This is a genomic window from Paenibacillus sp. Soil724D2, assembly GCF_001427935.1.
GTDB lineage: Bacteria > Bacillota > Bacilli > Paenibacillales > NBRC-103111 > Paenibacillus_E.
This window is the reverse complement of record NZ_LMRY01000016.1, coordinates 1-57,671: the sequence shown is the minus strand read 5'-3', so window position 1 is coordinate 57,671 and position 57,671 is coordinate 1. Positions and strand designations below refer to the sequence as shown.

48 protein-coding genes (1 of these 48 running past the window's edge) are annotated in these 57,671 nt (G+C 46.2%); 36 read left to right on the top strand and 12 right to left on the bottom strand.

Translation table 11 applies throughout. From position 1 onward, the window contains the following. The 14 genes from ASG85_RS16640 to ASG85_RS16580 all read left to right on the top strand — a co-directional run. On the top strand, positions 1-752 hold the 3' portion of the coding sequence (locus ASG85_RS16640; protein WP_060647025.1) for a Gfo/Idh/MocA family protein. The gene continues 211 nt to the left of window position 1, outside the view; the window shows 752 of its 963 coding nt (coding positions 212-963); its start codon lies off the left edge, out of view; it ends in the stop codon at positions 750-752. A gap of 18 nt (positions 753-770) precedes the next feature. Beyond that, on the top strand, positions 771-2,900 hold the full coding sequence (locus ASG85_RS16635; protein ID WP_060647023.1) for a TIM-barrel domain-containing protein: 2,130 nt from the start codon (positions 771-773) through the stop codon (positions 2,898-2,900). Positions 2,901-2,964: 64 nt separating this feature from the next. Continuing rightward, positions 2,965-3,984: a response regulator gene (locus ASG85_RS16630; protein WP_060647021.1), complete on the top strand. Its 1,020-nt coding sequence runs from the start codon at positions 2,965-2,967 to the stop codon at positions 3,982-3,984. Then, positions 3,981-5,816 (top strand): sensor histidine kinase, encoded by a 1,836-nt coding sequence (locus ASG85_RS16625; protein ID WP_060647019.1) that lies wholly within the window; start codon positions 3,981-3,983, stop codon positions 5,814-5,816. The genes ASG85_RS16630 and ASG85_RS16625 overlap by 4 nt, the downstream gene beginning before the upstream one ends. Before the next feature lie 11 nt (positions 5,817-5,827). Next, a complete protein-coding gene (locus ASG85_RS16620) occupies positions 5,828-8,116 on the top strand; it encodes a glycosyl hydrolase family 95 catalytic domain-containing protein (RefSeq protein ID WP_082588108.1) in 2,289 nt (762 codons plus the stop codon). 198 nt (positions 8,117-8,314) lie between these two features. Further along, on the top strand, positions 8,315-10,210 hold the full coding sequence (locus ASG85_RS16615) for a PrkA family serine protein kinase (RefSeq protein ID WP_057307127.1): 1,896 nt from the start codon (positions 8,315-8,317) through the stop codon (positions 10,208-10,210). A 152-nt stretch (positions 10,211-10,362) separates the two neighbouring features. Then, positions 10,363-10,584: a hypothetical protein gene (locus ASG85_RS16610; RefSeq protein ID WP_057307128.1), complete on the top strand. Its 222-nt coding sequence runs from the start codon at positions 10,363-10,365 to the stop codon at positions 10,582-10,584. 76 nt (positions 10,585-10,660) lie between these two features. Beyond that, on the top strand, positions 10,661-10,873 hold the full coding sequence (locus ASG85_RS16605; protein ID WP_156390254.1) for a hypothetical protein: 213 nt from the start codon (positions 10,661-10,663) through the stop codon (positions 10,871-10,873). A 124-nt stretch (positions 10,874-10,997) separates the two neighbouring features. After that, positions 10,998-11,384 carry a hypothetical protein gene (locus tag ASG85_RS38860; RefSeq protein ID WP_082588107.1) on the top strand — a complete coding sequence of 129 codons (387 nt, stop codon included), beginning with the start codon at positions 10,998-11,000 and terminating at the stop codon, positions 11,382-11,384. A 328-nt stretch (positions 11,385-11,712) separates the two neighbouring features. Continuing rightward, positions 11,713-12,843: a glycosyltransferase gene (locus ASG85_RS16600; protein ID WP_060647017.1), complete on the top strand. Its 1,131-nt coding sequence runs from the start codon at positions 11,713-11,715 to the stop codon at positions 12,841-12,843. Between the two features lie 167 nt (positions 12,844-13,010). After that, a complete protein-coding gene (locus ASG85_RS16595; RefSeq protein WP_060647015.1) occupies positions 13,011-13,934 on the top strand; it encodes an NAD(P)/FAD-dependent oxidoreductase in 924 nt (307 codons plus the stop codon). 28 nt (positions 13,935-13,962) lie between these two features. Continuing rightward, positions 13,963-14,202, top strand: coding sequence for a glutaredoxin family protein (locus tag ASG85_RS16590; protein WP_029196850.1), 240 nt, complete (start codon positions 13,963-13,965; stop codon positions 14,200-14,202). A 36-nt stretch (positions 14,203-14,238) separates the two neighbouring features. After that, complete coding sequence (locus tag ASG85_RS16585) at positions 14,239-14,805, top strand: peroxiredoxin (RefSeq protein ID WP_060647013.1); 567 nt, start codon at positions 14,239-14,241, stop codon at positions 14,803-14,805. 120 nt (positions 14,806-14,925) lie between these two features. Next, positions 14,926-15,201 carry a hypothetical protein gene (locus tag ASG85_RS16580; protein ID WP_057307133.1) on the top strand — a complete coding sequence of 92 codons (276 nt, stop codon included), beginning with the start codon at positions 14,926-14,928 and terminating at the stop codon, positions 15,199-15,201. Between the two features lie 74 nt (positions 15,202-15,275). Here ASG85_RS16580 and ASG85_RS16575 read toward each other — a convergent pair whose 3' ends face one another. From ASG85_RS16575 to ASG85_RS16555, 5 genes are all read right to left on the bottom strand, one after another. Next, positions 15,276-15,512: an AbrB/MazE/SpoVT family DNA-binding domain-containing protein gene (locus tag ASG85_RS16575; RefSeq protein ID WP_047677188.1), complete on the bottom strand. Its 237-nt coding sequence runs from the start codon at positions 15,510-15,512 to the stop codon at positions 15,276-15,278. Positions 15,513-15,708: 196 nt separating this feature from the next. Then, a complete protein-coding gene (locus ASG85_RS16570) occupies positions 15,709-16,023 on the bottom strand; it encodes a hypothetical protein (RefSeq protein WP_060647011.1) in 315 nt (104 codons plus the stop codon). Positions 16,024-16,152: 129 nt separating this feature from the next. Next, positions 16,153-17,016 (bottom strand): transglutaminase family protein, encoded by an 864-nt coding sequence (locus ASG85_RS16565; protein ID WP_057307135.1) that lies wholly within the window; start codon positions 17,014-17,016, stop codon positions 16,153-16,155. Beyond that, on the bottom strand, positions 17,013-17,972 hold the full coding sequence (locus tag ASG85_RS16560; protein WP_057307136.1) for an alpha-E domain-containing protein: 960 nt from the start codon (positions 17,970-17,972) through the stop codon (positions 17,013-17,015). The genes ASG85_RS16565 and ASG85_RS16560 overlap by 4 nt, the downstream gene beginning before the upstream one ends. A gap of 31 nt (positions 17,973-18,003) precedes the next feature. Then, the gene (locus tag ASG85_RS16555; protein ID WP_060647009.1) at positions 18,004-19,461 is read right to left on the bottom strand and encodes a circularly permuted type 2 ATP-grasp protein; all 1,458 of its coding nucleotides are present in this window, start codon (positions 19,459-19,461) and stop codon (positions 18,004-18,006) included. A gap of 359 nt (positions 19,462-19,820) precedes the next feature. On the opposite strand from ASG85_RS16555, the gene ASG85_RS16550 reads away from it, so the two are divergent. After that, the gene (locus ASG85_RS16550) at positions 19,821-22,028 is read left to right on the top strand and encodes a methyl-accepting chemotaxis protein (protein WP_060647007.1); all 2,208 of its coding nucleotides are present in this window, start codon (positions 19,821-19,823) and stop codon (positions 22,026-22,028) included. 133 nt (positions 22,029-22,161) lie between these two features. Next, positions 22,162-22,692, top strand: coding sequence for a hemerythrin domain-containing protein (locus ASG85_RS16545; RefSeq protein ID WP_060647004.1), 531 nt, complete (start codon positions 22,162-22,164; stop codon positions 22,690-22,692). A gap of 1,061 nt (positions 22,693-23,753) precedes the next feature. On the opposite strand, the gene ASG85_RS16540 is transcribed toward ASG85_RS16545, so the two are convergent. Next, entirely contained in the window at positions 23,754-24,659 is a 906-nt protein-coding gene (locus ASG85_RS16540; RefSeq protein WP_060647003.1) for a rhodanese-related sulfurtransferase, read from the bottom strand. Between the two features lie 84 nt (positions 24,660-24,743). Further along, positions 24,744-28,499: a response regulator gene (locus ASG85_RS16535; protein ID WP_060647001.1), complete on the bottom strand. Its 3,756-nt coding sequence runs from the start codon at positions 28,497-28,499 to the stop codon at positions 24,744-24,746. Positions 28,500-28,572: 73 nt separating this feature from the next. Between ASG85_RS16535 and ASG85_RS16530 the strand changes: the two genes are divergently transcribed. The 8 genes from ASG85_RS16530 (at position 28,573) to ASG85_RS16495 (ending at position 37,383) form a co-directional block, all read left to right on the top strand. Next, positions 28,573-29,226, top strand: a complete 654-nt coding sequence (locus ASG85_RS16530; RefSeq protein ID WP_082588106.1) for a methyl-accepting chemotaxis protein — start codon at positions 28,573-28,575, stop codon at positions 29,224-29,226. A 106-nt stretch (positions 29,227-29,332) separates the two neighbouring features. Then, positions 29,333-30,466, top strand: a complete 1,134-nt coding sequence (locus ASG85_RS16525; RefSeq protein ID WP_060646997.1) for a stalk domain-containing protein — start codon at positions 29,333-29,335, stop codon at positions 30,464-30,466. A gap of 574 nt (positions 30,467-31,040) precedes the next feature. After that, positions 31,041-31,361: an SPW repeat domain-containing protein gene (locus ASG85_RS16520; protein ID WP_057307146.1), complete on the top strand. Its 321-nt coding sequence runs from the start codon at positions 31,041-31,043 to the stop codon at positions 31,359-31,361. Between the two features lie 90 nt (positions 31,362-31,451). After that, positions 31,452-33,542: a class I SAM-dependent methyltransferase gene (locus ASG85_RS16515; RefSeq protein ID WP_060646995.1), complete on the top strand. Its 2,091-nt coding sequence runs from the start codon at positions 31,452-31,454 to the stop codon at positions 33,540-33,542. A gap of 107 nt (positions 33,543-33,649) precedes the next feature. Then, positions 33,650-34,423, top strand: coding sequence for an NUDIX domain-containing protein (locus ASG85_RS16510; protein ID WP_060646993.1), 774 nt, complete (start codon positions 33,650-33,652; stop codon positions 34,421-34,423). A gap of 69 nt (positions 34,424-34,492) precedes the next feature. Beyond that, positions 34,493-35,032 carry a cysteine hydrolase family protein gene (locus ASG85_RS16505; RefSeq protein ID WP_060646991.1) on the top strand — a complete coding sequence of 180 codons (540 nt, stop codon included), beginning with the start codon at positions 34,493-34,495 and terminating at the stop codon, positions 35,030-35,032. A 27-nt stretch (positions 35,033-35,059) separates the two neighbouring features. Then, positions 35,060-35,935, top strand: coding sequence for an ammonia-dependent NAD(+) synthetase (gene nadE, locus ASG85_RS16500; RefSeq protein ID WP_414858742.1), 876 nt, complete (start codon positions 35,060-35,062; stop codon positions 35,933-35,935). Positions 35,936-35,940: 5 nt separating this feature from the next. Continuing rightward, positions 35,941-37,383, top strand: coding sequence for a nicotinate phosphoribosyltransferase (locus ASG85_RS16495; RefSeq protein WP_057307446.1), 1,443 nt, complete (start codon positions 35,941-35,943; stop codon positions 37,381-37,383). Between the two features lie 33 nt (positions 37,384-37,416). On the opposite strand, the gene ASG85_RS16490 is transcribed toward ASG85_RS16495, so the two are convergent. Together ASG85_RS16490 and ASG85_RS16485 are read right to left on the bottom strand one after the other, a co-directional pair. Next, the gene (locus tag ASG85_RS16490) at positions 37,417-38,211 is read right to left on the bottom strand and encodes a hypothetical protein (protein WP_060646987.1); all 795 of its coding nucleotides are present in this window, start codon (positions 38,209-38,211) and stop codon (positions 37,417-37,419) included. 133 nt (positions 38,212-38,344) lie between these two features. Then, on the bottom strand, positions 38,345-39,682 hold the full coding sequence (locus tag ASG85_RS16485) for a hypothetical protein (protein ID WP_060646985.1): 1,338 nt from the start codon (positions 39,680-39,682) through the stop codon (positions 38,345-38,347). Positions 39,683-39,904: 222 nt separating this feature from the next. On the opposite strand from ASG85_RS16485, the gene ASG85_RS16480 reads away from it, so the two are divergent. From ASG85_RS16480 to ASG85_RS16455, 6 genes are all read left to right on the top strand, one after another. Next, the gene (locus ASG85_RS16480) at positions 39,905-40,948 is read left to right on the top strand and encodes a BMP family lipoprotein (RefSeq protein ID WP_057307153.1); all 1,044 of its coding nucleotides are present in this window, start codon (positions 39,905-39,907) and stop codon (positions 40,946-40,948) included. 94 nt (positions 40,949-41,042) lie between these two features. After that, positions 41,043-42,542 carry an ABC transporter ATP-binding protein gene (locus ASG85_RS16475; protein WP_060646983.1) on the top strand — a complete coding sequence of 500 codons (1,500 nt, stop codon included), beginning with the start codon at positions 41,043-41,045 and terminating at the stop codon, positions 42,540-42,542. Next, positions 42,535-43,602, top strand: a complete 1,068-nt coding sequence (locus tag ASG85_RS16470; RefSeq protein ID WP_060646981.1) for an ABC transporter permease — start codon at positions 42,535-42,537, stop codon at positions 43,600-43,602. Before ASG85_RS16475 ends, ASG85_RS16470 begins: the two co-directional genes overlap by 8 nt. Positions 43,603-43,630: 28 nt before the next feature. After that, on the top strand, positions 43,631-44,509 hold the full coding sequence (locus tag ASG85_RS16465; protein ID WP_082588114.1) for an ABC transporter permease: 879 nt from the start codon (positions 43,631-43,633) through the stop codon (positions 44,507-44,509). Positions 44,510-44,534: 25 nt separating this feature from the next. Then, on the top strand, positions 44,535-45,212 hold the full coding sequence (locus tag ASG85_RS16460) for a sulfite oxidase-like oxidoreductase (RefSeq protein WP_060646977.1): 678 nt from the start codon (positions 44,535-44,537) through the stop codon (positions 45,210-45,212). 1 nt (position 45,213) lies between these two features. Then, complete coding sequence (locus ASG85_RS16455; protein WP_060646976.1) at positions 45,214-45,942, top strand: nucleoside phosphorylase; 729 nt, start codon at positions 45,214-45,216, stop codon at positions 45,940-45,942. A gap of 465 nt (positions 45,943-46,407) precedes the next feature. Here ASG85_RS16455 and ASG85_RS16445 read toward each other — a convergent pair whose 3' ends face one another. The 3 genes from ASG85_RS16445 to yhbH form a co-directional block, all read right to left on the bottom strand. After that, entirely contained in the window at positions 46,408-46,620 is a 213-nt protein-coding gene (locus ASG85_RS16445; protein WP_029197871.1) for a hypothetical protein, read from the bottom strand. Positions 46,621-46,806: 186 nt separating this feature from the next. Continuing rightward, positions 46,807-48,237: a SpoVR family protein gene (locus ASG85_RS16440; RefSeq protein ID WP_057307160.1), complete on the bottom strand. Its 1,431-nt coding sequence runs from the start codon at positions 48,235-48,237 to the stop codon at positions 46,807-46,809. Beyond that, a complete protein-coding gene (gene yhbH / locus ASG85_RS16435; RefSeq protein ID WP_057307161.1) occupies positions 48,234-49,391 on the bottom strand; it encodes a sporulation protein YhbH in 1,158 nt (385 codons plus the stop codon). The genes ASG85_RS16440 and yhbH overlap by 4 nt, the downstream gene beginning before the upstream one ends. Positions 49,392-49,720: 329 nt before the next feature. Here yhbH and ASG85_RS16430 point away from each other — a divergent pair, with 329 nt between their 5' ends. The 6 genes from ASG85_RS16430 to ASG85_RS16405 all read left to right on the top strand — a co-directional run bounded on the left by ASG85_RS16430 (position 49,721) and on the right by ASG85_RS16405 (position 57,238). Continuing rightward, positions 49,721-51,562 carry a sensor histidine kinase gene (locus ASG85_RS16430; protein WP_235550149.1) on the top strand — a complete coding sequence of 614 codons (1,842 nt, stop codon included), beginning with the start codon at positions 49,721-49,723 and terminating at the stop codon, positions 51,560-51,562. Beyond that, the gene (locus ASG85_RS16425) at positions 51,546-52,829 is read left to right on the top strand and encodes an ABC transporter substrate-binding protein (protein WP_082588105.1); all 1,284 of its coding nucleotides are present in this window, start codon (positions 51,546-51,548) and stop codon (positions 52,827-52,829) included. The genes ASG85_RS16430 and ASG85_RS16425 overlap by 17 nt, the downstream gene beginning before the upstream one ends. Before the next feature lie 4 nt (positions 52,830-52,833). After that, complete coding sequence (locus tag ASG85_RS16420) at positions 52,834-54,009, top strand: response regulator (protein ID WP_060646973.1); 1,176 nt, start codon at positions 52,834-52,836, stop codon at positions 54,007-54,009. A gap of 121 nt (positions 54,010-54,130) precedes the next feature. After that, positions 54,131-55,441 (top strand): ABC transporter substrate-binding protein, encoded by a 1,311-nt coding sequence (locus ASG85_RS16415; protein ID WP_057307164.1) that lies wholly within the window; start codon positions 54,131-54,133, stop codon positions 55,439-55,441. Positions 55,442-55,454: 13 nt separating this feature from the next. Then, the gene (locus tag ASG85_RS16410) at positions 55,455-56,336 is read left to right on the top strand and encodes a carbohydrate ABC transporter permease (RefSeq protein ID WP_060646971.1); all 882 of its coding nucleotides are present in this window, start codon (positions 55,455-55,457) and stop codon (positions 56,334-56,336) included. Positions 56,337-56,452: 116 nt separating this feature from the next. After that, positions 56,453-57,238, top strand: coding sequence for a carbohydrate ABC transporter permease (locus tag ASG85_RS16405; protein WP_376769354.1), 786 nt, complete (start codon positions 56,453-56,455; stop codon positions 57,236-57,238). The last annotated feature ends 433 nt before the right edge of the window (positions 57,239-57,671 follow it).

Here is a 57,671-nt window from a genome sequence, read left to right as displayed (position 1 = left end):
ACACAGCTGTAAACCATGCGGCGTTTGACCGTAAGCTGGCTGTTTTGTGTGAAAAACCCATTTCCTTTGATTATGAGGAATCCATTGAGGTCGTGGCTCGAGCTGCTCGGGAACACATCCCTTTTATGATCGCAGAAAATTACCGCAGGATGCCTTATATTCGTAAAATGAAACAACTAATAGACGAAGGTGCCATTGGCACACTTTCCTCGCTGGATATTCAGTTCTACAGGTACCACCATGTGCAGCGGAGATATACCGTTAGTATCCTGGATGATATTGGTGTTCATCACTTGGATATGATCCGTTATTTAACTGGAAGAGAAGGAAAATCGGTTCAGGCCAAGCTCTACAATCCAATTGGCGCGTGGGAAGAGGAAGGGGCAATTATTAATGCCTATGCTTTCTTTGAAATGGACAATGGTATCACTGCAGCCTACAATGCATCCATCGCTGCAAGAGGGACAGAGACACCGTGGAGCGGCAATTGGAGAATTGAAGGAACCAAAGGCGCTATGGAAGTCGTCGATAAGGAAATCCGGCTAATTCGGGACGGAGAAGTCTTGCTGGTCGATGATATTAGCGGAGTTGATGAAACGGATACACTGGCTGAGTTTTTGTCGTCGCTTCAGGAGGGGCGCGAAGCGGAGACAAGCGGCAGGGACTATTTGAAAACCCAAGCACTTGTTCATTACACGAAGCTGGCAAGCGAATCCGGTCAAACGAAGGCCATTGAGGTTCCAACTCTATAAATGAATGGGGAAACTAGCATGCAAATAACGAACCTGCAACAATCGGCGCCAGGCGTATGGCGCTTTACGATCGGAGAACCGCAAGGAATTACACCGCTCTCCTTGATGGGCGTTTCGCCGAAAACCGAGGCTATGCAGAGAATGCCGCAAGTACAGCCGCCTTTTGCTTGGGAAAGTATTCAGCTCGAGGAAGCAAGTGGCTGTCTTATTCTGTCTATTCCGCTTGATCGTACAGAAAAGCTTTATGGTACAGGTTTGCAATTAATAAGAATGAATCAACGGGGAAGAAACCGTTATTTGCGTGTGAACAGCGATCCTAAGCAGGATACGGGTGAGACGCATGCTCCTGTGCCTTTTTACGTAAGTGATCTTGGTTATGGCGTTTTGGTGGATACCTCGCGGATCGTTACGCTGTATTGCGGGTCAACCATGAGGCAGGAGGAAACGCAAAGCGAGGATATTCGTGATCGTAACACCGATAAGGGATGGAAGGCAACACTAGTCGCATCGCGGGTAGAGATCCAGATTCCTGTCGAAGGTGCAGACGTGTATGTATTTGGCGGTCCAACCCTTTCGGATGTGGTCGCTAGATACAATTTATTTTGCGGTGGCGGCACACTGCCTCCAAAGTGGGGACTTGGCTTCTGGCACCGAGTACCGACGCTGTATACGGATCAGCAAGTGCTTGAAGAAGCGGAGCAGTTCCGCCTGCACGATATTCCCTGTGATGTGATCGGGCTCGAACCCGGTTGGCACAGCCAAAGCTACCCAGTCAGTTATGAATGGGAAAAAAGCCGATTCCCTGAGCCTGAAAAATTCGTGAAAGCATTGAACCAAAGCGGCTTTCGGGTGAACCTGTGGGAGCATCCATTCGTATCGCCAAAGAGTGCGCTATACGAGGAACTGAAGCCGCTTTCGGGGAGTCATTCGGTATGGGGCGGGCTTGCGCCGGATTATTCGCTGCCAGCAGCTGTGGAGCTTTATAAGAAGCAGCATGAGGAGCAGCATGTCAATATCGGAGTATCCGGTTATAAGCTGGATGAATGTGACGGCAGTGACTTGACCAACAATTCCTGGATGTTTCCAGGACATGCCCAGTTTCCATCCGGTCTGGACGGGGAGCAGATGAGACAAATGTACGGGTTGATGTTCCAAAAAATGACGGCTGATCTGTTCCGCAGTAAAAATCGGAGAACATACGGGCTTGTTAGAGCTTCGAATGCCGCAGCCTCAACGATGCCTTATGTCCTCTATTCGGATCTCTATGATCATAAACAATTTATTCGTGGTCTATGTAACTCCTCCTTCAGCGGGCTGCTTTGGACACCGGAGGTTCGCAGAGCTAGAAATGCCGAAGATTGGGTACGGCGGATGCAAACGGTATGTTTCTCGCCACTTGCGATGCTGAATGCATGGGGAGATGGAACGAAGCCTTGGTCTTTCCCAGAAGTGGAAGGAACTGTCCGCGATTATATCAAGCTGCGGATGAGATTGCTGCCTTATTTATATACGGCTTTCGCCACTTACCGAGAGCAGGGTATTCCTCCTTTCCGCGCAATGCCATTCGTTATGTCCTCATCAGAAATCGCAGAAGCCGAGGCGATGTATGCCGAAGCAGCTGAGCAAACCTTGAATACGACAGATGCTGCTTACGGCAAGAAAAAAGTAAGAGAATGGGATGACCAATACATGTTCGGCGATGCATTGTTAGTAGCCCCACTGGTTGAAGGAGAGTCTGAGCGGGAGGTCCTACTACCGTCCGGAATCTGGTATGGATTAGAGACAGGAGAACGTTATACTGGTGGATGCATCATTCGCGTTCAAGCAGGCTTGGAGCGAATTCCGGTATTTGTTAGAAGCGGGTCTGTCATTCCGATGATGCCTGCGCTATCGCATGTCCCCCCCTTAGGCACGCGTGTTCCGCTTGAACTGGTTCATTTCGGTGATGGAATGGGTGAAGGAAATCTGTACGATGATGACGGGGAATCGTTCGATTATGAACAAGGTAATTTCGGCTGGTGGAAGGCGGCAGTCACGCAAAATGCAGCTGGCGTCTATTCTGGGGAACTCATTGGGATTGACGGGGAGCCTACATCTTTCAGTTCCGTCACGTGGCGTTTCGCACAAAAGGGATTCCTACCGTTGTAGAACCAATTTCCGTGAGTTATCATAATTGGATAGCGATTCTGAGAAATATAGGGGAGGTCTGAACATGCATGTACTGATTGTAGACGATGAACCTGTCATTCGCAGAGGAATGGTAAAGATGGCGGAAATGTACGTGCCTTCTTTCTCGAAAATACAGACGGCTGAGAACGGTGTGGCTGCTTTAGAGCGGATTCGCGCCTGCGAACCTGATCTTGTGTTGACGGATGTTCGCATGCCCAAAATGGACGGATTGGAGCTCTGCAGAATCATTCATGAGGAATTTCCTCAAATTAAGACCGTTGTGATATCCGGTTACAGTGACTTTGAATATGCCCAAAAAAGCATGAATTATGGTGTTCGGCACTATATGCTGAAACCGGTTACCAAATCGGATGTGCATGGCATGCTGGATCAATTGATCAAAAAGCCATCACGCAGCTATATGCCGCCTTCCCGTTATATCGAGTGGATCGATCAAATGGAACTGCAAATATGGGCCTTGCAAATGGAGGAACTAAACAGCTTAATCAGCCGGTGGCGTGAATACTGCCTATCTGCAAATTTATCGTTGGCCCAGCTGAAGGAGCTATTGGACGATTGTAATGCGCTTCTTGTCAAACGCTTTCAAGTCCGCAATTACTCCCCTTCCTCTGTGCAAGCCCACTTGCAGGCAGATAGTGTGAAGGAAGCCCTCGAAGCGTTTGAGAAGGGTTTGGTTCAAATGGCGAAAGGACTTCAAGACGTTCGAAGCGGCAGCTTCAAAGATCCAATGGAAGAGGCCAAAGGCTTTATCGACAGCAGGTTGTCAGAAGACATTTCGCTGGATCAAGTGGCTGCGATGGTCGGATTGACACCTACCTATTTCAGCTCGCTTTTTAAAAAAGTAACGAATGAGACCTTTGTTCAGTACCGGATCAAAAAAAGGATGACGAAGGCGAAGGAAATGCTGGCTATCCCTTATGTCCGAATCGTGGATGTAGCCTCCGATGTCGGGTATGACGATTACCCCCATTTTACGAAAACCTTCAAAAAAATTGTTGGCGTTTCGCCTTCTGAATATCGCGCAGGGCTCGGTATCAAATGAAAATTAGAGGTCTAACGAAAAAGCTATTCGTCTATTTTCTAATTGTCATTATTCTTTCTCTTAGCAGTGTCGGTATTTTCTCTTATATGACATCTTCTGATGAATTAGCCGAGATGGTTGAGAACCAAATGAATCAAATCGTCGGAAACGCGGTTCATCATACGGATCTGTATTTGAAAGACTATGAGCGCTCCATTGTCTCTATTTTGACGAACAGGCAGGTTATGGAGTTTATTGATCTGAAGGCAAATCGGGAGGAATATGACTTTTTTACCTATCGGAAAATGATTCTCGAAACGAGTGTCGATCCGTTATTTATTCGCAATCCTAAATTAGCTTCTGTGTATTTGCTCAGCGATAAGCTGAATGCAGTCTATTACTATAATGGTGTGAACGAGCAATCCTTCAATGCGGAGGATAAGCGAAAACAGCGGGAATATTTTCTCGCCAATACAACGCCTGACGGAAAATTGAGTATTTTGAACCACACCATTATTGAAGGTCAAGAGAATCAAATGCTCACGCTAGTCCGCCGTATTCGAGGCTTTACCTCGCCTGAATTGAGTGGCTTGCTCGCCATTGAGATGAGGTCCGCTGATTTATCTGCCCTATGGAAAGGGATTGATTTAGGTAAATACGGGTACTTGTTTATCATGGATGAAAAAGGTCGTTATATCTATCATCCTGATGGAAAAAAAGTCGGTTCAGAGGTTCCAAAAGAGTTCGTGGAGAAGCTGCAAGAGGCTGGGACTTCTTCCTTCGTTGACAGCAGTGAGGGGGATCAGCGCATGTATCTAAGCCGCACATCCGATTATTCGGGTTGGCAGCTTGTTGTCTCCATGCCGCTTCATGAACTGCGTAAACCGGTGGCTAACATCCGTTCAACAACGCTTGTAGTCGGACTATTTACACTAGTATTAGCAATCTTACTTGCTTATAGATTCGGTAGGTCGATTACCAAGCCGATTCAAGTACTCAAATCCGGGATGAGAGAGACGGAGAAAGGGAATTGGGCCACGATTCCTCTCCCCTCTCACAGGGACGAAATTGTCGAACTCATGGTTCGCTATAATCTGATGGTCAAACGGCTATCTGAAGCGGTTGATCGCGTGGTTCAGGTCGAATTAAGCAATTCAGAAATTCGGATGGAACGGCAGAAGGCTGAGTTTCAATCTCTTCAGCTGCAAATCAATCCTCATTTTATGTACAACACACTGGAGACGATTATCTGCTATGCCACGATTCAGGATTCAGAGGAGATATCCGAAATCGTTAAGGCACTGGCTTATATGCTGCGATACTCGGTCCAAACGAATTTGGAAGAAATAACGGTTGCGAACGAGTTAAAGCACGTTTTGTATTATCTGGTCGTACTGAGGCATAGAATTGGCCGGGAGTTTGAGATTGATGTTGCGATTAAGCCCGAATATTTGCTTCATGTCATGGTTCGGCTGACTCTTCAGCCTCTAGTCGAAAATGTGTTCCAGCATGCATTTCCGGAAGGATTGGAAGATTATCATTTCGTCCGAATCGACGGAGGGATAAAGGATGGAATCTTCTGGATCAGTGTAGAGGATAATGGTTCAGGAATGTCGGAGACACAACTTACGCAGCTCCAAGAGAAGTTGAGCACCAACAGACTGGCAGATGCTGAAATCGATGAAGCAGGTAAAAAGGGCGGTATTGGTGTGCTAAACGTTCATCGCCGGATTCAAATGGTTTATGGGGAGAATTATGGACTGAGGATTGAAAGTATGGCTGAGCAGGGAACTAAAATGATCATGGTGATGCCTGCATCGCCTAAACATGATGATAAACCAAATCTTGTATAGGGGGCGTAAACTTGAATAATCGCGAGAAATTGTGGTACCTTCAGCCTGCTAAGATGTGGGTAGAAGCGCTTCCAATCGGTAACGGTCGACTAGGCGGGATGATTTTCGGCCATGTGCAAGAGGAAAGAATTCAATTAAATGAAGATTCGATCTGGTACGGAGGTCCTAAGGATGGACTCAACCCCGATGGTTCTCGATATTTAGAAGAAATCCGTGAGCTGCTTTTTGCCGGAAATGTCGTGGAGGCCACGCGACTAACGCGAATGACGCTCTTTTCTACACCTAAATATTACAACCCTTATCAGCCTTTAGGAGACCTAAGGCTTTATTTTCATGACCAGAAAGGCGAAGTTGAGGCGTATCGGCGGGAATTGGATTTGAAGCAGGCAATCGCTCGTACAACCTATAGGATCAATGGAGTCACTTACCGTCGCACGATGTATACCAGCTGCCCAGATCAAGTGATGATGATTCAATTGGAGTGCGATCAGCTAGGTAAGCTTAATTTCTCTGCGAATCTGAATCGCAGACCGTTTGAGGGAGAAACCGGCGCATTGTCGGAGGATAGCATTTGGATGGGCGGAGAATGTGGGAAGCACGGTGTTGAATATGCCTGTGTGTTGAAAGCTAAATCCCGTAATGGTCATGTGTCCGTGATCGGCGACTTCCTGTCTGTGGAGGGGGCTAGCTCTGTGACATTGATGCTTGCCGCAGCCAGCACGTTTCGAGAGCCTGATCCATTAGCAGCTTGCAAGCTTCAAATTGAAGGCGCCGATCGTTTCAACGCAGATGAGGTGGAACGCCGGCATATTCAAGATTATCAGGAATTGTATAATCGGGTGAGTTTGCGGTTGACCGTAAACGATCCGCTTGATAATCTGCCAACGGACGGGCGGTTGAAGCTTTTACAAGCGAGTCAATCGAGTGTGGATAGCGGTTTGGCGGAGCTTTACTTTCATTTCGGCCGTTACTTATTGATCGCCAGTTCCCGACCGGGATGTTTGCCCGCGAATCTTCAAGGCATTTGGAATGACAGCTTTACGCCTCCATGGGAGTCCAAATATACGATTAATATTAATACACAAATGAATTATTGGCCGGCTGAGGTTTGCGGATTATCGGAATGCCATGAGCCGCTGTTCGACCATATCGAACGGATGCAGGTCAGCGGTCGGCAAACTGCACGCGAGCTGTATGGCTGTTCGGGCTTTGTCGCTCATCACAACACGAACTTATGGGGAGAGACACGCCCTGAAGGTTTGTTTCCGACATGTGTGATATGGCCGATGGGAGCTGCATGGCTAAGCCTGCATGTATGGGAGCATTTTGTGTTTACCGAAAATATGGAATTTTTGCGGCACAGAGCCTACCCGATCTTGAAGGATGCTGCTGCTTTTTTCCTTGATTATTTGGTGGAAACGCCAGATGGACAGCTAGTGACTGGACCCTCTGTGTCTCCAGAAAACGTGTACGTATTAGCGGATGGAACCAGAGGGTCATTGACCATGGGACCTTCTATGGATACGCAGATTATCCGTGAGTTGTTCGAGGCGTGTAAACATAGCAGCCTCCTGCTGCAGGTCGATAGTGAGCTTCGTGAGCGGCTCTCCGAGCTGCTGGAGCGGCTGCCTAAGCCACAGATTGGCAAGCACGGACAGATCATGGAGTGGTTGGAGGACTATGAGGAGGATGATCCAGGTCATCGGCATATTTCACAATTGTTTGCGCTGCATCCGGGAACCCAAATCAACCCGCATCGCACACCCGAATTAGCCAAGGTAGCTGCAGCCACCCTGCAGCGCAGATTGGAAAACGGAGGAGGGCATACAGGTTGGAGCAGTGCGTGGATCGTCAATATGTTTGCAAGATTGGAAGATGGCGAACAATCGTATGCGCATTTGAGTCACATGCTGAGGAAATCAACATATCCCAATCTCTTTGATGCGCATCCTCCATTTCAAATTGACGGGAATTTCGGTGCCACGGCTGGTATTGTGGAGATGCTGCTGCAATCCCATGCCGATGAGCTGAACCTACTTCCTGCACTGCCGTCGGCGTGGCCAGATGGAGAAGTGAGAGGACTGAGGGGGCGCGGCGGATACGTCGTCGACCTGAAATGGACCGATGGCAAACTATCGGAAGCGGTCATAAGCGCAGCGAAGGCTGGCTTATGCAGAGTCCGAACACGCCATGCGGTTCTGGTCCGCTGCAAGGGAGAAGATATTGCCTTGGGCGGAAATCAGTCAGTTATAGAGTTTAGCGTTGAAGCGGGCAAAACGTATGAACTATTTAGTAAATAATCATCTGCGATTCATCAGGACGAGCAGCTTCTTCGCAACTGCTAATCCATAACATTAACCAAAATAGTAAAGCGAGAAATCCATTACAGTTAAAAAATTTCGGGCAAGTTATCCTCCATGAGTGCATAGGATTGTAGTACACAATTCACCATCACGAGCTGACCTAGATAAGAAAGGCAGCAGTGAAAGGAGGTACCCATGGACATATTCAAAAGAATTTCGGAGCATCGTACGGAGAAGGATTCATTGAGCTGGACCGGTACGTTCGCGGAGTACATAGAATTGCTTCGCAAAAATCCTGGACTCGCGAGAACAGCGCATTCAAGGGTCTATGATATGATTGCTTCGCAAGGAATCAATGACCAAGTCGGGCACAAATCCTACAAATTCTTCAACAAAGAGATTTTCGGCCTGGATCGAGCCATTGAGAAGCTGGTGGAAGAATATTTCCATTCCGCTGCCCGTCGATTGGATGTTCGTAAGCGGATATTACTGCTGATGGGTCCTGTAAGCGGTGGTAAATCAACCATTGTGACCATGCTTAAAAGAGGGCTGGAGCAATTTGCTAGAACTGACTTAGGGGCTGTCTATGCGATTAAAGGTTGTCCGATGCACGAGGAACCACTTCATTTGATCCCTATGGAGCTGCGTCCCGAGATCGAGCGAGAGCTGGGAGTAAAGATTGAAGGCAGTTTGTGTCCTTCCTGTCAAATGCGTTTAAAAACCGAGTACAACGGCTGTATTGAAGATGTTCATGTTGAGCGTGTGTTCGTTTCAGAAGAAGCGCGTGTAGGTATCGGTACGTTCAGTCCATCCGATCCGAAATCACAGGATATTGCCGATTTGACGGGGAGCATAGACTTCTCCACCATCACGGAGTTTGGTTCCGAATCCGATCCGCGTGCCTATCGGTTCGACGGGGAGCTGAATAAGGCAAACCGGGGGATCATGGAGTTTCAGGAAATGCTGAAATGCGACGAGAAATTCCTCTGGAACTTACTGTCACTCACACAAGAGGGTAACTTTAAGGCAGGACGGTTCGCCCTCATTAGCGCCGATGAGCTGATCATTGCGCATACGAATGAAACCGAGTATAAATCTTTTATTGCGAACAAGAAAAATGAGGCTTTGCAATCGCGGATGATTGTTATGCCAATTCCGTATAACCTTCGGGTTTCGGATGAAGAAAAAATTTACTACAAGCTCATCGGACAGAGTGATATGTCTCACATTCATATTGCTCCGCACGCGCTCAGAGTTGCTGCGATTTTCTCCATTCTTACCCGCTTGAAGGAAACGAAGAAGCAAGGGATGGATTTAGTCAAGAAAATGCGTATGTATGATGGTGAAGTTGTGGAAGGTTACAAAGAAGCGGACCTCAAGGAAATGCAAAATGAATACCAAGAAGAGGGCATGAGCGGCATCGATCCGCGTTATGTCATTAACCGAATATCAAGTGCATTGATACGCCAAGATCTTCAGTGCATTAACGCGCTGGATGTTCTGCGTGCACTCAAGGATGGTTTGGATCAGCATCCGTCGATTACGAAGGATGAGCGTGAGCGGTTCCTCAATTTCATTTCCGTGGCGCGCAAGGAATACGATGATATTGCCAAGAAAGAAGTGCAGAAAGCGTTCGTTTACTCCTTCGAAGAATCAGCCAGAACTATTTTCGATAACTATCTCGATAATATTGAGGCTTATTGTAATTGGGGGAAAATTAAGGATCCTCTTACCGGTGAGGAAATGGATCCGGATGAGCGCCTGATGCGCTCCATTGAAGAACAAATTGGCATTTCTGAAAATGCGAAGAAAGCATTCCGAGAAGAAATACTGATCCGCATTTCCTCCTATTCCCGTAAAGGTCGGAAATTCGATTACAGCAGTCACGAGCGGCTGCGTGAAGCGATTGAGAAGAAGCTCTTCGCTGATTTGAAAGATATCGTGAAAATAACGACTTCCACGAAAACACCGGATGAGAAGCAGTTGAAGAAAATTAATGATGTGACCAAACAATTGATTGATGAACACGGATATTGCCCTGTATGTGCGAATGAGCTGCTGCGTTATGTAGGGAGCTTGCTGAACAGATAAAACTTCATGGTAGAAGTAAAACGGACTTGAGGCGGTGACGATCCCTCAAGTCCGTTTTTTCATTTGTAAAGGAAACTGTCTACGGTCTATCACCGATTCTATCAATCTCTCATATACTATAAGATCTAACGACAAGGGAGGTGCAAGAGATTATGATAGGCAATTCAATGAAAAAGACAGGTGCATACCTTTTACTAGTAGTGAGTTTTCTAGCTTTCGTGATGACTTGGGAAGTGGGGTTATTATCTCCTTTGGGGGGAATATGTATAGCGGGATTTAGCTTCGGCGGAGCCATTCTGATGTGGCTGGATGTCCATGAGTCGAGGCAAGTTGCTGATAAGAAAGATGCAAAACGAGCAAAAGCCGATCTCTGATCGCCAACAAGACAATTCCCCCCAGAAAAAATCCAACGAGCCCGGAAGATGGTCAGACGTCTTTGGATTCGGCAAAATGTTGGACAAACTACCACTCCATAAGCTTTCAGCTCGCATGGCCTACTGTATGTTTTTTGATCTAGTACTGCTCTTATTTGTTCTTGTTCTCCGTGCTTCGGGTACTCAGGTGAATGATTTTCCGAACGCATGGGATATTCGGTTAATTGTGTTCACGACAATTGTTGTTTTTTTCGTCGGACTCTGCGATATCTGGAAAGATCGGAAGTAATAAGATGGTTACAAAGCATAAGAAATAACCGCCCAATTTTTGGAGAAGTGGTCACCAACTAGGCAATCGCACACATACAGTATTGTAGGCTGTTAACTATACAAGAATGTGAGTGATCCAGAAAATGACGAAACCAGAAGAGCAAGAATTTCGTCCACCACAAGGTGGGCACGGAGGCGGCGGCCATGGTGGACCGGGGCATGGCGGTCCTGGTCACGGTGGCCCCGGACATGGCGGTCCTGGTCATGGCGGGCCAGGATTCGGTGGTCCTGATCATCATGGCTTCCCAGGGCATGGCGGGTTTCCGCACTTTGGACATGGCGGAGTGAACAATCTGCTGCCTTTGGTTGTAGCCCCTTATGTATTGAATGCGACACAGCCTTACTATCCATATCCATATCCAAATACATGTCCATGTCCATATCCATACCAGGATTATCTATGTCAATGTCCATATCCATACCAGACATATCCATACCCACCCTATTCCCCGGGTTATCCAGGTATTTAGACGGTATAATCTCAACACGATAAAGTTTAAGAACCGAGATGCTTTCTTATCAGAAAGTTTCTCGGTATTTTGTTACCACATTAGAGGTTTTCTCATTTATTACATAGGTTTGGATGGAATAACTCAAATTTCTTTATCAAATCTTAATATTTAAGTAGGAAATGCGTAGTTTTCATGCTACAATTCATTTTGGATAGCGCTTACATAAATGACTCTCTCGTTTACTAATCCTCGCGATTTTCCCCATTGGCTTACATTCATCTAAATCATAGAATACTAATTCAGCTTTTTCAGCTATTGCCTGTTCAACTTTAAGGGGGAATGTGTATTGAGCCATCAACCCGTTCGGATCTTACATCATATTAGTGATATGAATCGTGGAGAAGCGCAAAGCTTTATTATGAATGTGTATCGGCACATGGATCGAGCGAAGATTCAATTCGATTTCGTTGTCCACACGCATAATCCTTCTGATTATGATGAAGAAATACGAGCATTCGGTGGGAGGATATTCATCCTGCAGAAGCCTAGAGCGGGCTGGATGGGTTACATATATGAGTTAAAGTCGACGATTCAACATCACGGTCCTTTCCATGCTTTGCATAGTCATACCTATGAAGCTAGTGTCTTAACTTTGTTAACGTCAAGGCTGTTTGGCATTGATATTCGTATTGTACATTGTCACAGCATAAGTGATTATACATACTCTTCCTCAACGACTAAGGTATCTCGATGGCTGAAGAGGAACATGATACGGCGATTTGCGACCAGTTGGGTAAGCAGCTCGATCACGGCAAGTCAGGCGCTATTCGGGTATCACTGGTTTAAAGATAACCGCGGCAGAATGGTGCGTAACGGGATAGATGTTGGTCGATTTACAAGTAGATTACAGAAGCCCATGACGCTCCGCGAGCAATTGCATATTCCACCCGAGGAGCCAATTATTGGTCATATTGGACGGTTTAGCGCAGCTAAGAATCATACATTTCTGATTGAGATTTTTGAAGAGCTGCTTTACCGTATGCCGAATGCGAGGCTTATTCTGGTGGGGGATGGCGCATTGCGACCTCAGATTATAGCGATGATCGAGCAAAAAGGGATCCAAAACCGCGTTCATCTATTAGGACGGCGAGACGATATTTCTGAGCTCCTTCAGGAATTTGATGTCATGGTCCTACCTTCATTCAAAGATGGTTTACCCCTGGTTTTGATTGAAGCGCAAGCCGCAGGAGTTCCCTGCGTGGTATCCGATGTTTTACCAGAAGAAGCGAATCTGAGAGCAGGTTTCTTCGCATTCGTGTGTTTGAAGCAAGACATTGCCGTATGGGTGCAATGGTTAATGAAGGCATTGCGCAGCGATCCTGTCCCGGTTGATGAGCGAATCCGAGCGATTCGACTAGCCGGCTATGATATTAAAGAGGTAGCTCTAGAGTTAGAACATGTCTACGCTGCTCAATAGGAAATAGTGAGAGCCCTTATGTTGATGACATGAGGGTTCTTTTTTTCTTATTTATAATAATTATTAAAAAGGATTGACTTTTATTATTAATTATTTATAATAATTATTATCTGATATAAATTCTCACTGGACAAGCAGTCACTATGGGTTGAAAGGAGTGCACAGCGATGTATGATGTCATTATTATTGGAGCTGGACCGGCGGGAGCCTCAGCTGCTATCTATACAGCAAGAGGAAATCTGAAGACACTCGTGATTGACAAGGCACCGAATACGGGAGCTTTGGCTATTACTCACAAAATTGCGAATTACCCGGGTGTAATTGGTGAGCTGTCAGGTAAAGATTTGCTTGATACGATGCGGGAGCAAGCCAAAGGCTTTGGGGCTGAGTTCATCCAAACAACGATTACAGCTGTAGATGTGGAAGGTGATACGAAGTATGTATTTACGGCTGATGGTTTCTATGAAAGCAAGTCGATCGTTATCGCGACAGGTTCCAAAGGACGCAATCGTATGCTGCCTGGAGAAGAAAGCTTGTTAGGGCGTGGCGTTAGTACATGTGCAACGTGTGATGGAGCTTTTTTCGATGGGAAAACGGTCGCTGTTATTGGTGATTCCGAGGAAGCCTTGGAAGAAGCACAAGCGTTAAGTAAATTTACGGAAAAAATTCACTTCATAGTTCCACGACCAGAACTGCAAGGCGTTCATCACGTTCCAGAATTGCCGGGCACTAACTTTCTCTACAAAGCCAAACCGCTTGAAGTGCTTGGTGACAAGCACGTAGAGGGACTTAGAATACGCACGAGTTCTGGTGCAGAGGAAATACTCCAAGTGGATGGTGTGTTTGTCTTCCTATCCGGCAGTAAACCAGGCACAGATTTCCTACAGGATCAGGTTCCGCTGGACGCGGATGGTTTTATGATTCTGGATAGCTCGATGCAATCATCTATTGCAGGTGTATTCGGGGCTGGAGAAGTTAGACGCACACCAGTGAAGCAAGCGGTTGTTGCAGCTGCTGATGGAGCCATCGCAGCCATGGCGGTCGATAAATTTATTAATAAACGGGCTCAGCTGATCCCGCAATACAAATAATCTTAGCCACACAAGGAGATGAATTCCGATGTCTAATGTCATTGTATATTCAAGTACAAATTGCCCTTATTGCCAACAGTTGAAAAAGTATTTAACGGAACAAAATGTCTCCTACGAAGAAAGAAACATTGATCTGAATGATCAATTCGGACAAGAACTTCACGATTTAGGCTTGATGTCCTTGCCGGTGACTGTCATTGGTGAGCACAAAATTCTGGGTCTCAACGTTACAAAACTCAAAAAAGCTTTGGCCGAAATCGCAAGCTAATAACAAACCATATAAATAGATAGAGGAGAGCTAACCATGACACAATTAACCGTACAACCCTCACAATCTTTTGCCAAAATAGGGCTTCCTGCCCCTTCATTTTCATTGCTTTCGACGAAGAATATGGAAACCTTAGAAGAGAAAATAGCGCTTGAAGATTATAGAGGAAAATGGCTTGTTTTCTTCTTCTGGCCATTCGACTTTACGTTCGTGTGTCCAACCGAAATTACAGCTTTCAGTGACAATTACGAGCAGTTCCTTGAATTGGATTGTGAAATCGTTGGAGCTTCTGTCGACAGTGTGTATACACACAGAGCTTGGACTCAAACGCCGCGCGACCAAAACGGCATCGGTCCTGTGAAATTCCCGTTGGTCAGTGATTTCTCCAAAGAAACAGCACGCGCATATGGCGTGTTAGACGATGAAAGCGGCGCCGCACATCGCGGATTATTCATCATTGATCCGGAAGGCGTGCTGCGCTACCAAGTGGTCACGGATATGAATGTTGGGCGCTCTGTAGATGAGACGCTGCGTGTGCTACAAGCGCTTCAGGCTGGCGGACTTTGTCCAGCGAACTGGAAACCAGGCGATAAAACACTTTAAGCCATAAATATTAGAAAAGCCTCAATCGACTCTCACTCGATTGGGGCTTTTGTGGTATTCAAAGTCTGATTTGAAGTATAATAGAAGAACTATATAGGTGAAGACAGAGAGGTTAGATGCATGATGCAGTCCATATCGGACAAACTGTTTATGGGTTCTTTGATTTTACTCATGATTTCCATTGTGGTTAGCGGAATTGGCTTTCAATTCGTGAATTGGCGCACACAAGTGACAGATGAGTTAGATGGGGAGACGCAAGAAAGCGGCTCTCGCAAGAAAGCCGTATTGGACCGGCAAGATAAGAGCTTGGGACGTGTGCTTCGTTCCTACTTATTTTGGATCGCGATAGCAGGCATTCTAATTTCCATTGGACTTTCATGGTTTAGCTCTAAATAAAAATATAAGGCGTATAGCCCTCGGGATGAGTGTTATACGCCTTTGTTGTATCCTATTTTAGCCGGAATCATGATCTAAACAATTTCTTCTACGCAGGAGCTGCAGACCAGCTTGCCTTTGAAATAGGTCATATTTTCGAAATTACCGCAGAATACACAGGCTGGCATATACTTCTTGAGTGTAATGCGCTCCGGATCGACATAAACCTCGATCGCGTCACCGATATCGATATGAAGTGTTCGTCGCAGCTCAATCGGCAAAACAATCCGGCCTAACTCGTCTACTTTTCTCACTATTCCCGTCGATTTCATCTGAAAGCCTCCTATTTATTTCATTAAACTTCGATCATGTATGTTGTATAAACAATTCCACATATAAACTTGAATTCCTTTTATTTACTTCAAACATTTTAGGCAATTATCTAATACATGCATGAAAGTGGACGGCAAAAAAAGGACTTACACATGTTTCATTGAACACGTTTAAGCCCTTTATACTTATAAGAATCTACTTTTTGTTCTCCTGTTGTTGTTGGTCTTTGGAGATTTGCTCTTTAAGAGCCGCATTTTTAAGAGCCAACTGTTTGGATAATTCAACTTGTAAAAGGTTGATTTTATTAATCTCATCCTTTAATTTGCTAAGTCGAGACATCTTGCTGCTTAAATCACTGGGTGAAGTACTTATTTTTATATCCCTTTGTAATTGATTTATTTTTGAAAGTGCTTTTTCCTTTTTTTTCTGTTCGTCGATACTTCTTTGTTGAGTTTCAGTAATTTCTTTTTTTAAGCGATTTATGATAGATAAAGTGAAACTTATAGCCATTCAAACACCTCTTAGCAGTTTAGTGTAGCTTCACACCATTCTACACTAAATAGTTGATCCGTGCCAAAAGGGGATGAAAAAGACGGGGAGTGAAGCGGGGCAGCAGCTCTGAATCGCACATGGAAGGAATTACTCAATCAGCTTTACATCAACAATGACTTCCAAATCTTGCTGACCGGCACCGCGATAGACGCCTTTGACGGGAACGATATCGTTGTAATCGCGGCCGTGTCCGAGCTTAATATAGCGCCAATTGACCTCACAGTTATTCGTAGGGTCGTAGCCGAACCAACCAGTTCCCGGGATCAGGCACTCAACCCACGCGTGGGAGGCTTGGGTGAATTCCGTGCTGCCTCCTTGTAGATCGCCAACAAAGTGATAACCGCTAACGTACCTAGCAGGAATCCCTTTATCTCGGCAAATGGCAATCATGAAATGAGAGTAGTCCTGGCAAACACCACGCTTAAATTGAAGCATTTCTCCGACAGTGGTCTGTACGGAAGTAGCTGAAGGATCATAGGTGAAGTCGCGATGAATCGTTGTGTAGATTGTACGCAGTAATTCGTATAAGCTTATATCTTGATCGGAAATGGCATCTGAGTAAGCCTTAAGTTCAGGGGTCAAACCAGTATAACTGGTAGGCAGTAAATATTCTGCATGCTGATTTTGGAAGTCATCGCTAAATCTCATCGCTTTCTCCTCTAAGGGAGATGCGATGCCTGACGGGATGTTATCGTTGTCGTTCGTGACGACAGTGGACACCATTTTAATAGTTAGCTCGCGATGAAGTTTATTGACGGTAAAAGCATGTACGCGATTATGAAAAAAATCCGAGTACGTAAAGAAAGCTGAAGCAGGCTCCGTGGTGATGGCGTGGTGATAACAGGCTTGACGATTGTCCGTGAGAGGCGTTAAACGAACTTCATTGACACTGTCCTGCGCTGTATCGGTGTAGGAATAGCGTGTGATATGCGTAATCTCCAGCTTTTTCATGCGATGACCTCTTCCCGGGAGGGAAAAAAGACTTTCGACATCCTTAAACCCATCACGTTACAGGATTCCCGAAGTGCACTTAACGTCATTTCCAATTTGCCGGATAAAATATCATCTTCTTCCATGCAAGCAAGGTTAGCCTTTACTTTTCCTGCGAGCTTAGCGAGCCTATGAACAGCAAGGTTTAAATCGGGGTCCTCCATTTGAATGCCCTGCAAGGAACGCTCCAATGATTGGAAAGAGAAGCTGACCGAGCGTGGAAATGTTTCGTGGAGCATCAGAAATTTAATTATGCTGCTTAGATTAACTGTATCTGCATGCTCCCTGCGATACGACTCATAACCGCTAACCGATTTCAATACGGACAGCATAAGCGGGTAAGAAGAGAGCTCTTCCCTAGCGTAATCATGACATAACGACTGGAGTAAGCGCAGCAAGTTCTCGGCACGCTCCAAATATCTTCCGGCTTCCACGAAGTGCCATTCATTTTGACGCGGCATGACGGATGTGGCCGCCCCTTGAAACATAGACAAGGTGTCACGAATGAAACGATAGAACAAATGAGGCGAATCGTTTGTAATATCCCGTACTTCTTTTTCTTTTAGCCACAAATATAGGCCATTCATAATATCCCACAGCTCTGCGGGCATTTTCTCGCGAATATTACGAAGATTGGAGCGGGCATGGTTGGTACAAGCGAGCAAAGAATTCGAATTATTTTTATCGAGAGTAATATAATGGAGAACATGCTGCTCGGTGAAGCTCCCATACTGCTCAGTAAATGCGGCACGATCGCCAATCGTATCAATTAATCGGCTCCACGATTGATCGCTGCTAGTCTCCTTCTCCTCGCGAATATGATAATACACGTCGATTAGCCTCGCGTGATTCTCCGTTCTTTCCGTATATCTTCCGATCCAGAATAAAGCTTCCGCTGTACGTCCCATCATCACCATGAACGCTTGCCTCCAATCAATATTTGATTCTCTATGAATGAGTGACCCAAGTGTCCTTACATCCCCCGCCTTGTGAGGAGTTCACGACGAGTGAACCTTCTTTAAGCGCTACCCGCGTAAGTCCGCCAGGTATAACCTGAATGCTCTCGCCAGCGATGACGAAAGCCCGAAGATCGATATGCCGCGCAGCCATTTGGCCGTCCAACATGACAGGAGCTCTGGAAAGTTGGATCGTTGGTTGAGCGATATAACGATCGGGATTCGCTATAATTTTAAGCCGGAAATCAGCCAACTCACTCTCAGAGGCCGAAGGTCCAATGAGCATGCCGTAACCGCCGGAGAGCGATGTCTCTTTGACGACCATTTCATCTAGATGCTGCAGCACGTGATCGCGTTCTTCCGGTCTAGAAAGGATATAAGTAGGCACATTATTCAGGATAGGTTCTTCATTCAAATAGTAACGAATCATGTCTGGGACATAGGCATAAATGGCTTTGTCGTCGGCCACGCCAGTTCCAGGGGCATTCACGATGTTAATATTACCTGCACGATAGGCATTCATAATCCCCGCGACACCTAACATCGAGTTCGGATCAAAAGCGAGCGGATCCAAGAAATCGTCGTCAATTCTGCGATATAAGACATCGATTTGGCGGAGTCCCTTGATCCCGCGAATATATACCTTATGATCAATGACGACGAGATCGTGTCCTTCTACAAGCTGTATGCCCATTTGCTGCGCAAGGAACGTATGTTCGAAGTAGGCTGAATTGTAGCAACCTGGGGTGAGTAAGCCAATGACAGGATCGGATTTGCCCGAAGGGCTTAGCCGACGTAAAGCGGATAGAAACACATTTAAGCTATGCTCAATATCTTGGATCGAATGGCTAAAAACGAGCTCAGGGAATAAGTGCGTCATGATAGAACGGCTTTTGTACAAATAGGAGAAGCCTGAAGGTGATCTCAGATTATCCTCCAGAACGAAATATTCTCCATGCTCGTCGCGAATTAAATCGATACCTGATACGGTTACGTACACATCATTCGGGATGGATAGACGCATCATTTCAGGTCTGAAATAGCAGTTGGAAAGAACCATTTTCCTAGGGATAATACCATCCTTTAAGATGCATTGGTCATGATAAATATCCTTGAGAAATAGATTAAGCGCCTTAACGCGCTGCTGAAGCCCTCGTTCTAGCTTGAGCCATTCATCCCGAGGAATGATTCGTGGGATCGGATCGAAAGGGATGGTTCTTTCCAATGCTTCAGCTTGATCAGGACTGTAGAGTGTAAACGTAATTCCTTCTTCCATCATGCGTTTCATGGTGGCCGTTTGGCGCTTGCTCAAATTCCCCGCCTTCATGGACATGAACTGAAGGAATACATTTTGATAATGTGATCTTACCGAGTATGAATTCACAAACATCTCATCAAAAAAAGGACGGGGATCATAGGGGGTGGTGACCAGATTCTCAGGTTTGGACATCGCAGCTCCTGGTTTCTTAGCTATACTTCGAGTGGAAGTTACGTTAGAGGGCCCGAAGCAGAAACCAGGCCTCCTTTCTGATCTAAGTTCTTATTCTGTGTTAGAAAATATGACGCGGTTTGATGAAAGATTATTCGTTTTTCTTACATTGTAAATTTATCAGAAAATTATGTCAATATATCTTACGTATGAATTAACTGACATGAAATGCACAAATAGATCGAATGTATGATAGTTTCAAGAATTTTCTGTTTATATCTTGATTTACGTCGAAATCAGCTATAGAATGTCGAATAAGTAGATGTTATATAAAGTCACAATAAAGTCACATGTGTAATGTGAATATAGGGGGTTGGGGTATGTTTGATTGGCTTGGATTTCGAAAAGGTCTACCCTTGTGGTGGGCGTATCGCCTGAATCGTCACCTCAAGGAAGATGTGGAACATATTTTCGAAGGGATTGCGCATACGAGAATTGAAATTTTACGATGCTGGGTAGAGGCCTATTGGTCCAATCTGGATCGTCTGCTTGAGCAGCTCTCTGAATCAGAATCTGGACCTACTGGCTTGACAGACGATGGTTCGATGGTTCAACGGCTGCTGGCAGCTGCTTCAAAGAGCGGGGCCGATTTCTCGGAGATTTTCTTCGTAAATGATAAAGCAGAAGTGATATACTCCACGTCCCCCACTCATGTTGGGAAATCATATGATTCAGGAAGTGATCTTACAAAAGGGCTAGAGGAAACACGTAAAGGCAAGAAATGCTTATACGGACCTTATTCCGATCCCCTTACATTAAAGCTAGGTCCAAGCACTTCGCCGTTTCACGATGCTATGACACTTGCATTTATTACGCCTATAATGGTTAATGGAATATGGAAGGGGGCCATTTGCGGACGTGTCCCGAACGATGTGCTCGGCGATCTGATCCAGCGTGAATCAGGACATGTATATCCGGACTCCGGAGATAATTATTTATTTATGGCGAAGCCTGTGTTGAATAAACAGATTGCACCAGGCACAGCGTTATCTCGAAGCCGTTTTGAGGATCTTACTTTTACCCATGGTGACAATTTAAAAGATGGCGTCCGCACAGATTACGGCATTGTCGGTGTAAAGGAGCATACGGAGCTTGAGCTCATTTTTACGGATCCGGCAACGGGGCAGCTTCATCCGGGGGTTGCGGGAACGATTGCAAAGGGACACAATCTATTCGTGGAGTTCCCAGGTTATTCCGATTACCGGCATATTTCTGTCATTGGCAAGGGTGTTACCTTCCAGCTTGCGCATTGTCCTGATGTTTGGGGGATGATGTGTGAAGGCGATCTAGAGGAGGTATACCGAATTCGCAGTATCGACTGGAAATTGCTCAAGCTGCAGCTGCGGTTCATTGTAGGATATATATTACTGACAGCAGGCGGCTTTTGGCTGCTAAATGGACAAGTTTCTAGTGCATGGGGATCAGTAATAATGGCTGCTGCAAGCCTTGTGTATGGAGGAATAGGCGCAAGCTTTATAAGGAAAAAAGGCAGCAGGCCGATTGTAAGGCAGCTCGCGCAAATGAATAAGTTCATCCGCATTAACGCAGAGGGCAGCGGAGATTTGACACAGCGCCTGCATGTGCAGGAGTTCGCTGGCGATGAGACGCGGGAATTGGCGATGTGGATTAATAATATGATCGATTCCCTTGAGGGTATTATGCTGCAGGTGAAGCAAGCCGCCGCTGAAGTTCAACTAAGCCAGGAACGAATGAATGAATCAACGGGTTCAACAGAACAATCAACTGGACGAATGAGCACCAAGATTCATGATATGATTCGTTCACTGCGCGGTCAGCTCAAGGACATCGATGTTGCGAAGGATGTCACGCAGAATATGAGCGGGACACTGCGCGAATTGGAAGAGAAGGCTTCGGGTCAAATTGCTGTGGCGCAGGATGAAGTGGATCGTATTGGCGAAAAGATGAATCATATTTCTGCGAAAGTAGCGGAAACGAATCGTACCATTCAAACTTTTTTGCAAACGACGCAAGAAATCCCGAAGCTGCTCAAGGTTATCGAAGAGATTTCCGCTCAAACGAATCTGCTTTCCCTGAATGCTTCTATTGAAGCCGCGAGGGTAGGCGAGCACGGGAGGGGCTTCGCTGTTGTAGCCGGAGAGATTCGCAAGCTGGCTGATTTGACCAAGAAGTCGACAATGGAAATCAATGACACCATTGAGCATATTGAACGTCATTCGAATGAAGCCTTCGTTTCGATGGAAGAAGGCACCAGAGTTGTTCTGGAGGGGACGCAAATAGTAGCGGCGGCGTCTGAGATTCTCAGCAGTGCGAACGCGCACGACACCATGAAGACACAGGTGGTGGATGAAGTGGTGGCGCTGATGGAGAAGGTAGCGGCGGTAAGCATGGAGAACCGCCAAATATCGGCGGAGGTTGAGCGTACCGTGCAAGAGCTGCTGCAGGATATGCTTCACGTGCGCCAAACGACGGGGGATGTTGGCGCGATTACGGACTCACTGCTCCTGCTTGTAAATCAATTTCATTTAACGGAGAGCCGCATTCGATAACGGTTTGATTCTAAGACATTTCCTGCGCATGTTAGCTAACCCATCCTGCATACAATGATAATGCGGATTGGGTTAGCTTTTTACATGCTTTATGAAGTAAGTTTTCTAACGAAAACTCGAAGGAGGATGTCTAATGAATGACCGTTTGAGCATTCGAACGAATAGGGAGTACATGATGGATCCCTGCTATTTTCCAATGCTCGTAGAGCGTCTGAAGGAGGAGCATGTACAGATGCGCGAGCAGCTCTCCGAGATCCGAACGATGGCTGCTTCCTTGTACTCCCTCGAGGATTGCTCAATAGGAATGTGTAAGCTGATTGAACTTCAAGATCTGATTCTTTCCCTTGTTGAAGAGCTGGAACAGCATTCAGATTGGGAAGAAAAAGAACTATTTCCTCTTCTGCAATCTTATTTACAACCAACAACAGCACTGTCTGTCTCTCGTTCCATGACTGTACTGGAACAGGATCATGACTTGGCGAAAAGAGTTGTGCAAGCTTTCGTTGATGGTGTGAATGCGATGAAAGTGCCGATAGATGAGGAGTTTTTACATTTGATGGCATCGGAATTAATGACAGCTTGCTTAATACTGCTCAAACATTTCACCTTAGAAGAGGAGCTTGTGTATCCGCTCACCGATCGGATCGTGGAACAATTAGCCTAAGTACATAAAAAAGGGTCTTCTCAAGTCATTTGACTTGTAGAGGCCCTTTTTTTGTGCAGATAACGCGGTCGCTAGTTCGCTAGTTGACGAGATTTGTGCTATATCATCGCAAATAGAAGCTCTCAAAGGCTCTTATTCCGTTCCAATAGCCACTTTCATCGCAAATAGAAGCCTCCAAAGGCTCTTATTTCTCTGAGTAGCAAACTTTTCACCATTTCAACGACGAATAGAAGCCCCTAAAGGCTCTTATTCCGCTCGAATAGCCACTTTCGTCGCAAATAGAAGCTCCCAAAGGCTCCTATTTCTCTGAGTAGCAAGCTTTTTCACCGTTTCAGCGACAAATAAGAGCCCCTAAAGGCTCTTATTCTGCTCCATTAGCCACTTTCTTCGCAAATAAAAGCTTCCAAAGGCTCTTATTTCTCTGAGTAGCAAACTTTTCACCATTTCAACGACAAATAAGAGCCCCTAAAGGCTCTTATTCCGCTCCATTAGCCACTTTCATCGCAAATAGAAGCTCCCAAAGGCTCTTATTTCTCTAAGTAGCAAGCTTTTCACCATTTCAACGACAAATAAGAGCCCCTAAAGGCTCTTATTCCGCTCCATTAGCCACTTTCATCGCAAATAGAAGCTCCCATAGGCTCTTATTTCTTTGAGTAGCAAGCTTTTCACCCTATCAACGACAAATAAGAGCCCCCAAAGGCTCTTATTCCGCTCCATTAGCCACTTTCATCGCAAATAGAAGCTCTCAAAGTCTCTTATTTCTCTGAGTAGCAAACTTTTCACCATTTCAACGAATAAGAGCCCCTAAAGGCTCTTATTCCACTCCAATAGCCACTTTCTTCGCAAATAGTAGCTCTCAAAGTCTCTGATGTGTCTCAATTCCGGAACAAAACAACAAAATAGCGAATCGAAGTTCTTCCTGTACTCGAATTTAGGCGTTTTCGGCAAAATAGCGTACTCACGTTCCGCAAAAGCTGCTTCTCCCCCTGGTAGGTCGCTGTAACTTTGCACCTAAACAAATAACCCAAGGCAGCGCCTTAGGTTATTTGTTATCGATATGCTTAAGCCTCAAGCGTACTCATCGTTTTCTCTTCGCATTCCTTAGAACAGAAGCTATTATGCTTCTCTTCACAGGCTTCACAGCAGATATGCTTCAAGTGGCAAGCATCGTTGGCGCAGTTGATGTAGCGATCTTCAGCTGTTCCGCAGTGATAGCATTTACCTACGACGATATCTTCGTCTGTACGATTGATGGGGACTGAAATCCGCTCGTCGAAGACGTAGCATTTGCCATCGAATAAGCGGCCTTGAACATCTTCATCTTTCCCGTAGCTCACAATACCGCCATCCAGCTGATAAACCTCTTTGAAGCCTTCCTGTAAGAGGAATCCTGACAGCTTCTCACAGCGGATACCGCCGGTGCAATACGTGAGAATGGGTTTGTCCTTATATTCCTGGAGATTATTGCGAATCCATTCCGGGAATTCCTTCGTAGTCTCAACCTCTGGACGAATAGCGCCTCGGAAATGTCCGATATCGTACTCGTAATGGTTGCGTCCATCAAGGACGATGACATCTTCATGCTGGAGCTTCTCGTAGAATTCCTTCGGCTTCAGATGTGTGCCGGTTAGTTCGTTCGGATTCACGTCTTCTTCAAGTCGGAAAGTGACGAGTTCCTTTTTAGGACGAACAAATAACTTTTTGAAAGCATGCTGTTCACTTTCATCTATCTTGTAGATCATGTCTTTGAACAGCGGCATTTGACGCATCATCGCCATGTAAGCTTCGGTTTGCTCGACCGTTCCTGAAAGCGTCCCGTTAATGCCTTCGGGAGCGATAAGGATACGGCCTTTAATTCCGAGCTTTTTGCAATAAGCCAAATGTTCCTGTGCCAACGCTTCGTGATCTATTACAGTAACGAATTTATAATACAACAAAATGAGATATGGAGCGCCTTCTACTGTCATGATTAACTTAACCACCTATACGTATAAATTGCATGCTCAATCAGAAAAAGCATAAGCATATAGTGACATAAATCAGTGCATTTTTCAATCTAACAGCAATTTTTGGATGGAATGAAAAACTTCCTCCAGAGCTATGGCAACCGATTGAAGTTGGTTCTGGATCATGCTGGCATTTGATTCGTCGGGCCCAGCATGATGTTCTAACATTTCTTCTAGGGCAGTTGCCGCGGCGAATACCCGATTGGCTGACAGGTTGCTAGAAGAGCCGCGGAGTGCATGCAGCTGATTTATGGCTTCGGCATAGTCCCCTTTCTGAATCGCAAGGGTTAATTGCGCAACAATAGGAGCGGATTGACTATGAAATTTTCGCAGCATTTCGTGATAGATCTCGGTTTTTCCGCTAAGCCGTCCGAGTGCTTCTTCTATATCAAGTCCTGGGACAGCCATCCTATTCTTCTCGCTAAGAACAGCATCGACGGCTGCGAACAATCGGCTAGGAATGATAGGCTTGGAGATCACTTCGTTCATACCAGCGCGAATACAATCTAAACGCTTCTCCAAAGTAGAGTCCGCGGTTAAAGCAATAATAGGAATATGCATCCATTTAGGCTCAAGACGAATTCGTTTGGTTGTCTCAATGCCGTCCAGAACGGGCATATGGATATCCATTAGAATCAAGTCATAATCATTATTCTCTAAGTCATTTAATGCTTCGAAACCGTTGGAAGCCAATTGAACGTCACAATTCAACCTGCTTTCCAGCAGCGAACGAGCGACAGTCTGATTAATTTCGTTGTCTTCGACTAGCAGAATACGTTGAAATTTTGTCATTGTTTCCGCTGTTTGTGTGAAGTCTGTCGTAGATATGAGCTCCTTCTCGGCATGGGTGCCTGTTAGTGTTTGTAACGTTTGGTACAGTACGATCCGTGAGATCGGTTTGACCAGAATGGCATGCGGAGCCGATGGTGCAGGCAACTGCTCCAGGGCATCTCTGCCCGATAAGGTTGTGTAAATAATCGTTAAAATGTTCATTCGATTGCAGGCTTCAAGCATGCCCAGCCATACTTCCTCTCCGTACATATCAACAGCTTCCATATCAAGCAGGATCACATCTACGGGAATAACATCAATGGCATTCCTTGCTTCTTTCCAAGAATAAACGCCGGCCGCTTCTGTACACATGGATTGAAGGGTATGAGCAAGCACTTGGTTCAAACCAGGGTGATCTTCCACAATTAATGCGCGCAGCGGGAGGACTGCCTGAGACTTCATAGGTTGCAAGGACAACGAGAAAGGCAAGCTAATCCGGAATTCACTGCCGAGCTCTGGTTGGCTTGACACCTCGATGGTGCCGCCCATATTCTCAATGATGTTCTTGGAGATAACAAGACCGAGTCCCGTTCCTCCAAATTTCCGACTCGTTACTTCATCTACCTGAACAAATGGCTGGAAAAGCTTGGATAGGTGCTCTTCATCCATCCCGATGCCTGTATCGCTGACAGTAAAGCCAATTCTGACTTCTTCCTCACGGAGCTGTTCCACGTTAACACGCAGCATGACTGTTCCTTGCTCAGTAAATTTTATCGCATTGCTAGTTAGATTCAGCAAGACTTGATACATGCGTAGTGAATCCCCAATGAGTCCAAGCGGCACATTGTCATGGATATCACAAATAAAATCAACCGGCTTGTGGCCAAGCAGTACGCTAAGGGTTTCACAAACACGGTCAATGGTCTCATCCAACTGGAACGCATGATGTTCAATAGCTAGCTTGTCCACCTCGAGCTTCGAGAAGTCCAGAATGTCATTAATAATATTGGATAGGGACACCGAGGATCTCACTATTTTGCTTATATAATCCCTCTGAAGCGGTGACATGTGCGTTCGCTCCATCAAGTAGGAAAGTCCGACGATGCCATTTAAAGGTGTCCGAATTTCATGACTCATACGAGCCAGGAAAATTCCTTTAGCCAAATTGGCTTCATCCGCTTCTTGTTTCGCTCGAATGAGCTCCTCTTTGGAATGTACTTGGTCCGTAATATCTCGCGTAATGGCTGAGAAATATCGCTCTCCTTTGTCTGCGGGGAAGTGGGGCACGATGATAACGGAAATGAATATTTGCCGTTGTTCCTTCGTTAGGACCTCTGCTTCAAATTCCCAGAATCCTTCCCGAATAGCTGTGTTCAGACCCTCTTCAAAATTGATGTCATTCTGGATATCTACGTACTCACTGAAATGTTTGCCAACGGTTTGCTGTTTATCTAATCCAACGGTGCTCTTGCATGCTTGATTCATATAAAAAATAAAGCCTTTCTCATCAAATGAGAGAATGGAATCACGTGCGCTTTCTACAATCGTTAACAGCCTCTCCCTAAACTCATTGCTCTCCTTAATATCACTAATGTCTCGAGCGATGAATACGAACCCTTTCAGCTCGCCATTCGGATTTGTAATGCTGCTGACACTAACCTGAACGAAGAAACGAGTGCCATCTTTGTGATGCCAAATCCATTCAGAATCCTCTTTAAGGTGACGTAATGAACGAATCACGAGAGCTGTACAATCAGCTGGCACATATTCCCCAAGCTCTGATGAGTATTGCGCGGCTCTTTCTATCAGTTGTTCTTCATCCAACCACAGAAGGGGCGTTGCTTTCTTGTGAACTTCTGCTAAAGAATAGCCAAGAAGCTGTACAGCTCTACTGTTGAGATGATTAACGATAAAGGAAGGATCTGTCACGATCATGGCATATTGATTGTGATGAATAAAAGCTTCGAACGGCTCGAATAGTTCACGTAAGTTTTCTATCATGCCATTCACAGAATGGGCAAGAGCACCAAGCTCATCCTTGCTTTTGAAAATAAGCGGTTTTATGTAGAAATTACCCGCAGCGACGGATTCTGTGACATGGAGAATTTGCTTGATGCGTTTAATAATCAGTGTATTAGCGGTTAAGTAAATAAGGATAAAAATGACCACGGCCGTCATCACAATTAATCCGATGGTCGACCAAAGTAAGGGGCTCGTGGGAGCCTCGAATGCTGAAAGGGGCACGGAATAAGCGAGATACCAGTCTAATTTAGGTACACGCGCATAGAACCACCGAGCTTTTTGGCCACCGTTAAAAGATTCATCCAGAAAGCCTTCGTTCGTCTGCAGCGCATTTTGAAAGGCTGGCACAAGTGAAGGGTATTCGGTGAAAATATTAAGGTTCAAAATTAAAGGTGTATCGGTATGATACAGAACGAGTCCCTCATGATTCACGATAAGTATTTCGCCCTTCTCCAAAGGGGTATGAAGATGCTCGAAAAAGGTTTGTTCCGCATCAAGAGAGATGTTTATGATACTCGTCACTTCGTTTTTCTCATTGAAGACTGGTGCAGTAATAGAAATGATGTATTTGCCGGTTAATTTACCGATTTCAGGATCAGAGATGAATGTTTTCCCATTTAGAGCCTCTTGGAATCTTCGTTCCCCTGTTATATAAAGCGTTTGCCCGGAAGTAAGAGTCAAGTAGCCATTGAGATCTATAATTCCCATGGAATGATAGCGATTAGCGCCTGTTTTTAATTCTTGGGTCAAAAATTGGAGCCGCTCCTCAAGTGTCCCGTGCTTCATAACATCTACACGACTAATTAGCTCCACTTCTGCCAAACGAATGGATAAGAAATCGTATAAATTTTGTGCGGAATTGGTAACGGAAGTTATCGATTGCTCTTTCATTTGATGAATCAGTTTATCTTTCGAGAGCCGATAATTTGTAATCCCTACAACTGTTAAGGAAATACAAGTGATAAGAACAAGCAATGAGACAAGTTTGAAACGTAAAGATGATAACATGAGTACCTCCGTGCAAATGATAAACTGTTAGCAAATCTAACAATTTCACAATGAATGTAAGCTAAGAAATTTAATGAATAAAGTTTATGATGATTCAGCAGATGAATTGAGTATACATCATAGTTGGATCATTCATTCATTATTTGGGAGGAATTGGCACACGCGACTTACAGTGCGAACTAAAATATTTACGGTATTTGCGATCATCTTTCTGATGATTGGAGGGTTAAGCTGGACCGATATGAGTCGAATGGGCACGTTGAAGGAGAATACAGCTGTTGTAGCCAGTGAAGTTCGTAAGCTAGCGTCACAGACGGATGACTCTGTACGTGATATTTCCGAACTCATTTCGAACATTCAAAGAGATTCTGCACGGGCTGGTCAAGTTATGGATAAGGGGCTGTCAGAAGTGCAGGAAGGTCTTAAAGAGGTAGGGATTGCGGAGCTAGCATTCGGTCAAATCGTCAACGCTTCGCAAGAAGTAGCCAGCAAGATTCAAGAAACGGCTGCGGCGGCTCAGCAGATGGCTGCAAGCTCGGAAGAAGTTTCGGCAACCGTAGCTAGTGTAGGCTCTGTTGCGCAGCAAACTTCGGGGACCGCTCAGTCAGTAGCGGCTGCAACGGAAGAGCAGCTCGCGTCCACAGAAGAGATTACAGCTTCTGCTGAAAGCCTTGCTGGTATTGCTCAAGATTTGCATCAAGTTGTGAGTTCATTCCGAATTTCATAGAAGAATGTTAACGATCAGACTTTCTGGAACGTTGGCGCGTCTAGTTATCGTAAAGGTTAAATCAACCGAAAGATTACCACGATAACGAATGAGGAGTGAACATGAATTGAAAAAAAATCCGTTTAACATGTTGAAGCTTGGTGTAGTTGGATGTGTATTGCTGGTGGGAGTGAGTGGTGCCGTATTACCATTAACAGGTATGGCATCAGCGGAAACAGTTACCGTAGTTCCAATTCTTTCACCCGTTGCATCGGAGACAACTTCTTCAGCTCAAGTGAAAGAAATCGAGCTTACCTCTAAAACGCAGGATCTAAAAACCAATATTAAAGTGCCGCAGCTTTCAGGTATGTTGGATACGAAATATCAAGAGCAAACGAATGACTTCATTTTATCCCAAGCAAACAAAGATTTGGCGAATTGGGAGAAAGAGGCTGCGGAAGCCGCTGCTGATGCAAAAACGAATGGTTTCACATATCGCCCCTACGAGCTGACGATTAATTATGTATTGAAATCGGATGGTTCGAGCAATCCAGCGGGTGTTGTCTCACTTGAAGTTACAACGTATGCAGCTACAGGTGGTACAGGTATGCCGCGAGTTGATACGTATAATGTGCTAAATCGCGAACAAGGGCAGCGTGTTACTTTGCAGGATCTGCTTGGAGATAACTTCAAGGAGAATGTCAATGCCGGAATTCAGGCCAAAATCAATGAAAAACCTGAGAATTATTTCAAAGATGCATTTAAAGGCATCAGTGAAGAGCAAACCTTTTATGTGGAAAAAGGCGAAGCGGTCATTGTATTCCCGAAATATTCGATTGCGCCAGGCTCCACAGGCACTCCGGAATTCCGTTTTAACTTGCCTGAGAAATGGCATATGACACCTAATCCCGTTGCCCCTATCCCGGTAGAGAAAATGAAGCTAGATTTAGCGGCAAGCGACAGCCTAACCAATGCCGAAGGCGTGAATCTGCTGCCCTTACGCAAAGTGGCTGAAGGACTTGGCTACGAAGTGAAGTGGAATCAAGAGACATACGCTGCCGAATTGAATAAGGGTGCTGGGTGGACGAGTGTTACTGTGGGTCGAGACAGCTATTTCTATGCGAAAATGGCTCCGGTTACGCTAGGGACAGCTCCAGTTATTCTGAACGACATGCTATATGTACCTTTGAAATTCGTAACGGACATCCTGCGTGCGAATGTGAAAACGGGCGATGCAGGCGCCATTCATATCGAACAATAAGACATTTGAGTCCGTCGATTCATTCATTCATTAATTAATTCATTCATTCATCCATTCAAGTTCTGCATGGAATGTCTTAAATCGGAATCAATCGGCACATATGTTCACTTAACAGTTCATGGATGATTGAATCCAAATTCTTTTGTTTAATGTTGTTGTAAAAAGTGCAACAATTGTTGCCTAGAAACCGCCTCTCACCGTTCTTTGTCGCATTATGTACAACAATTCTGCCCGATACAGGCGATTTTGCAACAAATGAGCTCGAATTGTTGTACGAAATACAACTCCAAGTTGGAATAGCCTATTGGCTTACAAATTGTTGCAGAAATTACAACATTGTAAACCTCAACCTCAATACCGTAACTCATCAGAAAACAGCTCAATGACCCTAAAATCACCTTTTAGAGTCATGCCTACAGTGTCAAGGAAGCATCATGAATCAATCGAAAGTCCTCATTTAGCAACATTAGCCTCTAGCTGCCTATTTATTTGGGTGAGCTGGAGGCTTTTCCATTTCACCATACTGAAAGCGTTTGCATATACTATCTCGTAAAATAGGAGGTGGCAGTAGACGATGTATTTGAAAAACTTATTGTCCGCTTGTATGGGCCTTTGGTTTCTGGTGAGTCCCTGGGTGTTCGGCTTTGAAGCTCATACGAATGCACTTTATACCTGCGCGCTGCTAGGCAGCTTACAATTCGTGGCATCTCTGATGGCCCTAGGGAAAACCGGTAAAAAAGTTTGGCAAAATTGGCTTTGTTTTATTATTGGTGCTGTTTTTATTGTCGTTCCCAACGTATATCATTTGGATTTAATGGCCTTTTTTTCATTTGTCGTGTTGGGCTTTATGACCATACTGGTCAATTACGCCAATCTATATGCCGATCATCAATGAAGTAGTCGAATGCGGAAACGTGAGATTGCCACGAGGTTAGTTTATACTAGTCATATAGTGATAGGTAGGATGGGAGGATCATATACCGGCATGTTAAGTTCATTAGAATTAATAAAAAGGTATCGGGCAGGGGAAACAAATGCCGCAGACCAACCTAAATGGTTAACCTATATCGTTTCGGCGGAGGAGCGCATCGTTAACTTCGAGCGGATTCAGTCGATCCAGGAGCTGGCACAGGCGAACCCTGTGCTTGATTATGTTGAGCGGACATTACATATTTTGGACGGGCTAGCGTTGTCCTTTTGGAAGAAAGATTTACTAGAAGAGGTGTTGAGCTGGTCTGAAGTAGCGAAAGGCGGGACTTCAAGAGACCGTTTCATGTGGCAAGAAGCAGGTATTCATCTTTACGTCCATAACCTTGGTTCGGCCCAGCTGTACAAGCTCGATAAAGGAAATCCAAGCGAGAAGTCAACTGTCATACATACGTTAATCTACACTCATGGGCTAATTGGTCAAACCATCCGTGGCGAAGTACCGCTTAAAGAACATACACCGTTAATTCGTTTGATGATGGATAACTTGCTTTCAGCTGATGAATTAAGAGACTTGCTCTTGCCGCTGAATCAATGCATTATTGCAGGTGTTTCAGAAGAACTCTGGCAATCCGTTCGTAATGAAGTTGAGACAATGATTGAGCAGATCGTTTCCGATTCTTTGGAAAAAGAGCCTGCCATAAAGGATCGCCTTGCCAGACTGCGGGGAAACACGATTCAAAAAGGAGAAAATTTCGATGCCGAGTATGGGAAGCTGCTGAACGAAGTTCCATTAGATGCATTAACGGCATTTTTGGATGGTAGAACGCTGTGGTTCGTAGAAGCGGCCCTGCAAGAATTTTCTTTGGAGCAGTTGGTGAAAGTATTTCTGATTATCCAGGGTGGTCAAGAGGATTCCATTCAGCACATTAGCTTCGAACCTTTGATGAATACGATGTATTACGATTACAAGGGCAGCAAAAAGGTAAACGTGTATAAGAAGAGGATGATTGAGAAGTATTTGGGTGAGCTTTCTTGGAAGGATTTGATGAGGGATCCGTTGGAATTATCGCAAAAGTTCAAACCCGATGGTAAGTGGGGCAATGCCCATTTGAAGCACCTCATTGATCGAAAGCTGCAGCTCCCGGACACGATATTCTTTACCTTCCAATTTTCCCCTGCTGCTGAGAAACTGATTGATTTTTGTGTAGAAGCAGAGAAATCTCCTCTATATGAAAAGGCGGTTCTGCTACTGTTCGATCTGTTCGAATTGCGCAGAGATGCTTATGATCGGTTTCATAACGAGGAAGAGTACTTAGCCACGATGAACCAAACGGCTGACTATAAGAAGCTGATGCTTGATTACGTTGTAGGGAAGCGGGTTGTCGATATTGGACCTGGCGGCGGGGTTATGCTGGATCTCATTGAGCAGTATTTGCCGGACAAGCATCCGATTGGGATCGACATTTCGTCGAATGTCATTGAAGCGCTGGAACGCAAAAAGCAGCTGGAGGGGCATCGGTGGGACGTTATGAAGGGGGATGCACTTAATCTCAAACAGTATGTAGAGCCGGGCTCAATCGACACGGTTATTTTCTCTTCGATCCTGCACGAATTATATTCTTACATACCCTTTGGCGGAAAGAAATTCAACCATGCTACGGTTGCTGCAGCGCTGCGAAGCGCTTTTGATGTTCTCGCACCCGGAGGACGAATCGTTATCCGCGATGGTATTATGACGGAGCCTGCTGAGCAGAAACGGACCATTCAATTTCTGCAAGATGGGGCGATGGCTTGGCTGCAGCGGTATGCGAAGGATTTCGCAGGGCGAACGATTCAGTATGAGGTCGTAGCTAAGGATGAGGTCATCATGCCCGTGAATGATGCGATGGAATTCCTTTATACATATACGTGGGGAGAAGAAGCTTATGTGCATGAAGTACAGGAGCAATTCGGGTACTTTACTCCGAGCGAGTTTACTGCGTTCATCTTGGATACATTAGGTAATGAGGCCAAAATTGTGGAGAGCAAACACTTTCTACAGGAAGGGTATACGGACGCGTTGGCGGATAAAGTAAGGATCATGGATCAAGATGGAAACGTGGTTCCGCTGCCGGATAGCACGTGTTTGATTGTGATAGAGAAGTAAGCAGCAGACCGGCCGATGAATGCCTATTGCAAAAGAATTTTAATTATGTCATAATGAAATTATCAAATTGACAATATGAAAAGAAATGTGATTAAGCAGGTGATCAAATGAATATCCCAATAGAGAATGAAAGCAACTATCAAGCGAGTAAATATCGCACACCGGACGGCGCGCCTACGGATATCGTCATTTTTACAATTACCTCAGAAGGAAAAGGATCAGTGAAGAAGTCACTTCCTACTCGGGAGCTGCAAGTGTTATTGATTCAAAGAAAGCAATGGCCGTTCGAAGGCCAGTGGGCACTTCCTGGGGGCTTCTCGATGGAAACTGAAACGATCCAAGAGTGCGCACGGCGTGAGCTAACGGAGGAGACGGGTGTTTCGGACGTACACATTGAATATTTCAATGTGTATAGTACGCCGCAGCGCGATCCTCGGGGGTGGATGATCTCGCATGCGTTCTTCGCACTCGTGCACGAGCGCCATCTCGAGAAACGTCAAGCCGCTGATGATGCAGCTGATGTTCGCCTTTTCCCTATCGATGAGGCGCTGGCGATGGATCTCGCTTTTGACCATGAAATCATAATGAAAGATGCTCTTACTCAAATTCAGCAGAAGATGCTGACGACGACGATTGCCAGAGAGTTCCTGTCCGAAGAATTCACGATGAGTGAGCTGTATCAAGTCATTCAAACGGTCGTTCCGACGTTCAAGGAACGGAATTTCATTCGTAAAATTACTTCGACCCAGAGTCGTAAAGGGATAATCGAAGAGGTGCTGGATCATAACGGACAGGGCAAAATGTCTAACCGTTACTCCCAGCGTTCTGCTCAGTTGTACCGATTTACTGATTATGTGCCTCAGCTGTCTATTTACAGCTAGGCCTCTCTTTTCTATTTTGATATTGTCTTAATAATAATATCAAATATACAATGTGAAGGAGTGTTTAGGATGAGAGCTCTTATTATCATTGATTATACGGTGGATTTTGTTGTTGGGAAGCTTCCTTGCGGGGAACCAGGCGTTGCGATTGAAGCGAGAATTTGTGAAATTACAGAGCAATTTTTGGCCCAGCAGGACTTTGTGGTTATGGCTGTTGATCTCCACGACGAACAAGATCCTTTCCATCCAGAGACGAAGTTGTTTCCTCCACATAATATTCGCGGCACGGCGGGGCGCGATTTATATGGCAGATTGAAAATTGTACATGAGCATAATAACAGCGAGATTTATTGGATGGACAAAACAAGATACAGCGCCTTCTGCGGCACCGAGTTGGAGCTTAAGTTAAGGGCAAGAGGAATTCATGAGCTGCATTTGGTTGGCGTTTGTACGGATATTTGTGTCCTTCATACAGCGGTGGATGCTTACAACAAAGGCTACGAAATTATTGTTCATGAGGATGCAGTCGCTAGTTTTAATCAAACGGGCCATGAATGGGCCTTGCAGCATTTTCAAGGTACACTTGGGGCGAAAGTCGTTCGAGGTTAAAGTGGTAGCTGAGTTGGGTGCAAAGGTATGAATCGGACAGAAATCACGGAGAATGAGGAGATGGTGAATATGCGGAATCTTAAGCAAGAAGCGATTCAAGCTTCATTATTTGTGCAGGGGAACATTGACGTGACTTACGAAATCGATCGCCGAGTAAAATTCCTCAAGGCGTATCTGGTTCATACAGGATCCAAAGGCTACGTGCTTGGGCTGTCTGGAGGTCAAGACTCCACATTAACAGGCAAGCTGGCCCAAATAGCTATCGATGAGCTAAATGCCGAAGGCGGCACTGAAAGCTTTCAATTCATGGCTGTAAGGCTGCCTTACGGTATCCAGAAAGATGAAGATGATGCACAGGCAGCAATTCAGTTTATTCAACCTAGCCGTGTTGTTACGGTCAACATACAACCGGCAGTAGACGCGTCCGTACGGCAATTTGCCGAAGCTACAGGAGAAGTCTTGAGTGATTTTCACAAAGGGAATGTGAAGGCTCGCGAGCGTATGAAGGTGCAGTATGATTTGGCCGCGCACTATCAATTGCTTGTTTTGGGGACGGATCATGCGGCTGAGGCGATTACCGGATTTTTCACGAAACATGGAGATGGTGCATGCGATGTGGCTCCGATCTATGGCCTTAATAAGCGGCAAGGCAAGCTGCTGCTCGAGCGCTTGGGATGCCCAGAACATTTGTATTTGAAAAAGCCTACGGCAGATTTGGAAGATTTAAAACCAGGTCTTCCGGATGAAGAAGCGTTGGGACTCACTTACGATCAGTTGGATGACTACTTAGAAGGAAGCCCCCTACTCGCTTCTGCCGTACAGAAGATTGAGGAGCGCTACGCTGTTACTGAACATAAACGCAGGGGTCCAGTAACATGCTATGACAATTGGTGGAAAGGATGAATCCTATGAAATACGACAACTTGACGCTGCACACAGATAAATACCAAATTAATATGATGTACGCGCATTGGCTGCAGGGCACTTATCAGCAGAAGGCTGTTTTCGAAGTATACTTCCGTAAGCTGCCTTTCGGGAGCGGATATGCGGTCTTCGCTGGTTTAGAGCGGGTGATTCAGTACATTCAAAATCTGCATTTTGGCGATGAGGAGATCGCCTACTTGCGAACACAGGAAGAGAATTATCGGGAAGATTTCCTGGAGGCGCTTCGCGCATTTAAGTTTGGTGGAGACTTGCAAGCTGTACCGGAAGGTACACTTGTCTTCCCGAATGAGCCGCTCGTACGTGTAGTAGCGAGCATGTTCGAGGCGCAGCTGGTTGAGACGGCGATTCTCAACTTCGTGAACTACCAGACGCTTATCGCGACGAAAGCTTCGCGGATCAAACAAGTTGCTCCACGCGATGTGCTGCTGGAGTTCGGCACAAGACGCGCCCAAGAGGCTGACGCCGCGATCTGGGGCGCAAGAGCGGCCTATGTCGCAGGGTTTCATGCGACATCCAATCTCAGAGCCGGGATGCTGTTCGGCATCCCGACCAAAGGCACGCACGCTCACGCATGGGTGCAGGCCCACGACACGGAAGAAGAAGCCTTCCGTGCTTATGCTGAGGCGCTGCCTGAGCAAGTGACGCTGCTCGTCGATACGTACGATACGCTGCGCAGCGGCGTACCGAACGCGATCAAGACGGCGCGTCTGCTGCAGAGCCGCGGCAAGAGCTTGAATGCTATTCGCCTGGATAGCGGCGATTTGGCTTATTTATCCCAGCAGGCTAGGCGCATGCTGGATGAAGCGGGCTTTCCCGAGGTGAAGATTGTCGCCTCGAATGATCTGGATGAGAACATCATCGAGGGGCTGAAAGCCCAAGATGCGAAGATCGACGTCTGGGGTGTTGGCACCCAGCTCATTACTGCTGCGGATCAACCCGCGCTAGGCGGGGTTTACAAGCTGGTGGCCCGTGAGAAGAACGGCGAATTCGTGCCGGTCATTAAGATCTCGGGCAATCCTGAGAAAGTAACCAATCCCGGCTTCAAGGAAGCCTACCGGATCATAAACAAGAAGACAGGCAAAGCGGAAGCCGACTATTTGGCTCTTCAGCATGAAGTCGATATCAAGAAGGGTGAACGAATCAAGCTGTTCGACCCCATCCACCCTTATATCTACAAATATATTGATGACTATGAAGCAATTCCACTGCTCCACCCCATCTTTCTCCAAGGGAAGCTTGTCTATGAAGAGCCCGCATTGGATGAAATTCGTGATTATCATGCGCAGCAAATGCAGTCTGTTTGGCCGCAGTATTTGCGTAAGCTTAATCCGGAAGTTTATCGTGTGAATTTAAGCGCGGCATTATGGAAGCTGAAGATGGATTTGATTCATGAGCATCAAGGGTAGCTATTGCACATCTAGGTGGTCTGCCCCTTTCGTTCAATTCAACAACGCGATCATCTGATACACCTCGCGATGATCGCCGGGGAGCAAGTAATTGGCGACTTTGAGCTGGGAGGAACCATCGCCGTCCAGGAACAGCCCATCCACCAGCTGTCCATTTCCAACCTGATCTTGCACGGCTGTGCGGAACTGCTCCCCGGTGCATGGCGTTGGAGCCACGACTAGGTAAACGTTGTTATTCCTGTCGTAGACGATACCTGATCGCATGCGCTTCTCGTTAATGAGGGGCATCTCTTCCGCTATCGCTTGCTCCGCCCATCCGTCTGGATTCGTAAGTCCCATGCTCACGCCTCCCTGCGCCCAATAATGAGCGCGATCCATCACCTTCAGCTCGTCCGCATGTTCAACGACTTGAATGGTGAAGGTTTGAGCCTTTTCATCCCATACGAGCGTTCCCCGCTTGCGGTCAATATTAAACCAGCCAGAGCCGTAATCGCCGGGTTCCCCTTTGACGGGACGATCATTAATGACAGCGATGCTAAGGAGATAGCCCTGCCAGAAAAAACCGCCATTAATCCCATTTTCCTGCCTTTCAGTCACATTGCCTGTAATTGCCTTCAGCCCTATATTCTGTGGCGGAGTCCTAATACTATGGAGTGTAACGCCGTTGCTGGCTTGGTGGATGCTATATTCGGAAACAGGGAGGTTTGGCGGTGGTTTCACCGCTGCATGGGTTCCCCAGATGATAGTCCATATAAAACTAGTTATCATAATAAGGAGATAGATAAGAAGGTAAGCTGCATTCATTTTTACAAGTCGTAACATGTACATGGGGCAACTACTCCTATTCTCTTAAATCAGATCCTTTCTATGAGTCTATGAAATTTAATTTCGAATTATGCTTGTAAATAAAAAAACAGTTGAGCGGGAGAATATAGATCCCGTGCAACTGTTTTATTTTTGCTTATTTAAAATCGCCTAGCAAATAATTGTAGAAGGGTTCGTCCGCCCAGAACTTATAGGAGTCGACGTTCAAGCTGGCATTGATTTTCTTTAGGCCGGTAACGACATCGTTAGATTTATCGCTGAGCGAGAAGGACTGTGCATAATAATGGCCTTTACTAACTTTATTATTAGAAATTACTTTGTAGTCTTTCACATCGGTTAATGAATAGTAGAGTGGCTGCCACCAGGAGGAGTAAATAAGTCCTGTCTCGTCTTTACTGTTCTTTTTAGCATATTGGAAAATGACTTGCTGGAACTTGTTCTTTTGCTCGGCGTTATCGAATTCGAACTCAATGTCGTATTCCTTGGCGTAGGCAATGAAATTGCCATTCTCGATTTGGACGACTTGATAATCATCGGATTGTGTCGGCTCGCCCCATTCTTTCAAATAGATGAAGGCAGACGTTTTGGGCTCCAGCTGTACTTTCGCTTGAATGTTCTCGCTGCGCAGCAGTCCGATTAACTGAATCGCATGCGTAATGTCAGAATGTCCATAGGTGAGAGAAAGCTTAGGATCAAAGTTTGCGTCGAAACGAGAATCTTTCAAGTTATAGCCGGTAACTAGATTCTTTTTCAAGGCTTCATCGAAGACAGCACGCAATTCCGTTGATGAAATAAGATCCTCCGTACGCCAAGTATCGTTAATTTTGCGGAAAATATCATCATCGGAAGTCGTTCCAATATAGTGCTTGTATTGTCCTTGGAAAGTAAGAATCTTACCCAGCAGTTCATCCGCAAAGCTTTCGCCAGCCGCCGCATCCGCTTCGAAATCGGAGGAGACGAGGCCGGTATCAATAGCGGCGGCCAGTTCTTGGGCGGCTTGCAGCGTTAGTTGATTGTTTTGATCGTAGTCTATATGTACTTTAGCCAGAGCGGCTTTAATTTTATCCTTGGGATATGTATATGCGAGTTCCTTCAAGCCGGCGGCTTTTAAAGCGATGAAAGTTGCCTGCAGCTGGGTAAGCGTCTGATCACCTTGCAGCTTGCCTTCGGATAGAATGCCTTTTTCGTGCAGAGCAAGGGCTGCTTTGTAATAAGGGCTGTCCTTTTGCAAGTCTGTAAAGGCATTGGTTTGATCTTTCGCTTCCGCTTTCAAGATGCTGTTAACTGCGATAACGAAATCGCCTTTTGATATGGAGTCTGACAAGCTGATGGTATACTGGTTTTTCAAAAACTGTTTGTAAGCTACTGCAGAATCACTTGCTTCTGCGGCAGCGCTTAATGTGCTTACAGAGGCGAAGAGGACGGCTGTTAAAGCAGCTATTTGCAAAGATTTGCGGGATTTCAATGGTTTCATAAGAATAAAACACCTCCGAGTTTTTTTAATTCATATAGGAATAGTATGGTTTATTGAAATATATCAGTTAAGCCTATAGGTGTCAATAAATAATAGTTGTCGTTTTTATTCTTGACATGACCTATGGAATCTACTACTATCAGTCTTAGTTGAAAAGTCGCACTTTGTCGAATAGGATAAAAAAATCTTTGATAAAAACAGATCAAAAGGGGAGAGCCACACATGAAAAAAACGTTATTTTCTATTTTCGCCGTTACATTAATGCTGACTGGCTGCGGCACCGCTAAAAATGATACAGCAGCTCCGGCAGCTACGAAAGCTGCAGAAGCAACGAAAGCGCCTGAAACCAAATCATCCAAAAAAATCATTCTAATAACACCAGAAAAAATCGGTGTGAACCCTTTCTTTGCTCAAGAGGATGAAGGTGTTAAAAAAGCAGGTAAAGAATTTGGCGTTGATGTGAAAACAGTAGAATCTACGGATGCCAGCGCGATAGAGCAAAACCTGCGTGCTGCTGTTGCAGATAATTATGATCTTATTATTACCAGCTCCTTTGAATCCGAGGATGCTCTGAAAAAGGTAGCTGCTGAAAATCCAAAGAAATCTTTTGCAATTATTGATACCGTTGTTGATCTGCCGAACGTTAGAAGCGTAGTATTCCGTGAGCACGAGGCATCCTACTTGCTTGGTGCAGCTGCGGGTCTTGCAACTAAGAAAAATGTTGTCGGTATGGTAGCAGCACTTGATATTCCTTTGATCAAAAAGTTCACAGTCGGTTTCCAAGAAGGCTTGAAATCAACGAATCCGAATGCAAAATTCATCGTCAACTATGTAGGCAGCTTCACGGATCCAGCAAAAGCGAAAGAGCTGGCGTTGACGCAATTCTCTCAAGGAGCAGATTTCATCGCAGCCGCATCAGCTGTTGGCGATTTGGGCGTGTTCGAAGCGGCTAAGGAAAAAGGCTTCTACACATCTGGTCAAGATATCGACCGTACAGTGACAGATCCTGAGCACATCGTTCTCTCTCAATTGAAAGGTACAGACAGCGTTGCTTACCAAACTGTGAAAGATTTCGTGAATGGAACTTTTAAATTTGGCGCTATGGATTACGGCTTGAAAGAGGACGGAGTAGGTCTTACTTTTGTAACCAAAGAAAGCAAATCCAAACTAAGTCCATTTATTGGACAAGACGTTGTGACTAAAGTTAAAGCCATCAAAGACGATATCGTAGCTGGCAAAGTTACGGTTCCGAATCCTCTTAAATAGTAGTACGACCTTACAATTATAATATGACCCTGGAAACTGTTTACGGCGACGTAGGCAGTTTCCGCATTTCTAGGAAAGGAGTGCGAAACCCGCTATGCTGCTTCAAATGAACCAAATTACCAAAACCTATGGAAGCTTGATAGCTAACTCCAACGTAGATTTTTCGCTGCGCGAAGGTGAAATTCATGCGTTAGTCGGCGAGAATGGGGCAGGTAAAACAACCCTGATGCGCATCCTTTACGGAATGGAACAGCCAACGTCGGGAACGATTATTTTACGAGGAAGAAAAATTCAGTTCGTGAATCCTACGGATGCGATTCGTCATGGCATCGGTATGGTGCATCAGCATTTCATGCTGTTTCCTTCATTTACGGTGGCTGAAAATATTGTCATCGGCAATGAACCGCAAGTCGGCTTGAAGTTCGACCGAAAGAAAGCTGCCCTGCAAGTGAAGGCATTGTGTGACATGTACCGACTACCCATTGATCCACTCAGGAAAGTGGCTGACCTTCCGCTAGGATTACAACAGCGTGTTGAGATTTTGAAGGTGCTCTATCAAGGTGCGGATATCATTATTTTGGATGAGCCTACTGGTGTTTTGACTCCGCTGGAAGCGAAGGAACTGCTTGTCATTATGAAGAGCTTAGCGAGCCAGGGTAAAAGCTTCATTGTTATCACACACAAATTACATGAGGTCATGGAAGTTGCGGACCGAGTTACGGTGCTTCGAGACGGTAAAATCAGAGGGAATGTAGATACTTCGGCAACTAACGCTGAAGAACTTTCTAGATTAATGGTAGGAAGAGAACTGGTGCAAACGAGCAAAAGTGCCGCAAGACTTGGTGAAACGGTTCTCGAAGTGAAAGAGATTACCATACAAGGCAAGAAAGGTAAGCCCGTACTGAGCCGTGTCAGTTTTGAGGTGAAGGCTGGTGAGATCTTAGGTGTCGCCGGTATTTCCGGTAACGGACAGTCTGAGCTAATCCAAAGCATTACAGGACTCCAATCGATTGATCAGGGTCACATTCGTCTGATGGGCAAGGATATTACAGGTTGTTTGGTTCGTGAGATCAGAGAAAGCGGGCTTTCGCATATTCCTGAGGATCGTTACCAATGGGGGGCTGCCAAGGAAGGCAGCGTACTTGAAAACGGTACTATGGGGCATCACAGAACGCATCGGCGTAACGGATTATTGCAAGGCAAGTCACTGCGAAATATGGTTGACGGATTCATTCAGCAATTTCAGATTAAAACAGGTTCCCAGGATACGAAAGTCAAATTTCTATCTGGAGGCAATCTTCAAAAACTGATTGTGGCCAGGGAAATTGCCCAAAACCAACCGTTCCTTATCGCTGCCGAACCCACGCGTGGCGTTGATGTTGGAGCGATGGAAGTGATCCACGATGAGCTGTTGAAAAAAAGAGATGAGCAGGGTGCAATTCTATTGGTATCTTCGGAATTGACGGAGATTCTTAAGCTTTCTGATCGCATTATCGTGATGTATGAAGGGCGAATTGCAGGAGAGCTGTCAGCACAGCATGCGACTGAGGAGCAAATCAGCCTGTTGATGGCAGGAGGTAATTCCCATGCTTAATTGGAAAGGAAACATTGGCGCGCTGCTGCAGCCGCTTATTGCGGTATGTATCGGTTTATTGGGCGGGGCCATCGCCATCGTTTTGATTGGAGGCTCCATTTCGGACACATACACACAAATGTGGAAAGGCGCTTTCGGCAATTTTTACTTTTTTACAAATACGTTGACGCGAGCGACACCGCTTATTTTAGTTGGATTAGGCGTTTCAATAGCCTTCCGCGCCGGATTTTTCAACATGGGTTCTGAAGGTCAAATGATCCTTGGTGCTTTAACAAGCGCGATGATTGCGCTCTATTTTCCTGGACCTCCATTATTTAAATTATTTGCCGCGCTGCTAGGCGGTATTGCAGTCGGCGGTATATGGTCAGCCTTAGCTGGCTGGCTTGATGCGCGATTTAAAATGAATTTGATTGTCACCACACTCTTGCTCAATTATATTGCAGCTTTGTTTGCAGGCTATTTGGTTGCTTATCCGCTCAAGGATAAAACGGGATCTGCTGCACTAGCGCAAACGATGATGGTGGATAAAAGCGTATGGCTGCCCAAGCTTTTCCAAGGGATGAGTATGCATGCGGGCTTCATCATAGCCATTGTTTTTGCGGTTCTCTTATTTTTGTTTATTAAATACAGTGCATCCGGTTACGAAATCCGCATGCTTGGCTACAATCCGTTGTTTGCCGCTTATGGAGGCGTAAATCGCGGGAAATTAATGCTCGCGAGCATGTTCGCGAGTGGTGGCTTTGCTGGTCTTGCAGGCGCAGTCGAAGTGCTTGGCATGCAGTATCGCTATACGGACGGCATGATAACAAATCCGGGTTTCGCTTGGTCTGGCATTATGGCTACGCTGCTTTCGGGCGCACATCCGCTCGGTACGACTGTTGCCGCAGTTCTTCTGGCTGCACTGCAGACAGGCGGTATGGGTGTTGAACGTAACACGAGCATCCCACTCGAAATATCAAGTGTCATTCAGTCTCTCTTGATCTTGTTCGTCACGGCTAAGTTCAGTTATACCCTATGGAAACGCAGGAAAGGAGGAGGAAGCGGTGCAGCATCTTCTTGATGTTTCGTTATTTAATTCCATGATTCGGATGGTTGCTCCGATTCTCCTCGCTGCGCTCGGCGGTGCGATATGCTCAAGAGTGGGTTTGTTCAATGTTGGTTTGGAAGGCTTCGTGCTAGTAGGTGCGTTCTCTGCTATTGTAGGCAATCATTATTCCGGGAATGTGTACCTAGCAGTCTTGATTGCGATTGCGGTGACTATTGTTTTTTCACTCGCATTTGCATATATTAGCATCCATTTGCAAGCGAACGTGATCGTCGTCGGTATTTCATTTAATTTTCTGGCGCTCGGCTTAACAGCGTTCTGCCTAAAAGCCATTTTCCATGTTAAGGGCGCCTTTTACGATAAAAATATGGTTGGGCTTCCGAAGTGGAATATTCCCATTGTTCAAGACATACCTGTGATTGGCGGTATTATTTCGGGTCATTCCCCTCTTATTTACTTGGCCTTTGCACTGGTGCTTGGCTTGCAGTACTTTTTGTTTAAATCAGTCCTTGGTTTCCGCTTGCTGGCCGTTGGTGAGAACCCGGTTGCAGCGAAAAGTATAGGCATTAAAGTAGGCCGAATGCAGTATCTGGCCGTGTTAATTTGCGGCTTGCTTTGCGGATTGGCAGGGGCTCAGCTGTCACTAGGTCAAGTCACGATGTTTACCGAAGGCATGACGGCGGGCAGAGGCTTTATCGCACTGGTCGCAACGATGTTAGGACAAGCGAATCCGCTTGGCGTCATGGCATCGAGCCTCCTATTTGGACTGATGGATGCATTCAGTATCAGGCTGCAGGGCTTCTCGCTGCCGACTCATTTCACACAAATGCTTCCTTATATTGTGACGCTGCTGGCGATGCTCTTTTTTAGAAAGAGCAGTTATATGGCAGATGCTCAGAAAGCTAACGGAAGCTCGCGCTAGGTTGCAAAAAGGAGATAATGAACAGATGGCTAAAGCTAAAGACACCAAAGCTGATCGAATCAGAAATATGAAAGTTCCCTCCGTAGGTGCAGCAATGTCAGATCGAGTCCCGCCTGGGCAGATTCTGACAGACCGGTTTCCTATTTTGCATGAAGGAGAAGTACCGGAATATAACATGGCGGAGTGGACATTGCGAGTGTTTGGTGAGGTCGAAGAGGACAAAGTTGTTACGTATGAACAATTGCTCACGATGCCTCAAACGCAAGTCCTCTGCGATATTCACTGCGTAACCCGTTGGTCTAAGCTTGACACGGCCTGGGAAGGGATTCTATTTCGCGATTTTCTTCGCCTGCTGGATATCAAGCCCCAAGGCAAGTTCGTCATGCTGCATGCCGACAACGATTATGAAACGAACGTCCCTCTCGAGGATCTGATGGGCGATCACGTTTTGTTGGCTTTGAAATATGATGGAAAGCCGCTGACTCCTAAACATGGTTGGCCTCTACGGTTGATTGTACCTCACCTTTATTTTTGGAAAAGTCCTAAATGGATCCGAGGCGTCGAATTTATGACGGCTGACCGCGAAGGCTTCTGGGAACAAAACGGCTTCCATAATGTGGCCGATCCATTCCAAGAGCAGCGCTTCTCGGGGGAAGCGATTCCGATTCCAGAAGATGAATGGGAAAAGAAGGAGTTTGATTGACATGCTATTACCAATTTTACAGGTTCATTCAGAGGATTTATCACCGTATGCAATCGTATGCGGTGACCCTTTTCGTGCGGAAGTTATAGCCAGCAAGCTTGATCATAGCAAAGAACTTGCCTTCAGCCGTGAATATCGCACGTTTGTTGGTGAATCACAAGGAGTTCCGATTACAGTTGTAAGTCATGGCGTCGGATCGCCAGGTGCAGCGGTTTGCTTCGAGGAGCTGATCAAGGGCGGCGTAAAGACACTGATTCGCGTTGGCACAGCAGGCTCCTATTCGGCTGATGTGCCGCCAGGCAGCTTAGTCGTCAGTACGGCAGCTGTGAGGGAAGAGGGCTTAACCCGCCAACTCGTTCCGCATGGCTTCCCAGCAGTTGCTGACTTAGATGTCGTGCAAGCGTTGTACGAAGCCGCATCAGAGACGGATGGTCTTGTGCGCAAAGGGATTACCGTGACCCTGGATGCCTTCTTCCAAGGTGTCGAGGAATTTCCACACCGCAAGTATAAGCAAGCCGGAGCTCTTGCCGTTGAGATGGAAATCGCAGCGCTCTATGTCATTGCTTCATTGCGCGGTGTTCGTGCGGGTGCGATTGTTGCGCTGGACGGTTATGCCGATGCTGATTTGAGAGAAGTTTACAACCCTCATACCGATGTTGTCGCACAAGCGGTTGAACGTGAAATTCTGACGGCGATTCATGCCGTTATTAAACTGCACGCTAAGGCGTAGAGACAATGGGATGACCGATGGCGCAGTTGTTGCTTTAGAAGAGGCTGCCCTCAAAAGGCGTTTTTGGAAGTTATGCTCTTTGCCCGTTACTATAATGTGCTATGGTTTGCTTTGCTTCGGTAATCAGAAGTTATCGAGGGAACGTAGAGGCGTTATTTGGTTGAAAAACACCCGAAATGATGAGGGAAAGGAACGAGGAGGCGTTATTTCACGGGTTTTTGTCTCCGAATCGCTCTTTTTAATCAAATAGCGCACATACGTTCCTCTTAGTCGATTTTATGCGAAGAATTCCCAAAATAGCGGCTCTACGTTCCGCTAACTAGAGTTCGGGGTGACTTTCTATTGCAGTTGTAACAAAACAAAAAAATGAGAAGGCAAGAATCTTGCCAACTCATTTTTTTTGTTTTCTGTACCCAAAGTAATCTACTTGGGTTAGAGCTTTATGCGTATGTAACGATTATGTAATTAAAAAATTGGGATTCTTGCTTTATTCCCATCTTTGGCATATAAAATGGCTTCTGAACTAAATAAATCAACGTGTTCTAACGGTTGAGCAAGGTTCATCGTTGTAAATTTGTTATAACGAAGAGCGTTGATCAGAGAGGGAATTAATTTGTGGTCCGTTCCAACGAAATTGACAGAAATCGGCGTTTTGTTAAATAAAATATTCATTCTCAACTTCAACTCATCTCCTATAAAAAAATAAATAATAATATTAACTGAGTATTAAGAATATCATCTATGAAATAATAAGTCCGTCGATTACCGTTGTCGGAATAACACTAGTTCTGTCGAGGCTCAGGGAAATAAAACACGTGCAAATAGAGGCCGCTTGAACCAATACGTTCAAGTGGCCTCTTCGTTTTAGAGAAAACGACGATGATGCTTCTTCCCGTCATAGGTGAACAAAACCGGCTTATCTTCGACGATGGTATGCATATGAATAGATTTGCCCCAGAGCTTGTAAATGTAGGGGAGCGTTCGCTCGACATACTTGAGATCAAGTTCGACCCCTTCGAATGCGTGCTTCAAATACAATTCGCCGCTGCGCTGGTAATCGCCATCTTCCACAACAATGTAGGGGAAGCCGCCATTTACACGTGAGTAAATGAGCTGATCCCGGGTGTTTTCCCACGTTTTATCGGTAATCTTCCACTCAGGACCTTTCTTTTCAAATACATATAAATCGAGTTCTTCCACGAGAGGTTTATTCAAATAATTCCGGATAAACGAGGTATCCGATTCGTATTCGCGGACTTCGAATATTTTGGCACGACCATTCCCGGGTTTGCGTCCATGCCTTCTTATTTCTTCCTCCGTCGGATTGTCCCAGTGCTTCTCGATATCTTCATAAATTTTGAGCCCGAGATAATAAGGATTTAAGGTATGACGGGACGGAACCACGACAGAGGAGTTGAGCTTGGAGTACTCAATCGTCTCCTCTTCAGTCAAATCCAGCTCGCGCAGTATGTGTTGGTGCCAGTACGAAGCCCAGCCTTCGTTCATGATTTTCGTTTCAAGCTGCGGCCAGAAATAGAGCATTTCATCGCGGAGCATCGTCAGAATATCCCGCTGCCATTCTTCCATATAGGGGGCATTCTCCTCGATGAAGAGCAAAATATCTTTTTCGGGTTGAGGTGGAAAGCGTTTGTTTTCGTCTTTTTCAGGTGCAGGGGGTCTATTCTTTACATCTAGATCCCATATATCCTCGTATCCATAGGTTGCTACGGAACGTGCGGCTGGTGTGGAGGCTTTGTGGGATTCCTGACGCTTACGCGTCTGTCGATAGGATAGGGTCAGAACAGGATCAATGTGCTCCTGAATAGCTAGCACGGCGTCAATGAATTGCTCGACTTCGTCAATGCCGTGTTCGATTTCATATTGCCGAATTCTTTCGGCGGTAGCGGACATACTCTCTACCATATTGCGGTTCGTGTTTGCGAAACGGGCGTTATTTTTGAAAAAATCACAATGGGCAAGAACGTGTGCGACGATCAGTTTATTCTGAATGAGCGAATTCCCATCTAACAAGAAGGCATAGCAGGGGTCAGAATTGATGACTAATTCGTAAATTTTACTTAAACCAAAATCATACTGTGTTTTCATACGGTGAAAATTTTTACCGAAACTCCAGTGACTGTAACGCGTCGGCATTCCATAGGCACCGAAGGTATATATAATTTCGGCGGGACAGATTTCATACCTCATCGGGAAGAAATCAAGTCCAAAGCCTTTAGCAATTTCCGTTATTTCATCAATGGCGTATTCGAGCTTTTGGATTTCGGTTTTACTCACTGAACAGCCACCCCTTCCTGCTTGGTAAAAAAGGTTTTCAGTGCTTTGTACACTTCACCTTTCTCACGAATGACATAATGAAGAAATTTAGGATCATGAATATGGCGGAAAGCGGACATGAGTGTACTGCTGCGATTGTACTGGTTGACTTCTCCGTATCCGAACATGTTGGAGCGCTCCATTAACTGCGTAATAAGCTTCACACAGCGTTCGTTATCTGACGTCAAATTATCTCCATCGGAGAAATGAAACGGATAAATATTAAATTGTGACGGTGGATACCGTTTGTCGATAATATCAATCGCTGCTTGATAAGCCGAGGAGCAAATCGTACCTCCGCTTTCGCCTTTGGTGAAAAACTCTTCCTCCGTGACCTCTTTAGCTTCGGTATGGTGAGCAATAAATACAATCTCGACATTCTCATACTTCGTGCGCAAGAAGCGTGTCATCCAGAAAAAGAAGCTGCGGGCTATATATTTCTCAAAGGAACCCATGGAACCGGAGGTATCCATCATCGCAATAATCAGAGCATTCGAGTGAGGCTTCTCTATCTCTTCCCACGTTTTGAAACGAAGGTCGTCTGGACTGATATGATGGATCCCAGGGGAGTTCGATTTTGAATTACGGCGCATATTCTCCAATATTGTCCGTTTCTTATCGATATTGGACATAATCCCTTTTTTGCGGATATCGTTAAAAATCACTTCCGTCGTGGTCATATTGCGCTTATCTTTTTTCTGCAAATTGGGCAGCTCCAGCTCAGAGAACAACATGGCTTGCAGTTCCTCCATGCTCACTTCCGCTTCATAGTAATCTTCGCCAGCTTGATCGCCTGCACCCTCACCTTTCCCAGGGCCTTGGGCTGGCTGCGGATCTGTGCCCAACACATCGCCGACCTGAGAGTCCCCGTCTCCCTGACCAACATGCTTTCCTTTACTAAAGTTATAGCGGAATCGGTATTCATCCAGACTCTTAATAGGCACTTTTACGACCTGTTTTCCATTGGACATGACGATACTTTCGTCAGTAACCAGATCGGGAAGATTCTGTTTAATCGCATCTTTCACCTTCTCTTGGTGCCTGGTCTGATCCTGATATCCTTTGCGATGCAAGGACCAATCCTCTTTGGAAACGATAAAAAGGGGTTCTGTCATGAGGACACCTCCTTAGAGTTTTGCTTTAGCGAAATTTACGTCGTAAGCTTTTGCTGAATTATTATGGCAAGCATAATGCTGAACGGACTAAGGTGAAAAAAAGCTTGTTATTAAATATATTCAAATATGGGTGGGATATGTGATGCTTTGTAAGTTTGCCAGACCGAAGAGTTGACAGGTAGAAAAGAATTTCCATTACATGTCGAATATTCAGGTTATTTAGTTCATTTTCCTCATTTTCACATCAATAGAAGGTGATATTGTCCTTATCTAGAATTATGTCTCAGAACATATCCGTTAAATGTCAATGTATGGAAGTGAGGTGAACCGTGATTCGACGACGACCTATTCCTATCTTTATCCAGTTGCTGGCTGGTATGTTTCTCATTGCGGCTCTGGCTATTGCGCTCACCAATCTATTCAACTATCGCTTAACTTCACAGCTAGCGTTGAATCGTACGGCTGGATATACGCAGGAGTCTGTCGATCAATTGTCGGCAAAGATTGATGTGCTGCTGCGTCAATATGATCAAGCCTCTCAGATGATTGCGTTCGATGAAAAGGTGCAGACCGCTTTGAACAAGCCGATTACGAAGCAAGGAGGGCAAGAGCAGCTTGCGCTGAACCGCTACCTTGCGGAGAAAACGCGCTATATCGCAGGTGAAATGCTCATTCACCTTTTCGACCGGGAAGGCAATGCTTACTCGTCTAACGAGTCGCTCCAATTATCTTGGCGGAAAGCGGATGACGCTGTGAGCGCCGTTACTTGGTACAGAAAAATGGAGGAGCTCGATGGTCATATGCTATGGGTGTATGGTCCGGCTTGGCGAGACGGTGAGATTCCTGCCATTATTGGGGCTCGAAAGCTGAAAGACTCTCGAAACCTCACCATACTGGGTGATCAGTTCGTGGTGTTTCCTGTGGAGAAAATGAACCGGATGATTGGTGAAACGGGCCAGCGCATCGAGCGAAAAGTGCAGGTGATGGATTCCATAGGGAATATCGTGTATTCGACGGAGCCTCGCGAGATTGGAACGGCGGCAGATCAAGGGCTCTTCGCCAAGTTCGGCGGGAATGCGCAGCCTTTCTTCGAATGGACGACAAGGGAGGATCGCAAGCGGATGCTTGTGGCCTACGCCAAGTCCAATTACAGCGATTGGACCACCATTGCTTATTTCAAACCCGAAGCGGTGTATAGCGACGCTTCGCAGATGTGGGCGAACGCGCTGCTGACCATGGCTGCAGGTATCGGGATTGCCCTCGCGCTGGTAGCATACTTCACTTGGACGTTAACGAAGCCAATCCGTCAATTGGCCGACGGGATGAACAAGCTGAGCAAGGAAGGCATCAAGCCGATCGACCGGCCTTTTGCGAGCCGGGAGATCACGCAGCTTTATTCGAACTACAATGCCATGGTGCGTCAACTGGAGGAAGTTGTGCAACGTCTCTCCGAGCAGCAGATTAGTGCCCAGAGAGCGGAGCTTGTCGCATTAAAAGCCCAGTTTCGCCCGCATTTCTTATACAATTCACTGAATCTGATTTACTGGACGATTGAGGACGAGAGGCCGGAGAAGGCACAGGAAATGACACTCGCGCTCGGAGAACTGCTTCGATACAGCGTCCATCCATCGACCGATTTCGTGACGCTCGGGGAGGATCTGGCGCAGCTAGACCGGTATTTATTGCTCCAGCGGGCGCGCTTCGGAGAGAAATTCAACGTAAGTATCGACATTGAGGAAGGATTGCAGCAGCAAAGTGTGATTCGGCTCGTCCTGCAGCCTCTCGTCGAGAATGCCTTCCACCATGGCTTAGAGCACAAGGACGAGGGGGATTGGCTAATTAGGGTCCAGATCTACCGGCAGGGAGGCAAGATCCTGTGCTCTGTGGAAGATAATGGCGTAGGCATGCCGCTTACGGCTCTGCAGACACTTGAAGACTCGATTCATAGGGAGCAAGGCTTTGAGAAGAAGGCGGGCGGCATCGGGTTAAGCAATCTGCATAAGCAGCTGCAGGCTTTCTTTGGTCCAGGCTACGGAATTCGCCTGATGACAAGTCAAATGGGAGGACTGCAGGTAGTATTATCGCTTCCTTTGCTGGACCCGCCGTCTCAGTTTGATAGGGAGCAAGGATTGTCGATGCTGGGTAAGAGAGGGGATGATGGCGCTGCTTAATTTATTTCTTCGGATTTCACTAGTACTGGCAATGATCAGCCTACTCTGCTCTTGCTCCCTCGAAATGGTCATGCCGAGTGTGAAAAGCTCTCCGAAGCCCAGTACGCTGCGTATCTGGCTGTGGCCGGGAAGCGGGCTGGAGCCGCTGATTAAGACGTATGTGGCAAACAATCCTCAGATGGATGTAGAAATGGTTACTTTTCAATACGACGATGTGGTGCCGAGTCTCATGACTTCGTTAGCCACGAAGGCTGACTCCCCGGATCTTGTTCTGTTGGAGGCTTCGCAGCTGAATCAATTAAAGCGCTTCCAGAGCCAGTTCTATAACCTCTATGAGTACGGCGACGAGCGAGTTCATTATCTGGACTGGAAATGGCGGCAAGCGGAAAGCAAGAATGGTGGCTTCTTGTTTGCCATGCCTGTCGATATCGGGCCAGTGGCGCTTGCGTACCGTCATGACTTATTTGAGGAGGCTGGTTTACCAACAGAGCGGGAGGAGGTGGCGGCTTATTTGTCCGATTGGGATGCGTTGGAGCAGGCAGGAGTCCAATTGAAGCAGCGGACGGGGGCTGTATTATTCGATAATATAACGAATATCTTCCTTAGCTATCTCAACCAGTTTGACGGTCAATATGTGCTGCCTGTGGAGCATGAATTAAGTCCGCATGTTAAGGAAGCTTGGGATCGGGCGGTGTATTTCCACAAGCGCGGCCTCAGTGCCGGGTTGCCGTCGCAGACCTCATCTTGGGCCGAAGGAGCGGTCAATCGAAAATTCGCCCTCGTATTGGCTCCCTCTTGGCTTCACGGCATGATGAAGAAGAATGCTCCTGCTACAGCGGGCAAGTGGGATCTGACGCGGGCACCTGGTCTGCCATCCAATTTAACGGGGACGTACTTAGCGGTACCGAAGACAAGCTCATCTCCCCATGCGGCGTATAAGCTGGCCTGCTGGTTAACGGCTCCACAGCAGCAGTTGGCGAATTTTATCGGCAGCGGGAATTTTCCTTCTACACCGGAATCGTACTCCTCTTCTAATTTTCTGGAGGTTCACGATCCCTTTTTCAATGATGCGCCTGTCGGTCAAATTTATTCTTACACGGCGCTTCGTTACAAATCCGGTTACGATGATTACGATTATACGACGATTGAAAGATGGATTCGCGACGGTCTTCGGCGGGTTGAATCTGACGGTGCAGATCCTGAGTTTACATGGAAAGGGATTATGAAGCAGTTTGAGACGCTGAACCATGTAGAAGGAGGAGGGTAACCGTATGTTTACTGTTCTGATTGTAGACGATGAAGCGAATGTACGTCTCCCAATGTGCAGAACATTGGCCCGATTCGAAGGCGTGGGTGAAGTACTGGACGCCTCTAGCGGGTTGGAGGCGATTGCAATACTGAAGCAGAGGACGGTGCAGCTCGTTATTACCGATATCCGCATGCCGGCGGGGGACGGCTTGCAGCTTGCCGAATATATACGGCAGCATTCACGGCAAACCGATGTGTATGTACTGACAGGGCACGCGGAATTCGACTATGCAATGAAAGCGATGCAGCATCAAGTGGCAGCCTACCTGCTTAAACCTCTTTCCAAAGAGAAGCTGCTAGAGGTATACAACGAAGCTTACGGGAAGTACCGAAGGCAGATGGAGTCCGAGCAGGTGAATGTGATCCGCAGCCGGGCGTTGCTAGAGAAACGCATGCACGACCTACTTCACGGGGTGCCGGTGCCAACCTTCGATGAAGGGTTGATTCCGCAATATGCCACCATCCGGCTCGTCTCCTTTTCGACCAAGGATTTGCGGTCTCTGGGGGAGACCTCGGTACGTTACTTTATCCGGGAATGTGCGCATGAATCGTTCAGCGGATTGGGGACGGCGGCAGTATGCGAAGAGGACCGGCTCATCACTGTGGTTCTGTTCACCGAGCACGATGATAAGATGGCCTGGGAGCAGCGGGTGCAGGAAATTTCGAAGTGGATGGAGGCAAAGCTCCGCATCGAAGTGAAGACAGGTCATGGCGGCTGCACCAAGGAGATAAGTGATCTTGGGTTGATGTATATGCGCAGTATGATGAGCCTGGGCTTCAACGAAATTACAAGGAAGGAAAGAGGGGACTCGTTTCCGCCAATTATTAAGGCGCTCTTGAAATACGTACATAATGAATATGCCAACGAAACGGCGAATTTGTCCGATTTTGCCCAGCAATTCCAAGTGAATGCCAATTATTTAAGCAATTTGTTTCATCAGGAGATAGGGCTCACCTACACCCAGTACTTGACACAGTTCAGGCTTACGGAGGCCAAGCGATGGCTGCGCGAGACGAACCTGAAGGTATATGAGGTATGCATTCGGGTAGGGTACAAGGACCCAGCCTATTTCAGCCGCATCTTCAAAACCTTCGTCGGTATGGCCCCCGGGGATTATCGGACGGTGGAACATTCCTGAGAAGAGTCCAAGAAATCGAAGATTTGTTACCTATACGAGCTGTATAGACCTGCCTATACTAAATGTAAGGGCTTACTTGTTTGGAAGTCCAGTTGAAAAAGGTGAAGGGAGCGTTTATCGAATGAATTGGGTACCTAAACGCAAGTCCATGTTTCTGCTTTTGGTTTCTCTTCTAGTTCTTCTTAGTGCATGCAGCAGCGGAGGAACGCAAGACGCAGTAAAAAATGAAGCAGCAGGTGGAAACAACGGGAAAAAGGTTCAACTGCAAATGTGGTTTTGGCAGGGGGCATCATTTGAAAAGATTATACCGGAGTTTAACCGTACCCATCCGAACATCGAGATTATTCCACAGATTTATAAGTGGGAAGACGCCCACAAGAAGCTGTTGACGGCTATGTCGGCAGGTTCGGGGGCTCCGGACATTGCGATGATCGATATTTCACAGATGGACCAATTCTTGAAGTACCCTGATAAATTTTATGACCTGAACGAGTATGGAGCTAAGGATCTGTCCAAGGATTATCTGGATTGGAAATGGAAGCAAGGCAGCGTTGGCAGCAAGCAGCTTGGATTTCCAACGGATATAGGTCCGATGGTGCTTTATTACCGCCAAGATCTGTTCCAACAAGCCGGACTCCCTTCGGAGCCTAACGATGTTGCGGCCAAGATTAAGAATTGGGACGACTTCCTCGCTGCCGGCAAAACATTGAAGGAGAAAACAGGCGCCAGTATTTTATCTAACCCTTATGAATTGTATGGTGCGATTCGCGACCAAGGCAATGAACTGTACTTTGACAAAGACGAGAATTTGACAATGGAATCCAACCCGCAAATCAAGAAAGCGTTGGATTATTATAAAAAAGCCCGTGAAATGGGCATCGCTGGAGCTTATGACCAGAAAAATGCGCTGCAGGAGTACTCTGCCGCTCTGAATTCGGGCAAAATCGCGACATACATCTCTGCAGCTTGGGGCAAAGGGCACGTCGAAACCCGCGCACCGGATACGAAGGGCAAATGGCGCGCAGCCAAAATTCCAGAGGGCACTGGCAACATGGGCGGTTCGTTCTTACTTATTCCGAAAGAAACGAAGAATGCCAAGGAAGCTTACACAGCTATTAGTTGGATGCTGTCACCTCAGCAGCAGTTAGAAGTATTCAAGATTTCAGGCAATTTCCCTTCGACTCCGTCGGTCTATGGCGATAAAGCGTTCACAGAGGCGGGGTATGAATTCTGGGGCAACCAGAAGCTCGGTATCTTGTTCTCCGAGGTTGCCAAGGATGTAAAAGTGCAGCGTAAAGGACCTTTCTATCAAACCGTGGAAGATATTATTAGCGATGGCATGCAGGCCGTGACGGTCGATAAGTCCAAGGATCCTGACAAAGAATTCGCGGCCCTCATTGAGAAGGCCAAGACCAAATTGAAAAACAAATAGGGATGTGGCTGCAATGAGAGGGTTGAAGACGTATCTGGCGCCCTACCTGATGATATCTCCATTTTATATCTTGTTTATCGTATTCGGCTTGTTTCCGATCCTGTTCTCGCTGTACTTGGCTTTCCATTCGTGGGATGGGCTCGGGCCGATGGAGTTCGTGGGACTTCGCAATTTCCGTAATCTGCTGACCGATGATCCAGATTTCTGGAAATCGGTCGGCAACACCTTCGTCATCTGGTTTTTTTCGACCTTACCGCAGCTGTTTCTGGCACTGGTCGTAGCATTTCTGCTCAACGCCGCTTTCGTGCGGTTCAAGGACTTTTATCGAGCGGTCTATTTTCTGCCGAATATTACGTCCATTGTGGCTGTAGCCATTATCTTCGGCTCGTTCTTCGGCAGCCAGTTCGGACTGATTAATGGCCTGCTTCAGGTCGTTGGGCTGCCCCGAATTGAATGGATCAATGATCCCTTCTGGGTGAAGGTTGCCGTGTCGCTGATGGTCATTTGGCGGTGGACGGGCTATAATGCCATCATTTACTTGGCCGGGCTTCAGAGTATCCCGCATGATCTGTATGAAGCAGCTACGATTGACGGGGCGAGCCGGAAGCAGCAGTTTTTCAGCATTACGCTGCCTCTGTTAAAGCCGATCATTCTATTCACTGTGATCCTTTCGACGATCGGCGGTATGCAGCTGTTTACCGAGCCCTTAATTCTCGTCGGCAATACCGGCGGGGCAACCAAAGGCGGGCTGACGCTGGTGTTGTATCTGTATAACCAAGCCTTCGGCAATCAGCTGTTCGGCTATGCTTCCGCTATCGCTTGGATGCTGTTTCTGATCATTGGTATTTTCTCCTTCTTGAATTGGAAATTCGTTTCGAGAGGGGAGGGCATCTGATGAGCGCGGAATCTTCTAAAGTCACGGTCACTCGCCGAAGCAGAGATGCCGTCGTCCTAACCAAGACACCAGCGAAGTCCTCTTGGGCTTCAGGAACGATCCTTATTCACATAGGGATGCTGGTCGGTTCTTTATTGTCGCTATTTCCTTTTTACTGGCTGTTCGTGATGTCTACCGCAACGACTTCGGATATGTTCCGGTTTCCCCCAAGGTTTCTGCCGAGCGATCAATTGCTGGTTAATATCGGCAAGGTTATCGATCATGTCGGGTTTTTCCGGTCGTTCGGCAACAGCTTGATCGTAGCAGGTGTGCACACACTTCTGGTTTTGTTTTTTTGCTCGATGGCGGGCTTCGCCTTTGCGAAATTCCAGTTTCCAGGTAAGCCGTTCCTGTTCTTCTTCCTGCTAATGACCATGATGGTGCCGCAGCAGCTGGGGCTAATCCCCCAGTTCATCATTATTCAAAAGCTGGGCTGGATCAATGACCTGAAAGCCTTGATCATCCCGGGCGCGGCGAGTGCATTTGGCATCTTCTGGATGCGGCAGTATGCGGCATCCGTGCTGCATGATGAGCTTATCAATGCAGGACGCATTGACGGCTGTAATTCTTTCGACCTGTACTATCGCGTAGCGCTTCCGGTGCTTCGCCCGGCGTTAGCTACGCTAGGCATCATTACGTTCCTGAATTCTTGGAATGATTATTTGTGGCCGCTCGTCGTCATCTCGGTACAGAACAAATTTACGATCCAGATGCTGATCGCCTCAATGAATGGCGTGTACAGCACGGACTACTCCATGGTCATGGCTGCTACGCTAATGGCTACGGTACCGCTCATTGTTGTGTTCTCAATCTTCAGTCGGCAGTTTATTGCCGGGCTTATGCAGGGGTCAGTGAAAGATTGACAATAGCTGAGCTAGGAAGCTGCTCGGGTGTTGGATAGAGCTGCTATTGCAGGAAGGAGCCGTCCCAAAAAATGAACAGTGACCCGAAAGAAAGACACTTTGAAGAAAGTGACCTATTTCGGGTCTTTTTACATTTATATAATAATGAATAAGAAAGGTCGAGTCGAGGATTACACATGGGAAATAATTGGAGTAGGGAATCCTTCTTCTCGGTTGAAAGATGTTGTAAAAAGTGCAACAAATTCTGCCTAGATCCCGCCTTTCTCCCCTCGATGTTGCATAATGTACAACAATTGGGCTCTATACAGGTTATTTTGAAACGAATGGATTCGAAATCGGTCTAACCCCCTAATACTGGACACTAGTCGACTAAAGCAACAGATTACTTATTAAATTGCGAGTTTAAACGGCTTTACTTCATTTTTCTTTAACT

What these genes read in the sequence shown, in the direction of transcription:
- ASG85_RS16635 (WP_060647023.1), top strand. Translation starts at nt 771, where the DNA reads ATGCAAATAACGAACCTGCAACAATCGGCGCCAGGCGTATGGCGCTTT.
- ASG85_RS16630 (WP_060647021.1), top strand. Translation starts at nt 2,965, where the DNA reads ATGCATGTACTGATTGTAGACGATGAACCTGTCATTCGCAGAGGAATG.
- ASG85_RS16625 (WP_060647019.1), top strand. Translation starts at nt 3,981, where the DNA reads ATGAAAATTAGAGGTCTAACGAAAAAGCTATTCGTCTATTTTCTAATT.
- ASG85_RS16615 (WP_057307127.1), top strand. Translation starts at nt 8,315, where the DNA reads ATGGACATATTCAAAAGAATTTCGGAGCATCGTACGGAGAAGGATTCA.
- ASG85_RS16610 (WP_057307128.1), top strand. Translation starts at nt 10,363, where the DNA reads ATGATAGGCAATTCAATGAAAAAGACAGGTGCATACCTTTTACTAGTA.
- ASG85_RS16605 (WP_156390254.1), top strand. Translation starts at nt 10,661, where the DNA reads ATGTTGGACAAACTACCACTCCATAAGCTTTCAGCTCGCATGGCCTAC.
- ASG85_RS38860 (WP_082588107.1), top strand. Translation starts at nt 10,998, where the DNA reads ATGACGAAACCAGAAGAGCAAGAATTTCGTCCACCACAAGGTGGGCAC.
- ASG85_RS16595 (WP_060647015.1), top strand. Translation starts at nt 13,011, where the DNA reads ATGTATGATGTCATTATTATTGGAGCTGGACCGGCGGGAGCCTCAGCT.
- ASG85_RS16590 (WP_029196850.1), top strand. Translation starts at nt 13,963, where the DNA reads ATGTCTAATGTCATTGTATATTCAAGTACAAATTGCCCTTATTGCCAA.
- ASG85_RS16585 (WP_060647013.1), top strand. Translation starts at nt 14,239, where the DNA reads ATGACACAATTAACCGTACAACCCTCACAATCTTTTGCCAAAATAGGG.
- ASG85_RS16580 (WP_057307133.1), top strand. Translation starts at nt 14,926, where the DNA reads ATGATGCAGTCCATATCGGACAAACTGTTTATGGGTTCTTTGATTTTA.
- ASG85_RS16575 (WP_047677188.1), bottom strand. Translation starts at nt 15,512, where the DNA reads ATGAAATCGACGGGAATAGTGAGAAAAGTAGACGAGTTAGGCCGGATT.
- ASG85_RS16570 (WP_060647011.1), bottom strand. Translation starts at nt 16,023, where the DNA reads ATGGCTATAAGTTTCACTTTATCTATCATAAATCGCTTAAAAAAAGAA.
- ASG85_RS16565 (WP_057307135.1), bottom strand. Translation starts at nt 17,016, where the DNA reads ATGAAAAAGCTGGAGATTACGCATATCACACGCTATTCCTACACCGAT.
- ASG85_RS16560 (WP_057307136.1), bottom strand. Translation starts at nt 17,972, where the DNA reads ATGGTGATGATGGGACGTACAGCGGAAGCTTTATTCTGGATCGGAAGA.
- ASG85_RS16555 (WP_060647009.1), bottom strand. Translation starts at nt 19,461, where the DNA reads ATGTCCAAACCTGAGAATCTGGTCACCACCCCCTATGATCCCCGTCCT.
- ASG85_RS16550 (WP_060647007.1), top strand. Translation starts at nt 19,821, where the DNA reads ATGTTTGATTGGCTTGGATTTCGAAAAGGTCTACCCTTGTGGTGGGCG.
- ASG85_RS16545 (WP_060647004.1), top strand. Translation starts at nt 22,162, where the DNA reads ATGAATGACCGTTTGAGCATTCGAACGAATAGGGAGTACATGATGGAT.
- ASG85_RS16540 (WP_060647003.1), bottom strand. Translation starts at nt 24,659, where the DNA reads ATGACAGTAGAAGGCGCTCCATATCTCATTTTGTTGTATTATAAATTC.
- ASG85_RS16535 (WP_060647001.1), bottom strand. Translation starts at nt 28,499, where the DNA reads ATGTTATCATCTTTACGTTTCAAACTTGTCTCATTGCTTGTTCTTATC.
- ASG85_RS16530 (WP_082588106.1), top strand. Translation starts at nt 28,573, where the DNA reads ATGAATAAAGTTTATGATGATTCAGCAGATGAATTGAGTATACATCAT.
- ASG85_RS16520 (WP_057307146.1), top strand. Translation starts at nt 31,041, where the DNA reads ATGTATTTGAAAAACTTATTGTCCGCTTGTATGGGCCTTTGGTTTCTG.
- ASG85_RS16515 (WP_060646995.1), top strand. Translation starts at nt 31,452, where the DNA reads ATGTTAAGTTCATTAGAATTAATAAAAAGGTATCGGGCAGGGGAAACA.
- ASG85_RS16510 (WP_060646993.1), top strand. Translation starts at nt 33,650, where the DNA reads ATGAATATCCCAATAGAGAATGAAAGCAACTATCAAGCGAGTAAATAT.
- ASG85_RS16505 (WP_060646991.1), top strand. Translation starts at nt 34,493, where the DNA reads ATGAGAGCTCTTATTATCATTGATTATACGGTGGATTTTGTTGTTGGG.
- nadE (WP_414858742.1), top strand. Translation starts at nt 35,060, where the DNA reads ATGAATCGGACAGAAATCACGGAGAATGAGGAGATGGTGAATATGCGG.
- ASG85_RS16495 (WP_057307446.1), top strand. Translation starts at nt 35,941, where the DNA reads ATGAAATACGACAACTTGACGCTGCACACAGATAAATACCAAATTAAT.
- ASG85_RS16490 (WP_060646987.1), bottom strand. Translation starts at nt 38,211, where the DNA reads ATGTACATGTTACGACTTGTAAAAATGAATGCAGCTTACCTTCTTATC.
- ASG85_RS16485 (WP_060646985.1), bottom strand. Translation starts at nt 39,682, where the DNA reads ATGAAACCATTGAAATCCCGCAAATCTTTGCAAATAGCTGCTTTAACA.
- ASG85_RS16480 (WP_057307153.1), top strand. Translation starts at nt 39,905, where the DNA reads ATGAAAAAAACGTTATTTTCTATTTTCGCCGTTACATTAATGCTGACT.
- ASG85_RS16475 (WP_060646983.1), top strand. Translation starts at nt 41,043, where the DNA reads ATGCTGCTTCAAATGAACCAAATTACCAAAACCTATGGAAGCTTGATA.
- ASG85_RS16470 (WP_060646981.1), top strand. Translation starts at nt 42,535, where the DNA reads ATGCTTAATTGGAAAGGAAACATTGGCGCGCTGCTGCAGCCGCTTATT.
- ASG85_RS16465 (WP_082588114.1), top strand. Translation starts at nt 43,631, where the DNA reads ATGGTTGCTCCGATTCTCCTCGCTGCGCTCGGCGGTGCGATATGCTCA.
- ASG85_RS16460 (WP_060646977.1), top strand. Translation starts at nt 44,535, where the DNA reads ATGGCTAAAGCTAAAGACACCAAAGCTGATCGAATCAGAAATATGAAA.
- ASG85_RS16455 (WP_060646976.1), top strand. Translation starts at nt 45,214, where the DNA reads ATGCTATTACCAATTTTACAGGTTCATTCAGAGGATTTATCACCGTAT.
- yhbH (WP_057307161.1), bottom strand. Translation starts at nt 49,391, where the DNA reads ATGACAGAACCCCTTTTTATCGTTTCCAAAGAGGATTGGTCCTTGCAT.
- ASG85_RS16425 (WP_082588105.1), top strand. Translation starts at nt 51,546, where the DNA reads ATGATGGCGCTGCTTAATTTATTTCTTCGGATTTCACTAGTACTGGCA.
- ASG85_RS16420 (WP_060646973.1), top strand. Translation starts at nt 52,834, where the DNA reads ATGTTTACTGTTCTGATTGTAGACGATGAAGCGAATGTACGTCTCCCA.
- ASG85_RS16415 (WP_057307164.1), top strand. Translation starts at nt 54,131, where the DNA reads ATGAATTGGGTACCTAAACGCAAGTCCATGTTTCTGCTTTTGGTTTCT.
- ASG85_RS16410 (WP_060646971.1), top strand. Translation starts at nt 55,455, where the DNA reads ATGAGAGGGTTGAAGACGTATCTGGCGCCCTACCTGATGATATCTCCA.
- ASG85_RS16405 (WP_376769354.1), top strand. Translation starts at nt 56,453, where the DNA reads ATGCTGGTCGGTTCTTTATTGTCGCTATTTCCTTTTTACTGGCTGTTC.